At 35.5% G+C, this 52121-nt stretch carries 33 protein-coding genes; 11 read left to right on the top strand and 22 right to left on the bottom strand.

The window, feature by feature from the left end; all coding sequences use genetic code 11:
* A partial coding sequence (locus BUB25_RS12420) for an MBG domain-containing protein (protein ID WP_139256910.1) occupies nucleotides 1-1578 on the top strand: 1578 nt, incomplete at its 5' end.
* A 259-nt stretch (nucleotides 1579-1837) separates the two neighbouring features.
* Here BUB25_RS12420 and BUB25_RS12415 read toward each other — a convergent pair.
* The 5 genes from BUB25_RS12415 to BUB25_RS12395 all read right to left on the bottom strand — a co-directional run bounded on the left by BUB25_RS12415 (nucleotide 1838) and on the right by BUB25_RS12395 (nucleotide 11123).
* A complete protein-coding gene (locus BUB25_RS12415) occupies nucleotides 1838-3151 on the bottom strand; it encodes an ammonium transporter (RefSeq protein WP_072944817.1) in 1314 nt (437 codons plus the stop codon).
* Between the two features lie 324 nt (nucleotides 3152-3475).
* Nucleotides 3476-4729, bottom strand: coding sequence for an amidohydrolase family protein (locus BUB25_RS12410; RefSeq protein ID WP_244533822.1), 1254 nt, complete (start codon nucleotides 4727-4729; stop codon nucleotides 3476-3478).
* Nucleotides 4730-4811: 82 nt separating this feature from the next.
* The gene (locus BUB25_RS12405; RefSeq protein ID WP_072944813.1) at nucleotides 4812-7817 is read right to left on the bottom strand and encodes an amidohydrolase family protein; all 3006 of its coding nucleotides are present in this window, start codon (nucleotides 7815-7817) and stop codon (nucleotides 4812-4814) included.
* Nucleotides 7818-8064: 247 nt separating this feature from the next.
* The gene (locus tag BUB25_RS12400) at nucleotides 8065-10266 is read right to left on the bottom strand and encodes a penicillin acylase family protein (RefSeq protein WP_072944841.1); all 2202 of its coding nucleotides are present in this window, start codon (nucleotides 10264-10266) and stop codon (nucleotides 8065-8067) included.
* Between the two features lie 5 nt (nucleotides 10267-10271).
* Nucleotides 10272-11123 (bottom strand): cyanophycinase, encoded by an 852-nt coding sequence (locus BUB25_RS12395; RefSeq protein WP_072944811.1) that lies wholly within the window; start codon nucleotides 11121-11123, stop codon nucleotides 10272-10274.
* Between the two features lie 309 nt (nucleotides 11124-11432).
* Between BUB25_RS12395 and BUB25_RS12390 the strand changes: the two genes are divergently transcribed.
* The 4 genes from BUB25_RS12390 to BUB25_RS12375 all read left to right on the top strand — a co-directional run bounded on the left by BUB25_RS12390 (nucleotide 11433) and on the right by BUB25_RS12375 (nucleotide 20439).
* Nucleotides 11433-13940 (top strand): M14 family zinc carboxypeptidase, encoded by a 2508-nt coding sequence (locus BUB25_RS12390; RefSeq protein WP_072944808.1) that lies wholly within the window; start codon nucleotides 11433-11435, stop codon nucleotides 13938-13940.
* 388 nt (nucleotides 13941-14328) lie between these two features.
* Nucleotides 14329-17349: a SusC/RagA family TonB-linked outer membrane protein gene (locus tag BUB25_RS12385; RefSeq protein WP_072944805.1), complete on the top strand. Its 3021-nt coding sequence runs from the start codon at nucleotides 14329-14331 to the stop codon at nucleotides 17347-17349.
* Nucleotides 17350-17360: 11 nt separating this feature from the next.
* The gene (locus tag BUB25_RS12380; RefSeq protein WP_072944803.1) at nucleotides 17361-18719 is read left to right on the top strand and encodes a RagB/SusD family nutrient uptake outer membrane protein; all 1359 of its coding nucleotides are present in this window, start codon (nucleotides 17361-17363) and stop codon (nucleotides 18717-18719) included.
* A gap of 184 nt (nucleotides 18720-18903) precedes the next feature.
* Entirely contained in the window at nucleotides 18904-20439 is a 1536-nt protein-coding gene (locus BUB25_RS12375; protein ID WP_072944801.1) for a YifB family Mg chelatase-like AAA ATPase, read from the top strand.
* Nucleotides 20440-20523: 84 nt separating this feature from the next.
* Here BUB25_RS12375 and BUB25_RS12370 read toward each other — a convergent pair whose 3' ends face one another.
* The 14 genes from BUB25_RS12370 to BUB25_RS12305 all read right to left on the bottom strand — a co-directional run bounded on the left by BUB25_RS12370 (nucleotide 20524) and on the right by BUB25_RS12305 (nucleotide 37723).
* Nucleotides 20524-21813, bottom strand: a complete 1290-nt coding sequence (locus tag BUB25_RS12370; RefSeq protein WP_072944799.1) for a DEAD/DEAH box helicase — start codon at nucleotides 21811-21813, stop codon at nucleotides 20524-20526.
* A gap of 183 nt (nucleotides 21814-21996) precedes the next feature.
* Entirely contained in the window at nucleotides 21997-22857 is an 861-nt protein-coding gene (gene ypfJ, locus BUB25_RS12365; RefSeq protein ID WP_072944796.1) for a KPN_02809 family neutral zinc metallopeptidase, read from the bottom strand.
* Nucleotides 22858-22930: 73 nt separating this feature from the next.
* Nucleotides 22931-27001, bottom strand: a complete 4071-nt coding sequence (locus BUB25_RS12360; protein WP_072944794.1) for a PAS domain S-box protein — start codon at nucleotides 26999-27001, stop codon at nucleotides 22931-22933.
* Between the two features lie 176 nt (nucleotides 27002-27177).
* Nucleotides 27178-27948 carry a hypothetical protein gene (locus tag BUB25_RS12355; protein ID WP_072944792.1) on the bottom strand — a complete coding sequence of 257 codons (771 nt, stop codon included), beginning with the start codon at nucleotides 27946-27948 and terminating at the stop codon, nucleotides 27178-27180.
* A gap of 95 nt (nucleotides 27949-28043) precedes the next feature.
* The gene (locus BUB25_RS12350; protein ID WP_072944789.1) at nucleotides 28044-29372 is read right to left on the bottom strand and encodes an aldehyde dehydrogenase; all 1329 of its coding nucleotides are present in this window, start codon (nucleotides 29370-29372) and stop codon (nucleotides 28044-28046) included.
* Between the two features lie 20 nt (nucleotides 29373-29392).
* A complete protein-coding gene (locus BUB25_RS12345) occupies nucleotides 29393-30742 on the bottom strand; it encodes a DUF5723 family protein (RefSeq protein ID WP_072944787.1) in 1350 nt (449 codons plus the stop codon).
* Between the two features lie 51 nt (nucleotides 30743-30793).
* Nucleotides 30794-31483: an RluA family pseudouridine synthase gene (locus BUB25_RS12340; RefSeq protein ID WP_072944785.1), complete on the bottom strand. Its 690-nt coding sequence runs from the start codon at nucleotides 31481-31483 to the stop codon at nucleotides 30794-30796.
* Between the two features lie 39 nt (nucleotides 31484-31522).
* Complete coding sequence (gene panB / locus BUB25_RS12335) at nucleotides 31523-32341, bottom strand: 3-methyl-2-oxobutanoate hydroxymethyltransferase (protein WP_072944783.1); 819 nt, start codon at nucleotides 32339-32341, stop codon at nucleotides 31523-31525.
* A gap of 150 nt (nucleotides 32342-32491) precedes the next feature.
* Nucleotides 32492-33919 (bottom strand): L-serine ammonia-lyase, encoded by a 1428-nt coding sequence (locus tag BUB25_RS12330; RefSeq protein WP_072944781.1) that lies wholly within the window; start codon nucleotides 33917-33919, stop codon nucleotides 32492-32494.
* Between the two features lie 204 nt (nucleotides 33920-34123).
* Nucleotides 34124-35806: a Na/Pi cotransporter family protein gene (locus BUB25_RS12325; RefSeq protein ID WP_072944779.1), complete on the bottom strand. Its 1683-nt coding sequence runs from the start codon at nucleotides 35804-35806 to the stop codon at nucleotides 34124-34126.
* Nucleotides 35807-35950: 144 nt separating this feature from the next.
* Entirely contained in the window at nucleotides 35951-36454 is a 504-nt protein-coding gene (locus BUB25_RS12320) for a MepB family protein (RefSeq protein WP_072944777.1), read from the bottom strand.
* 8 nt (nucleotides 36455-36462) lie between these two features.
* Nucleotides 36463-36852: a DUF1398 domain-containing protein gene (locus BUB25_RS12315; protein WP_072944775.1), complete on the bottom strand. Its 390-nt coding sequence runs from the start codon at nucleotides 36850-36852 to the stop codon at nucleotides 36463-36465.
* 23 nt (nucleotides 36853-36875) lie between these two features.
* Nucleotides 36876-37313, bottom strand: a complete 438-nt coding sequence (locus tag BUB25_RS12310; RefSeq protein ID WP_072944773.1) for an acyl-CoA thioesterase — start codon at nucleotides 37311-37313, stop codon at nucleotides 36876-36878.
* A gap of 77 nt (nucleotides 37314-37390) precedes the next feature.
* Nucleotides 37391-37723: a hypothetical protein gene (locus BUB25_RS12305; protein ID WP_072944771.1), complete on the bottom strand. Its 333-nt coding sequence runs from the start codon at nucleotides 37721-37723 to the stop codon at nucleotides 37391-37393.
* Nucleotides 37724-38108: 385 nt separating this feature from the next.
* Between BUB25_RS12305 and dnaK the strand changes: the two genes are divergently transcribed.
* Complete coding sequence (gene dnaK, locus BUB25_RS12300) at nucleotides 38109-39992, top strand: molecular chaperone DnaK (RefSeq protein ID WP_072944768.1); 1884 nt, start codon at nucleotides 38109-38111, stop codon at nucleotides 39990-39992.
* Between the two features lie 134 nt (nucleotides 39993-40126).
* Here dnaK and BUB25_RS12295 read toward each other — a convergent pair whose 3' ends face one another.
* Nucleotides 40127-42688, bottom strand: coding sequence for a zinc-dependent metalloprotease (locus tag BUB25_RS12295; RefSeq protein ID WP_072944766.1), 2562 nt, complete (start codon nucleotides 42686-42688; stop codon nucleotides 40127-40129).
* Between the two features lie 315 nt (nucleotides 42689-43003).
* On the opposite strand from BUB25_RS12295, the gene corA reads away from it, so the two are divergent.
* The 5 genes from corA to BUB25_RS12270 all read left to right on the top strand — a co-directional run bounded on the left by corA (nucleotide 43004) and on the right by BUB25_RS12270 (nucleotide 49702).
* Entirely contained in the window at nucleotides 43004-44074 is a 1071-nt protein-coding gene (gene corA, locus BUB25_RS12290) for a magnesium/cobalt transporter CorA (RefSeq protein WP_072944764.1), read from the top strand.
* A gap of 29 nt (nucleotides 44075-44103) precedes the next feature.
* On the top strand, nucleotides 44104-44658 hold the full coding sequence (locus BUB25_RS12285) for a hypothetical protein (protein ID WP_072944762.1): 555 nt from the start codon (nucleotides 44104-44106) through the stop codon (nucleotides 44656-44658).
* A gap of 73 nt (nucleotides 44659-44731) precedes the next feature.
* Nucleotides 44732-46825 carry a phosphate acetyltransferase gene (pta, locus tag BUB25_RS12280; RefSeq protein ID WP_072944760.1) on the top strand — a complete coding sequence of 698 codons (2094 nt, stop codon included), beginning with the start codon at nucleotides 44732-44734 and terminating at the stop codon, nucleotides 46823-46825.
* A 96-nt stretch (nucleotides 46826-46921) separates the two neighbouring features.
* Nucleotides 46922-48121, top strand: a complete 1200-nt coding sequence (locus BUB25_RS12275; RefSeq protein WP_072944758.1) for an acetate/propionate family kinase — start codon at nucleotides 46922-46924, stop codon at nucleotides 48119-48121.
* A gap of 204 nt (nucleotides 48122-48325) precedes the next feature.
* On the top strand, nucleotides 48326-49702 hold the full coding sequence (locus BUB25_RS12270; protein ID WP_072944756.1) for a M28 family peptidase: 1377 nt from the start codon (nucleotides 48326-48328) through the stop codon (nucleotides 49700-49702).
* A 44-nt stretch (nucleotides 49703-49746) separates the two neighbouring features.
* Here the strand turns inward: BUB25_RS12270 and BUB25_RS12265 are convergent, their stop codons facing one another.
* Nucleotides 49747-50817 (bottom strand): AI-2E family transporter, encoded by a 1071-nt coding sequence (locus BUB25_RS12265; protein WP_072944754.1) that lies wholly within the window; start codon nucleotides 50815-50817, stop codon nucleotides 49747-49749.
* A gap of 89 nt (nucleotides 50818-50906) precedes the next feature.
* The gene (locus BUB25_RS12260; protein ID WP_072944752.1) at nucleotides 50907-52007 is read right to left on the bottom strand and encodes a PAS domain-containing sensor histidine kinase; all 1101 of its coding nucleotides are present in this window, start codon (nucleotides 52005-52007) and stop codon (nucleotides 50907-50909) included.
* Nucleotides 52008-52121: the final 114 nt, after the last annotated feature.

The following is a 52121-nucleotide window of genomic DNA, read 5'->3' as shown; positions in this document are numbered from 1 at the left end:
AATATCAATGTGGGTACAGCCAATGCGAGCTATACTTACCCAGGTGATGCGAACCATTTTGGCAGTGATGACAACAAGGATTTTGCCATCGGCAAAGCCAATGCTTTAATCTCAGTTACGCCATATAGCGTCACCTATGATGGTCTTGCCCACACGGCAACAGGAACTGCAACGGGTGTGCTAGGTGAGACATTGCTAGGACTTAACTTGAGCGGTACGATGCATACCAATGCAGCTGTGTACAGCGATGCTTGGACATTTACGGATGCTACAGGAAATTATAATAATGCTAGCGGAACAGTAAATGATGTTATTACTAAGGCAATGCTAACCATAAAAGCAGATAATAAAATGAAATATTGCGGACAGACGAATCCAACCTTTACGATGCAAATTACTGGATTTATGAATGGCGAAACAGCAGCAGTTTTAGATGCTCATCCATTAGCAACTATATTAGGAGATAATCAGACTATAACCGTATCTGGTGGTGCAGATAATAATTATAGCTTTAATTATGTAAATGGTCTTTTAACAACCATTGGTATAAACATTGATGCCTCTGCAAGTAGTACACCTATTCCTGTAAATTCATTGGCTAAATTGAAAGCGACTGTAACAGCTTCGCCGGTGATTCCAGGCTTATCATTAGCGGGTATTCCGGTATTGTTTACGTTGGATAATGGCAATGGAGGTATAACTACCTATAACGCCACTACAGACGCTACAGGCTTAGCTATTACATCAGATATTAGTCTGCCGGTAGAAATGTATCAGCTAAATGTTACAGCTGGTTCTTGCGCTTCATCAATGGCTTATTTGCCAGTATACGATCCAGATGGTGGATTTGTTACTGGTGGAGGATGGATTAATTCTCCTGTAGGTGCTTATGTTGCAAATCCTTCATTAATTGGTAAAGCAAATTTTGGTTTTGTGGCGAAATATAAAAAAGGAAGTACCCAGGTTGATGGAAATACAGAATTTCAATTTAATACGGCTAATTTAAACTTCAAAAGTTCAAGCCATGAAGCCATGACATTGGTGATTTCTGGCGCAAAAGCAACATATAAAGGGGTGGGAACTGTTAATGGCGTAGGAAACTTTGGATTTATGGTAACCGCAACTGATGGTCAAATTAATGGTGGCGGAGGAATTGATAAATTCAGAATTAAAATTTGGAATAAGAATAACGGAAACACTGTTGTTTACGATAATCAGAATGGGGCTGCTGATAATGCAGATGCAACAACAGAGCTAGGCGGCGGTTCCATTGTGATACATGAAGTGAAGAAAAAGAATGCTAAGATGGAAGTGTTGGAGGCTAAACCGGAAATAGTTGCTTTTAGCATCACTGCTTATCCTAATCCTTCAAGTCAATATTTTAACTTGGAACTGGCGGGAATCAGTAATGAAAAGGTTGAAATTTCAGTATTTGATGTATTGGGCCGAATGGTGAAACATATTGAGAATAGCAACAACAAGCTAATTAAGTTTGGTGAAGACTTCCCATCGGGTGCTTATTTGGTAGTAGTGCGTCAGGGAACTGATCAAAAGACAATCAGATTAATAAAACAATAGGATTCACTTTGTTGATAGAATTTAAAAAACTCCATTTCAATTTTAATTGAGATGGAGTTTTTTTGTTTATTGACAATGGATTCCCCTAAAAAAAAACGTATCCTCTAAGCTTGTCAAAGAGCCAAAACCGAAAATGGATACTCCCAACATACTTGCAACATACTTGCGACATGCTTGCAAGCTTACCGCAACAAACTGCAATAAAAAATATGCTGAAAATGAATTTTCAGACTGTCTTTAAATGGGGTGCTAAAATGATTTATAAATATTCTCCGTGCTGCGAAAGATCCAAACCTAATTCTTCTCTATCTTCACTGACTCTCAAAGGAGTGATTTTGTTCACTATAAAGAAAAGGAAATAAGAGGCTGTAAAAGCAAAAACAGAAACGATAACTAAAGCAATTAATTGGTTGAAGAACAATGTTGTTTCTCCAAAGAGAAGGCCTTGATCTACTACTGCTGGGTTTACCGCTTTTGAAGCAAAAACACCAGTCAAGAGCATTCCCGTCATACCGCCTACGCCGTGGCAAGCAAATACGTCTAAAGCATCGTCAATCTTGCCTTTATGAAATTTACTCACCATGAGGTTACTTACAATACTGCTGAATACCCCTATGAAAATGGCGTGAGGAATACTGACAAATCCTGCAGCAGGCGTTATTGCGACTAAACCCACTACGGTTCCAATACAGGCTCCCATAGCCGACAGTTTGTGTCCAAGGATTTTATCAAAGAAGACCCAAGCCATTCCGGCAGCAGCAGCAGCCACAGTGGTGGTTCCGAGTGCTTGAACGGCCAATCCATTTGCCCCTAAAGCTGAACCAGCATTAAAACCAAACCATCCAAACCATAATAAACCGGTTCCTAATAATACATAGGTAATTCGTGCTGGATTTACTTTTTGGTTTTTTCTTTTTCCTAAAAATATGGCTCCAGCCAATGCTGCCCAACCTGCGCTCATATGGACAACGGTTCCTCCTGCAAAGTCCAATACACCCATTTTGAAGAAAAGGCCTTCAGGATGCCAAGTCATATGGCACAGAGGGGTGTAAATAAACAAAATGAATAAGACCATGAATAAGAGATAGGCCCAAAAACGGATTCTTTCGGCAAAAGCCCCTGTGATTAATGCAGGTGTAATAATGGCAAATTTAGCTTGGAATAAAGCAAACAACAGGAATGGAATAGTAGGGGCTAAACTCCAGGATGATGTTGTGTTCACATTTTGAAAAAACAAATAAGGAGAAGGATTTCCAATTATTCCTCCTATCGATGGGCCAAATGATAGACCAAAAGCGATGATAACCCAAAGAAGTGTTACTATTATCATGGCCATAAAGCTTTGAAGCATAGTGCTAATAACGTTTTTTTTACCAACCATTCCTCCATAAAAAAAACCTAAGCCAGGAGTCATTAATAGGACAAGCGCAGTAGCAACAATCATCCAAGCCATATCTCCGGTGTCAAATGCAACCGCTTGAGTAGGTATTGGGTTATCAGATAATAAAAAACTCGAAAATAGGGTTAAAATCAGAATGGTGATTAGGATCACACTTAGAATAATTTTTCGCATTGTTTTTAGTTTTAGTTTTTGTAAAAATATAAAATCAATCAATACCCCTGTTTTAAATGGGGTTAGTATTGGTTATTTTTATCAAAATTTAAATTTACCCTCTTTTAAATTACGGCTATATCTTTATTTTTATTTGTTTTTAGTGAATTGTTAATCTTTTTTTTAAAATATGGGATTTTGAATTGAGGCTAAGAAGTGTTTTTTGACTTTAATTGGGGGATAAAATAAAAAAAGTGCCAATCACAAGAGTTGCGATTGGCACTTTTCTAGGAGTAATAAAAAGTAGTTCTTCTGATTGTTCAGCCTACTGTTATTTTTTTAAACTTATTGTTGACCGAATTTCTCTTTGTAGATCTTGTTAAGTTGACTCTGATGATTTTCTAAGTTTATCGTTCTTCCTTGGATAAATGCTTTAGAAATTTTATTGGTTCTCATATCTAAGGCATCTCCATCCGAAATGAATAAAGTAGCATCTTTTCCTTCTTCGAGTGTACCGCATAGATTGTCAATTCCTAATAATTTAGCGGTATTAGAAGTAATCAACTGCAAGGCTTGTTCTTTGTCTAAGCCGTAAGCCGCACAAGTTCCGGCAAGAAAAGGTAAATTTCTTGTATTCATACGCTCCATGTTTCCGCTGTTTTCTAACCCTACTACAATTCCTTTATCGGTTAGGATTTTTGCCATTTTATAAGGCAAATTCACATCTTGATCGTCATTTTCAGGCATATCGTGTACTCTTTTCAATAATACGCCTATATTGTTCTTTTTAAGAAGATCAGCTGCTTTATAAGCTTCAAAACCACCTACAATCACTATTTTTTTGATTCCGTTTTCTAAGGCTAGGTTTACAGCATCAATGATTTGCAGCTCTTTATCGGCATGGATGAATAAAGTTTGTGTTCCGTCAAACAATCCTTTTACCGATTCAAAGATTAAATTTCTCTCCTTTGCGGTATCCGCCAGATACGATTTAGCATTAGTCAAAAAACGGGTTATTTCTCCCACTTGTTTAGAGTAATCCTTGTTAAGGGATGATGCCGCTGGCTCAGCCCACCAGCCATTTTGTCTAAATGAGGATGGAAAATTTAAATGTATTCCATCATCTTCTTTCATCAAGCCATCTTGCCAGTTCCAGGAATCCAATTGTACGATAGAAGAAGTTCCTGAAATTCTCCCGCCGCGAGGGGTGATTTGAGCTATTAATATTCCATTTGGCCGTACTGTTTCGATTACTTTCGATTCGGCATTATAGGCAATGATGCTTCGAACATTAGGATTGAAAACCCCAATTTCGCTTTCGTCATCAGATGATTTTATGGCATCAATTTCAACTAATCCCAAAGTCGAATTTGGAGCAATAAATCCCGGATAAACTTCTTTTCCCGTAGCGTCTATAGTTTCGTCATAGGCATCTTTGGCTAATCGAATTTGTGTAGCATCGGCCACGAGCGTTATTTTTCCGTCTTTGAATCCAATGGCGCTGTTTTGAATTATTTTTCCGTTTCCTAAATGTGCAATTGCATTTAGGATTAATATGGACTTTGTTTGTTTTTTTGCAGGAGCATGTTGAGCTGCCATGGATATACTAAGTATAAACAGTACTAAATATCTTTTTTTAAGTATCATTTTATATTTTTTTTCAATTAATGAATCGCTCTTTTTAGTCTTCCAAAGTATCACAATGGTATTCGACTTTAATTCGTTTTTTAGGTTCTTGAGTATTCATTCCTTTGTTTTTTTCCTCTAGCATCTGACCTATAATTTCGTTTCTCTCTTTATCAATAGCCACTCTTTTTGCTTCATCTTTTTTGGCATCATAGTAAACAGTTCCTTCAATAACTGTTTTTTCGGCTTGGGCATAAACCGATAGAGGATTAGTGCTCCACAATACGATATCGGCATCTTTACCTACTTTGATACTTCCTACTTTATTGTCGATGTGTAATAATTTTGCAGGATTTAAAGTCACAAATTTCCAAGCTTCTTCTTCTGAAATGTTTCCGTATTTTACGGCTTTTGCGGCTTCTTGATTTAGTCTTCGAGACATTTCGGCATCATCAGAGTTGTATGCTACTACTACGCCTGCATTGTGCATTATTGGTCCATTATAAGGGATTGCATCATTTACTTCAAATTTATAAGCCCACCAATCAGAAAAAGTAGAGGCACCCACACCGTGTTCCTTCATTTTATCGGCTACTTTGTATCCTTCAAGAATGTGTGTAAAAGTGTTGACTCTAAAATTAAATTTTTCGGCTACCTGCATTAACATCAAAATTTCGGATTGCACATAAGAGTGACAGCTTATAAATCGCTCCTGATTTAAAATTTCGGTTATAGTTTGTAATTCGATGTCTGTTCTTGGCATTTTGCCTTTGTTTTTCTTTGAAGCTGCATTGTATTTTTTCCAAGTGGCTTCATATTCTTTGGCGCGTTGAAAATAATCAGTAAAAACTTGTTCGACACCCATTCTTGTTTGTGGGAAACGGGTTGGGTTGTTAATTCCCCAGTTGGCTTGTTTTACATTTTCTCCCAAAGCAAATTTGATAAATTTAGGTTGGTCTTTATAAAGCATTTCATCAGGAGCTGCTCCCCATTTCCATTTTACGATTGCTGATCTCCCGCCAATAGGGTTTGCTGATCCGTGCAATAACTGGGAAGTGGTCACGCCGCCGGCTAATTCTCTATAGATATTAATATCATCAGAGTTAACAACGTCTTCAATCGTAACCTCTGCGCTGGAATTATGTCCACCTTCATTGACGCCATTTGAAATGGCGATATGAGAGTGCTCGTCAATGATACCACTTGTTAGGTGTTTTCCTTTGGCATCGATTACAGTTGCTGCTGCCTCATTAAGATTATTACCAATAGCGGCAATTTTACCATTTTTTACCAGAACATCAGTTTCTGTTAAGATGCCTTCTTTTTCATTGGTCCAAACTGTGGCATTCTTGAATAATAGGGTTTCTTGTTTTGGTTTTTCGGCATTTCCAAAAGCAATATTAGGATAGCTAACCGGGATTATGGTATTATTTTTTGCTTCATCTTTGCCTTTGTCCTTCGGTTTTTCGTTTTCGAAAGCGGCTGTTTTTACCGCAGACCAATTTGATTCTTTACCATCAAAGAATATTACTTTCCCGTTCAGATTTGGTGAGTTTTCAATATACCCGGTAAGTCTGTTGAAATTAGTTTTTACAGAGTCTTTGCTTTTTACAATTAAAGAAATCCAATTGTTTGCAAGGCTAATTTTAGAGTTTACCTTAGTTGAGTCTAATGTTTTGATTTCAGATTCTGGAGCTGTAATTTCACCTTTGATGACTAATTTATAAGGAGTATTGTCAACGGTTAAATCATAGCTTCCACGAATGTCTTTTGCCGTGATGTCTTTGATAACGTACTTGCTGCCTCCAACCCAGTTTTCATAGATGGTTGTTTTTTTATCAAAAATCTCACCAGATGTAATTAAGAAATTAGCCAAGCTTCCGTTTTTCAAAGAGCCTATTTCATTGCTTTTCCCCAATAAAGAGGCAGGAATAGTTGTTAGGGCTTCTAAGGCTTTGGTTTTGTCAAAACCATATTGGATTGCTTTTAAAAGATTAGTTCTGAAATCATCCATCTTTTTGAGCTTATCAGTAGTTAAAGCAAATATGATTCCGTTATCTGATAACACTTTTAAGTTAGTTGGAGATTGATTCCATAAACGCAAATCGGCAAAATCCAATTGACTTGCCAGATAGGGATTGCTTACGTCAAAGGCTTCCGGAAAATTGATTGGGATAATATAAGAAGCATTTGTTTTTTTTATTTCCTCAATTCTTTCAAATTCATTTCCAGCTCCCTTAAAGATGTAATTCAATCCAAATTCTTTCGCAATTTTAGCGGCTCTAAGGCTGTTCAATTTGTCTTCGGCAGCAAAAATCTGAACCAATTTCTGATTGTTTATCATGGCTTCCAATGATAAGTCGGTGGTGGTTGAATTCCCGTTTTTGTACCAATCTAAATCAAAATACATTTGGCGCAATAAAGCAATCATTCCCATTAATGAACTGGGATAGGCTTGGTTTGTGGTGGAGCTTTTGGTAAAACTGAAATGATTGGTTATTTTATTAGCCAAAAGTCTTTTGCTGTTGTCTTCATTGTTTAAGGCAATCAAAATTCCGCTTCCTTGTGCAATTCCATCGGCAACATGGCTTCCTACCACACCAAAACCAGCTTTCAAAAGCTCTTCGGCTTTGGTATTATCGTATTGAAAGTTTTGGAAAGCATCCGTTTCGGGTTTGATATGTTCGTTCCAATAGTATCCTTCTTTCTTAGTATCGTATAAAGGGTTCTGACGACCGCCTTCGCCTCTTTTGGGTTTTTCGATCCCAAAAGTGGTGTACATATCGATAAAAGAAGGGTAAATTGATTTTCCCTCAAGATTTACTACAATCGTATTTTTGGGAATTACTACGGTTTTGCCTGCATTGATTACTTTTCCGTTTTGAATAAGCAAAGTTCCTTTGTCGATTACTTGAGTTGGAGTGACAAAAATTTTGGCATTTGTAAATGCAGTGTAATTGTTGTTCTTGTTTTGGACACTTTCATTATTGGGAAAGTATTCCTGAGCATCAATTTTTGGGATAAAAATTAATAATAAAAGGAGGGAAAAAAATCTTTTCATAGGGTTAAGGTTAATTTTTTCTAAAAGTAAAAAATCAATTCTTAATTATATGAAGAAATATAGAAAAAACCTGACTATTATCTTTTTTGATGGTATTTAATAGTAGGTAAGTACAAAAAAGGAAGATAACTCAATGATATCTTCCTTTCTTTTTGACAAGGCTAAGTGTTTCGCTAACCAATGGTTTTTTCGATATAATCAGAGCTTAAAAGATAGAGTATAGGTATCTTATTCGAAGGCTGTGAAATCATTCACCAGGATGATAGCTACGTTCGGCATTTTTTTCTACCTCTTCTTTATAAAATAAAACATCTTTGAATTTCCCTTGTTGATACATTTCTGCCTGATCATCAAAGTGTTTTGACCCAGGGTTACCACTGTTACCTCCAGCCAGCAATGACTTAGCTTTTATTTTGGGACCAAATTCGACAGCACAAACAAAGCTATTCCCGTTATAGCCGTATCTTTTTTGGGTACCTTCTTGATAATTACTTTTAAAAGCTGGTAGGGAACCCCAAAGTGCAGGTCCAAAACCAATAGGCAAGCTTTTTGATTTGTCGTCATATTTAAGATCAATAGCACCAGATAATCTTTGGAAGCGATTGATTTCTCCCCAAGGGATTTGCCATTTTCCAAATTTGGTTGTTAATTCATTTACAACCAAAAGTAATTGGGGTAGTAACTGATCTGCTGTAGCATTTTGTACAAATTTTTTTGTATTTTCAATTTGATCACTTTCTCCTTGATCGATGTAAAGTTTTTGTAATATCGGGTCTAGTTTTGTAGCCCATTCTATAGCTAAGGTAGAGGCAATAGATGTTTCGGAAGAATGATAATCCCAGTTTTTAAGGATATTTATGGGTTCAATTAGATCCTTGTATTGTGTATTTTTGAGGCTTGTTTGTTTTTCAAAAGTTGAAATTAATGCAGGGATAAGTAATTCAAAAGCAGATAGTTTCGTATTGTAACCATCGGCTATAACTTTGTCCAAAGTATAATTTTCTCCCTTGCTTAAAAGACGAACCGCATTCAAGCCCCTAAAATTTTCTCCGTCCGGAGCCATGTAGGAAAGATAATTTTCTTTTTTTGGACTTTGATTACCCGCTGCCGAAAAAGGGGTGGAATTGCAGTTTTGCAGCCAGCCATTTACAGGATTGTAAATATGAACCGTTTCAGAAACTTGATGTAAGCCCTTCCATTGGGTAGCAGAAGTTGTTCCGTCAACCACCTTGGACCAGTTGATGTTTTTGTCTCTGATAGGGATGAAATTCCCATGCCAATAAGCAATATTTCCTTTTGAATCAGCATAAACCGTATTGTTTGAGGTGTTGGCTTTTAAATCCATTGCCGTTTTGTAATCCTCAAAATTTTTGGATTTGGTTCTTAGCCAGCTTTGTTCTAAACTTTTCATGGAACGATTATTGGATTTTAAACTAATCCATTTTCCTTCTCTTTGAGCCATGATTGGACCATGATTGGTTGAATAGGTATTGAATTCTTTACTTTCCAGTTTGCCGTTTTCTAAATATTTTATAGTGATGGATTTTTCTTTGATTGGCACTAATTGATTGTCATATTCGTAAAATCTCTTGTTGTTTTTAAGCACAACTTTTTCGGCATACAAATCAGCAACGTCTACATTGGAGGAGGTATGCATCCAACCGCAGTTTTCGTTAAATCCTTGATAAATAAAAAACTGACCCCAGGTGACCGCACCATAGGTATTTAGTCCTTCTTCACTGCTGATTTGCACTTCGGGTCTGAAATAAAAACTAGTGTGTGGATTGATATATAAAATGGCATTTCCGGAGGCCGTTTTTGAAGGAGCCAAAGCAAATCCGTTTGAACCCGAATGAACATCCCTTTTTCGTTCTATATAAGATACTTTATCGAAATTACCAGAATAAAAAGCCTTCAATTCTCCGGTAGTGAGATCTCCCGTGCTAATTGCGCCGATGCTGCCGTCTGTCCAAAGCAGCGGATACCAAGGTTCAAAATGTTTTAATAAAGCAGGTTTTACATCTGGATTTTTATACAAATAGTAGTTGATTCCGTCAGCATAGGCATTCAATAATTTTTTTAACCAAGGCTTTGCTTTTTCATAATCACTTTTGGCTTCTTTTTCATCTATTAGCAGTCTTATTTCTAAATCATTGTATAAAACCGATTGTCCTTTGATTTCTGATAATCGACCTAGTTTTTCTATGTAATTCATTTCTACGCGAGTAAAATCATCTTCGCATTGGGCATACAATAAGCCAAAAACAGCATCGGCATCTGTTTTTCCGTATATGTGAGGAATCCCCCAATTGTCTCTAATGATAGTTACTTGTTTCGCTGCTTTTTCAAGTCTTTTACTTTCTTTAGTGCTGAGACTTTGAGAAAACACTGCGGAATTTATAAACAGAATGAGAAAGCCTGTTTTAAGAAGTTTTTTATAATTGAACATTAGCATTAAATTTTAAATTTTTGACCACTTTTGTAAATGCTCATTTCAAGACTTTCTATGGAAATGAGGTTATTCTTGTCAAATTTTTGAATTCCTTTCGGTTTTTTGACTACTATGACTTCGCTTTCTCCTGTTATTTCAATATTTTTATTGCGAACAATAATAGCTGTACTTTCATCTATGCCAATCCCGACATGAGTAGGAAATTCAACTAAAGCTGATAGCAATCGATTGTAGCGGCTTCTTTTTAGAAAATGCTGATCAATAATTACATCCTTTATTAAACCCAATCCCTCAGTAATTTCGAGATTATTATGTCTAATATTGTCAAAAGTAGCTGAATATATGCTGTCTAATTTTTGATTTCCCGTAATCATATTTTCGCACATCACCGCTGCACCGGCACTTGTCCCTGAAATTGTACTTCCGTTTTGATAAGCCTGATGAATTGCCGTTTTTATGGGAGTGTTTTTTACGACATTCATGAATCGGGTTTGATCGCCACCACTTATAAAAATGAGTTTTGCGTTTCGGAGAGAATCAGTCCACTTTTGATTGTTGGCGGTCTTTTTATCGAAATTGAGCATGACTATCGGATTTGAAGTTAATCTTTTCATTTGATCCTTGAAATAGATAAAAGCACTGTCAGGTTCTTCGCTAGACATGGGTAACACCACAATATAATCTTTTGCTTGTAATTTAGAAATAGACAGCAAATGTGTCATTAGGGTATCGGACCTGTTTCCGCCACCAATAATAAATAATTTTCCTTTTGGAGATTGAGCCTGAATAGAGGCAAAGGATAAAACGAGACCAATAATAAAATAGGTTTTAGAAAGGAAAAATGATTTACTCATGTTTTTTAGATTTTATTAAATTAGTTTGACAGTTTATAATTTATTGGATAAAAATCCTTATTTTATGTAGGATTAACTTTAGTATTTAGCCAAAATACAATTTATTTTTGGAACAATGCTTTCAATTAAAACCTAGGTCGGTTTTTGATTTTATTGAATGAAACTCAAACAATTTATATTAGGGTTGTTTTGCAAAGTATGCAGGATCTTTTTTGATTAAAAAAATAATAAAAAAGCTAATTTAAAAATTTTTGTAAGAAAATCTATTTTTAAGTTTATTTTTGAAAAATAACTAACCTTTAGATCGATATGAAAAAAACATTGTTTTATTTACTGTTTCTTTTGTTAACTGTAGTATCAGTAAGTGCTCAGTTAAAAAGTCCCTCAGAATTTTTACCTAATTATGGAAAACAAGTTAGCTACTATCATCAAGTTGAAGCTTATTTTAACCAGTTAACGGAGCAATCAACCTCAATTAAAAAACAAAAATACGGTCAAACCTCAGAAGAACGAGATTTGAATGTCTATTATATTTCAACTCCCGAGAATCTTGCCAATTTAGATCAAATTAGAAATAATAATTTGGCAGCTATAGGATTATCAGATAAAAAAACAAAAGTGATAGAGGATAAACTGATTGTTTGGTTGAGTTTTAGTGTTCATGGGAATGAAATTGCAGGAACTGAAAGCGCAATGACAGTTGCTTATGAACTATTAAATCCAGCAAATCCGGAATCTAAAAGTTGGTTAGAAAACACGATAGTTATTTTAGATCCATGTTTAAATCCTGATGGTTATTCAAGGTATGGAAATTGGTTAAGGGAGATTTCAGGTAAAAAAACTCATCCAGAATTAATGGATAGAGAGCATATGGAAGTGTGGCCTGGAGGCAGATACAATCATTATTTGTTTGATATGAACAGAGACTGGGCATGGCAAACTCAAATTGAGACGCAGCAAAGGTTAGCATTATACAATGATTGGTTGCCACAGGTACATGTAGATGTGCATGAAATGGGCTATAATTCGCCTTATTTTTTCCCACCCTCGGCTGAACCTTGGCATGAATATATTGAAAAATTTCAAAAAAAATTTCATAACATTTTAGGAGAAAAAATTTCTAAGAAATTTGACCAAGAAAAGTGGTTATACAATACAAGGGAACGTTTTGATATGTTTTATCCAAGTTACGGAGATACTTATCCTACTTACAATGGAGCTGTAGGAATGACTTTTGAACAAGGAGGAATAGGAGCCGGAAGAGAAGTTTTGTTAGAAAACGGCTCTCTTCTAACTATTCAGGAACGGTTGACTCATCACGCTAAAGCCGTTTTAACTACTGTTGGTGCTGCCGCATCTGAAGCAGATAATTTAATTCAGGGTTTCAGAGGGTTTATGACTAATTCCCGAAAAACAATTAAGGGAAATTATAAAACCTACGTTTTAAAAAATAATCCAAAACTAGAACAGATGGCGGATTTATTGAAAAAAAACCGTATCGAATTTGCTTATGCAGATGGCAATCAAAAAGCTTCTGGATTTAATTACCAAACCCAAAAAGATAAAAGCTTTTCTATTGAGCCCAATGATTTAATCATAAAAGTAGATCAACCGAAGGCTATTTTGACACAAGTTCTATTTGAACCGTATCATAAGTTAAACGATAGCTTGTCTTATGATATTACCGCTTGGGCATTGCCATTGGCTTTTGGTGTTGAAGGATATGCTTTAAAAACCAATCTGAATCTAAAAACAAAAACCACTATTGAAGCTAATATTCAAAATATTCCTGAAAACGTATATGCTTTTCATATTCCTTGGAACAATCGAATTTCGGCACAAGTTCTGGCTTTATTGCATCAAAAAGATATTAGAGTAAGATCTGCAATAAAAAAAGGAGTTTTTGGACAAATAACTGTTGAAGCAGGAGGTTTAATTGTTTCTAAAGCCGATAATCCGAAAGTGATTGATTTTGAAAAAACAGTTTCGGAGATCATAAAAATAAAAAAAGATTATAATTTCTTAACAACAGGCTATTCTGTAAATGGAAATGATTTAGGAAGCGAAAATTTTAGTTTGTTGAAAGCTCCAAAAATAGCATTGTTATCTGGAAAAGGAGTGGGCTCTACCGAATTTGGTTCTGTTTGGTTTTATTTAGACGAAGTTGCAGGATATCCGGTGAGTATCGTTGAAGTTAGTGATTTTAATAGATTTAAATTAGAAACTTATAACACGCTAATTTTAGCCGATGGTCAATATGATTTTTCTAATGATCAACAAAAACAAATTGGAGATTGGATTAAAAATGGAGGCAAATTGATTGCAATGAATAATGCTTTAAGTGTTTTTACTGATAAGGAGGGGTATGCGTTAAGTCTTTTTGAATCTGAAGAGGATAAAAAAGCGTCCGAAAAGGAAATTACTGAGAAGGAATTAAAAACGCGTTTTCTGGATTATCTAAGTACCGAACGAAGAGCTATATCAGCATCTATTCCAGGTGCAGTAATTGAAAATGTGTTAGATGTAACGCATCCAATGTCTTTTGGTTTAGGTGACAAATATTTCAGCATAAAAACAGATGAAAGACGTTATCCATTGCTTAAAAAAGCTTTGAATGTGGCTTATGTTCCTAATGACTATAAAAGTTACGGCTTTGTAGGGCATGATATTAGAAATAAATTGAGCAAAACGGTAAGTTTCGCAATTGAAGCCAAAGGAAAAGGAAAAGTGATTTATATGATTGACAATCCTTTATTCAGAGGTTTTTGGGAAAACGGGAACTTATTGTTTAGCAATGCTTTATTTTTAGTTAACTAATTTCTAAATCACATTTCTTTACTGTTTTAATAGAAAAAAATCGGTCTAAAAAATACTTTTTAGACCGATTTTTTTTGCGTTAATAACGATTTAAAAATTAAAAGGCGGCTGTAAAATTGCATTTAATGATGCAACAAATTGACTTTTATCTCTTGTTGATTTGATAAATAGATGTATAAATTGTAGATTTTTTTTAAGTATTTAAGTTTAATTTTTTAAATGCATTCTTTATTAAAAACACCAAAAGTAAAAGTTTACTTTTCATAGATTTTAAATTGAGTTAGTTAATAATTAATTGTAACGAGTTAATATTTTCTTAACTATTTTCATTATGTTTGTTAAAATTGTAACAAATTTCAATGAGTATTAACTAACTTAATTATTATTTATGAAAAATAGTCTACTTAAAGGCTTGACGCTATTTCTAATGATACTTTGTACTAGTTTGACCTATTCGCAAGAGGTTTCTGGTGTAGTATCGGATTCTAATGGTCCGCTTCCAGGAGCCACTGTTTTAGTAAAAGGAACGACCAATGGAGCACAAACTGATATGGATGGTAAGTTTAGGGTCAAAAATGTTGGCTCAAATGCCGTTTTGATTTTTAGTTACATCGGGCTTAAAACTCAGGAATTAAATGTTGCTGGTAAAAGTATCGTTAATGTAATTTTAAAGGAAGATTCTGCAGAGCTAAAAGAAGTTCTTGTAATTGGTTTTGGTAAACAATCCAAGCGCAAAGTAACGGATAATATTGCGTCTATTTCTGCGGATCAAATTGGTGAAATTCCAGTGCCAAGTTTGCAAAGCGCTCTTACAGCTAAAGCTGCAGGTGTTCAAATAACTCAAATAAATGGAAAAGTAGAAGGCGGTGTAAAAGTAAGAATTAGAGGAGTTTCCAGTATTTCTTCTTCTCAGGAGCCTTTATATGTAATAGATGGATTGCCATTGATAAATGATAACGAGAGCGTATCGGCGGCCCCAATTAATCCATTAATTTCATTAAATCCTAATGATATTGAATCCATACAAATATTAAAAGACGCTTCTTCGGCCGCTATTTATGGTGCCCGCGGAACAAATGGAGTTGTTTTAATTACCACTAAGCAAGGAAAATCAGGAAAAACAAAAATTTCCTTAAATACTTCTACAGGATGGAGCCAAGCCACCCATAAAATGAGCTGGTTAAATGCAGCACAATATGCAGAACTTTACACCGAAGCATCTGCTTATAGATATGGAGCAGATGACTTATGGCTGACTGAGCCAGGAGGAGTATTTGATGGTTATGCTAATGGAAAAGATTGGAGAACTGGACAAGTAGATACTGACTGGCAGGATTTGGCCTTGATAAAAGGTTCTGTTCAAGATCATAACTTTTCTGTATCAGGAGGGGATAGCAAAACCGTATTTTTTCTTTCTGGAGGTTACAATAATACAGAGGGAATTGTTAGAGGGAACAATATGGATCGCTATTCTTATAGAGGAAACTTAGATCATAAAGTTTCTGATAAATTAAGAGTGGGGCTAAATACCAGTTTGAGTAAAACAAGAATAACAAGAATAGGTTCAGATAATTCTTTCGCAACCCCTTTACAGGCAGTTGCACAAACTCCATTAGCTCCCGCTTATCTTGATGATGGAGTTACACCAAATAATGAAACTACTTTATATTATAATTTTTTAATGCAACAATTTAATGGAAATTGGGATGCAAATATTTTTAGAACTTTAATGAATTCTTATGTGGAATTAAAAATTTTACCAGAATTGAGTTTTAGATCAGAACTAGGATACGATAACAATAATCAAACAGAAGAATATTTCGCAGGTAGTTTAACAGAATCCGCTTCTACTAATGGTTATGCAGATGCGAATGCAATTCAGTCAGATAAATATAGTATTAATAATTATTTCACTTTTAGTAAAAATTTTAAGGAGGATTATAATTTAGAATTTGTTGGAGGAATGAGTTTTGAAGAAAGTGCTCGAAAAAGGCAATTTGTAGCTGGAATAGGTTTTCCATCAGATGAGCTGCAAACTGTAGAAAGTGCCTCCGAAATTACTGAAGGATCTTCGAGCAGAACTAAATATAATTTCCTTTCCTATTTTGGAAGAGCTACTTTTTCCATTATGGACAAATACCTCTTAAAAGGAAGTTTGCGTTATGATGGTTCTTCCCGATTTGGAGCCTCAAACCGATATGGTGTATTCCCGGCAGCTTCTGTGGGCTGGATCATTTCGCAAGAAGATTTTTTAAAGGATAACGAAGTTGTTAGCTTATTAAAATTGAGAGGAAGTTTTGGAGTTACAGGAAATGCAGGTATAGGAAACTTTGCAAGTTTAGGTCTTTTTGGCGGATCATCTTATAACAAACAATCTGCTATAAATCCTTCTCAATTGGTTAATCAAGATTTAAAATGGGAAAAAACAAATCAATTTGATGCCGGTATCGATTTTGGATTTTTAGACAACAGAATAACTGGTGAAATTGATTATTATATTAAAAAAACAAACGATCTTTTATTGAATGAGCCTTTGCCAGGTACTTCCGGCTGGAGTTCTTTAACCCGTAACGTAGGATCTTTGACCAATAAAGGTTTTGAATTTGTATTAAATACAACCAATATTAAAACAGCTAACCTAAGTTGGAAAACATCATTAAATCTGTCTACTTTAGACAATAAAGTGACATCCTTGCCTGGAGGTGATATAGTCGCCGGACAAAATATTGTTAGAGTAGGAGAAACTATTTCATCTTTTTACTTAGTAGAGTATGCAGGTGTTAATCCGGCAAATGGAGATGCTTTATTTTATAAAAATACTTTACAAGCAGATGGTTCTTTAGATAAAACAACTACAAAAAACTACAGCGAAGCGCAAAGAATCATTACGGGAAGTCCTTATCCTACGCTTATGACAGGAATGACGAATACGCTAATGTTTAAGAATTTTGATTTTTCTTTTACTTTTCAAGGAGAATGGGGAGCTTCTATCTACAATGAAGCGGGTAAATTTCAATCGAGCAATGCCCGATACAAAGATAACCAAACTACAGATCAGATGGACAGATGGCAAAAACCAGGTGATATCACTAATGTTCCTCAAGCCAGATGGGGACGTAGCAATGGCGAGCAAGCATCGACACGTTATTTAGATAAAACTGATTTTGTTCGTTTAAGAAATTTATCTTTAGGATATACACTTCCTAAAACAGTAACTCAAAAATTATCTGTAGATAGAGCTCGTTTATATTTAACAGGAGTTAACCTTCTTACATTTACGAATTATAAGGGCTACGATCCAGAATCATCATACGACAATAATGGAGATTCAAATATTCGAAAAGGGATCGCATTTTATTCTGCACCTCCTGCCAAAACGATAATTATTGGATTAAACATTGACCTTTAATAAAATCAGACATGAAAAAATTTAACTATAAAATTATTTTAATTTCCTTGCTTACTTTTTCTTTTGTAAGCTGTGATGATAATTTAGATATTAAACCTGAACAAGCCATTACAACCGATATAGCTATCAAAACGCCATCAAATCTTAAGAAGATTTTGAATAATGCCTATGGAGATGCCAGATCCAGTGCACTCTATGGCGGAGGAATTGCTTTAGCTTCTGAATTAATTGCTAACGATGGAGATCTTTACTGGGATGGAACTTATATTCAGCCAGACCAATACGACGAAAAAGCTATATTGACCGATAATAGTTTTGTTGAAAGTATGTGGTTAAGAGCCTATAAAATTAGCAATCAAGCTAATATCATACTTGATAATTTAGCTGTATTTACTGATGCTGCTGATAAGGATATAACCCAAGGAGAAGCAAAATTTCTTAGAGGTTTAGTCTATTTTGATTTAGCAAGACTATTCGCTAAGCCCTATGTTTCGGGTTCAGTAAACAACCAACTTGGAGTTCCTATTATGTTGCAACCTATTTTAGACCCTCACAAAATTACACTGCCTTCAAGGAACACTTTAGAGGAAGTTTACAAGCAGGTAATTCTTGATTTAACGGATGCCTATACTTTGCTGCCGGAAACAAATGGTATCTATGCAACAAAATATAGTGCGGCGGCACTACTTGCCAGAGTTTATTTGCAAAAAGGGGATTACAGCAATGCTCGAAATATGGCCAATATCGTAATTAATAATAGTGACGCAACTTTAACATCAACTTTTGCAAAAGCATTTAATAATCCAGAAAATTCAACCGAAGATTTATTTGCTTGGCAAGTAAACAGTCAGGATGCGAGCGCAAATGATTTTAATGTATTTTGGGCCGGTGAAGATTTTGGAGGACGCTCAGGAAATCCGGATATTAGTATTGAATCCCAGCATTGGGATATTTATGATGATCCTGATGACCAGAGAGCTGGTTTTTTCTATGAAGCCGATTATTGGTGTACAACAAAGTGGAAAAATCAATTTGCTAATATTCCTTTTCTGCGCTTAGCCGAAATGTATTTGATACGCGCAGAATCTAATTTTAGACTAGGAACTCTTATAGGGCTTTCGCCTGTAGATGACATTAATATGTTGCGCGCGCGTTCTGGTGCAACTTTACTTGCTAGCGTTGATTTGGCCACTATATTAATGGAAAGAAAAAGAGAATTATCTTTTGAAGGATTTGCTTTATTTGATGCAAAACGATTAAAACAAAATATTGGAACGATTCCTTATGATGCTAATAATTTAGTTTTGCCTATTCCGTTAAGAGAAATGGATGTAAATAAAAACTTAGTTCAAAATGATGGCTATAAATAGATTCATTCCGTTTAATTTTTAATAAAAAGGAGTTATATGTAAAAATATAGCTCCTTTTTATTTTAAAAATCAAAATTAACAAAGTAATAATAAATAGATTTCGGGTATTCGACTGATATTAAATAAGTTGCGATACCTGTTGTTCGAGTGCGAATTTTCATTATTTTTAAGAAAAATATCTGCCATGCTAGTAAAAGTTTTCGGAAGTGCCGTTTTTGGTGTAGAGGCTACAACAATTACGGTTGAAGTAAATATTGATAAAGGAATTGGCTACCATTTGGTTGGGCTGCCCGATAATGCTATCAAAGAAAGCAGTTATAGAATTGCGGCTGCCCTAAAGAATAATGGTTATGCAATGCCGGGCAAAAAGATAACAATTAACATGGCTCCTGCCGATTTGCGCAAAGAGGGATCAGCTTATGATTTGACTCTGGCAATTGGTATTTTGGTGGCTTCAGGACAGATTAATGCCATTGAAATTGATAAATATATAATTATGGGAGAGCTTTCGCTTGACGGTAGTTTGCAACCCATTCGCGGTGCTTTGCCCATTGCGATCAAGGCAAAAGAGGAGGGATTCAAAGGATTTTTTCTCCCTAAACAGAACGTGAAAGAAGCCGCAATAGTTGCCGGTTTAGAGGTTTATGGTGTAGAAAATGTACAAGAAGTGATTGATTTTATGGAAGGAAAAGGGACTCTTGAGCCCACTGTGATTGATACCAGAGCCGAGTTTTATAAAGATTTAGATTTCGCTGAATTTGATTTTTCGGACGTAAAAGGGCAGGAGAGCATCAAGCGTTGTATGGAAATTGCCGCCGCCGGAGGACATAATATTATCCTTATTGGTCCGCCGGGAGCTGGAAAAACGATGCTTGCCAAACGGTTACCCAGTATATTGCCACCCATGACTTTGCGGGAAGCCTTAGAAACTACTAAAATTCATAGCGTAGCTGGAAAGCTCAAAGAAGTAGGTTTAATGAACCAACGTCCATTTCGTAGTCCACACCATACGATTTCTAACGTGGCGCTTGTTGGAGGCGGAAGCTACCCACAGCCTGGTGAAATTTCTATGGCGCATAACGGCGTTTTGTTTTTGGATGAATTGCCTGAATTCAAACGGGATGTTCTCGAAGTGATGCGACAGCCCTTGGAAGATCGTGAAGTGACGATTTCCAGATCCAAGTTTACGGTGACTTATCCCTCGTCTTTCATGCTCGTGGCGAGTATGAATCCAAGTCCGATTGGTTTTTTTAATGATCCCGATTCGCCTCAAACTTCTTCTCCGCATGAAATGCAACGCTATTTGAGTAAAATTTCAGGACCTTTATTGGACCGGATTGACATTCACATTGAAGTTACGCCGGTTCCTTTCGAAAAGTTGTCAGAAGACAGAAAAGCGGAGAGCAGCATTGATATTAGAAAAAGGGTTACTAGCGCGCGTGAAATCCAGTCGGAACGATTTGAGCAAATGGAAAACATACATTATAATGCCCAAATGAATACCAAACATATCCGTGAATATTGTGCTCTTGATGATGGTTCCAAAGAATTATTAAAAACGGCTATGGAAAGGCTTAATCTTTCGGCTAGGGCTTACGATCGTATTTTGAAGGTAGCACGCACAATCGCCGACCTTGATGCAGCACCTAAAGTAATTTCGTCTCATATTGCCGAAGCGATTCAATACAGAAGTTTGGATCGTGATGGGTGGTTGGGATAATTTTTTAGTATTCCGTTTTCAGATAACAGCAAGCAGAAAATTAGAATATCTATTTTCTGCTCGCTGCTTTTCTAATTTTAGCTTTTATCTATTAGTACGCCTATCATTATTTTGACTCGGACGTCTTGGACCAAAACTGTTGCTGCTGCTACGGTTTGCAGTGTCTGTTTTTGGTTTTTTAGGAGTCGAATTGCGCTGTGGTCTTCCTTGACCTTGTTTGATAGGTTCTTTTGAAGCGTTAGGATCTGGCTCGAAACCTTTTATGTTTTCTTTAGGCAATTTCAAGCCAACTAATTTTTCAATGTCTCGTAAAAAAACCGTTTCGTCTGGACTAAATAAAGAAATAGCTTCTCCACTTGCTCCGGCTCTTCCCGTTCTACCTATGCGGTGCACGTAATCTTCAGGGATATTAGGCAATTCGAAATTAATAACATGGGGTAATAACGGGATGTCTAAACCTCGGGCAGCAATATCTGTCGCGACAAGGGCGGTCAGGCTTCCGTCTTTAAAACCGGCTAGGGCTTTGGTTCTGGCACCTTGACCTTTATTACCGTGAATGGCAGCTGCCTTAATTCCGGCGCTAATCATGCTTTCAGTCAGTTTGTTGGCGCCTTGTTTAGTACGTGTAAAAACCAAAATTTGTTTCCAGTTGCCTTCCGTAATCAGTTTAATGATTAGTTCTGTTTTTTTCTCTTTGGCGACAGGATATATTTTTTGAATAATAGCATCGACTGTTGTGTTCTCTGGCGTTGCTTCTACCTGAACGGGTTTGTGCAAAATGCCCATGGCCAATTTTTTGATATCTTTGGAAAAAGTTGCCGAGAACAATAAGTTTTGCCTTTTAGAAGGTAATACTTTCAGGATACGTTCGATATCACGTAAAAAACCCATGTCGAGCATGCGGTCTGCTTCGTCTAAAACCAAAATTTCCACTTTTGAAAGTGATATTAAACCTTGATTTTGCAAATCGATTAATCGACCAGGAGTGGCGACTAAAATATCGACACCTTGACGCAATTGACTTACTTGTGGATTTTGGTTTACGCCTCCAAAAATAACGGCGCTGCGTAAATCTAAAAACTCACTGTATTCTTTGATATTGGCCAATATCTGAGCGGCCAATTCTCGTGTTGGAGTTAAAATCAAGGCACGAATGGGTCTTTGTCTTAGGTGTTGTCCTTGCGATAATAATTGTAATATGGGTAGCGTAAAACCAGCTGTTTTTCCTGTTCCTGTTTGTGCGGATGCTAATACATCTTTGCCTTCTAAAATGGGTGGAATTGCTTTTTGTTGTATTGGAGAAGGAGTAGAATACCCTTTTTTGCTGATGGCTTTTAATAAAGCATCAGATAAACCTAATGAGTTAAATGACATAAATGGTGTTTATGAAGTAAACCCAATTATTTAGTTTACTTCTTTAAGTGGACGCAAAGGTACAGCTAATTTTCCCGATCTGGTTTTGATTGCTTGATATTGTTTCAATATAGTTGTGTACTTCGTTTTGGTTGTTACAAAATAGCAGCATTTAAGTTTTACGATTGAAATTGGATTTAGCTATTATTTAATTTCGGCAAAAGTGTTTCCTTGAGTGATATCTCCGGTTTTATATCCTTTCATGAACCAATATTTTCGCTGTGCGGAAGTTCCGTGAGTAAACGATTCCGGTACAATATGACCTTGTATCTTAGCTTGAATGGCATCATCACCTACTGCCTGCGCCGCGCTTAAAGCTTCGTCTATGTCGCCTTCTTCAAGTATATTATTCATTTTTTGGTTGTAATGGGTCCAAATTCCGGCATAGAAATCTGCCTGTAACTCTAATGCTACAGATAATTTATTGGCCTCAGCCTTCGTTTTTCCTTGTTGCAGTTGTCTCATTTTATCAGAAGTTCCCAGTAAGGTTTGAACGTGATGGCCTATCTCGTGCGCAATAACATAGGCAGTGGCAAAATCACCGCCTTGGGCACCAAATCGTGTTTTTAGCTCTTCAAAGAATGCTAAGTCCATGTACACTTTTTGATCGCCGGGACAATAAAAAGGGCCAGAATCAGAAGTGGCATTTCCACAAGCCGTTTCTACCGCACCTTCAAATAAAACAAGTTTAGGCTTTTTATACGTTAAATTGTTTTCCTGAAATATCTTAGTCCAAACATCTTCATTGTCAACTAATAGTGCATTTACAAAATCTTGTTCCTCAAGTTCTTTGGCTGTAAGATCTCTTTGTTCAGTAGGAGCACCTTGACCTTGATTGATCTGTTCTAAAACTGGGGTGAGCATTTGAGCATTTTCTCCGCCAAATACATTTAACAGCAAAATAATGATTCCTATAATTCCTCCACCAACAATGGTTTTTCCTCCTGAGGACATTCCTCTTCTATCGTCTAAATTTTCACTTTTTCTTCTGCCTTGCCATTTCATAATATTCCATTTTTTTATTCTGTTGTACTAAAGTAAAAAATAATTTGAAGTAAAGCATCTATTTTTTAATAGATTAGCGAATCCATTTATTTAGGGTAGTTTCAATGATTCCTTTTATGATTGGTTTTGAAATATAATCATTCATTCCGGCTTCGAGACATTTGTTTTTTTCTTCTTTTTCGACACCGGCGGTTATGGCTATAATAGGGGTTTTTTGACCGGATTCTAAATTTCGTATTTCTCTAGTGGCTTCATAACCATTCATTATAGGCATTTGAATGTCCATAAAAATGATGTCGGGCTTTATGGTTTCAAATTGGTCAACTGCATCCTTTCCATTTTGAATTTCTGAAATTGTAGCTTCTGAAAACAGGTTTTTGATGATTGTTTTTAGCAATAGCATATTGATTTTGTTATCCTCAACAAGCATTATTTTAAGTTGTTTTGAGATTAGTTCTTCTTTGATTTGAACTGTATCATAAATCATTGGAGTATTCGTAGGGGCAGTATCTTCAACAACTTGATTGCTGATTTTTAAGTCTAGATCAAAATAAAAAGTACTCCCTTTATTGATGGTGCTTTTTAGTTGTAAATGGCTGTCCATTAAAGCTAATAATTGGTTTGAAATGGTTAATCCTAGTCCGGTTCCGCCATATTTTCGGGTTGTGGAGTTGTCTTCTTGAGAAAAAGCTTTGAATATTTTTGTCTGGTTTTCTTCAAGAATACCAATACCGGAATCAATTACGGCAAAGCGAATGGTTGCTTGGGAATTATCAATTCTCTTTAAAATTGATACTTTTAGTTCGATAGAGCCTTTATCGGTAAATTTGATGGCATTAGTCAAAAGGTTGATTAGAATTTGCTTTAGGCGAACAATATCAGCCCAAACATAAATAGGGACTTCAGGGCTTATATTTATTTCTAAACGCAGATTTTTTTGGATTGAAGCAAATAACACCAGATCCATGGATTGGTTTACGATTTCCTTGATTTCCTGTTTTTCGATATTTAAATCTAGTTTTCCGGCTTCAATTTTGGAGAAATCCAGAATATCATTTAGTATTTCTAAAAGAGATTGGGCCGATTGATTGACCGTCAGCATATGCTTTTTCTGAATTTCTTCTAGCTTGGTTTTCATCAATAAGTCCGTAAACCCGATGATTCCGTTTAGTGGAGTTCTAATTTCGTGACTCATATTGGCCAAGAATTCTGATTTGGCTTTATTGGCCGCTTCGGCATATTCTTTTTCTTTTATGGCGTTTTCTGTCTTTTTTCTAGTTGTAATATCGATGTAAATTCCTTCAAGATATGCAATTTCCCCGTTTTTATAGATCACTTCGCCAAATTCTTCTACCCAGGCAATTTCCTGATCCTTACGCCTAATTCGATATATGGAATGTATTGTTCTGCCATTTTCTATGGCATTAATTTGATCTCGAATAATTTCGTCGCGCTCTTCCGGAAGAATTAAGTCCATAAATCTCAATTCTTTGGAAAGGAAAGCTGATTTTGGGTAGCCGGTGAGTTTTTCAATTTCATCATTAATATAAATTTTAGTGGCATCCGCATCATATTTTGCTAAATAAACGGTTCCTGGAATGTTGTTGGCCAACAATCTAAATTTCTCTTCACTTTCATAAATAGCTGTTTCATTTTCAATTCGTTCTATTGAAGAAGCTATGTTTCGAGCCAAAGTTTGTAAAATATTGATTTCATCTTCGGACCAATTTCTTTGTTCAGTTGAATCATCAAAACCTAAAAAGCCATGAAATTCTTTTTTGACAAAAACCGGGAAAAGAATTAGTGATTTGACATTTAAGTCTACAAGTTTTTTTCTTAAGGATTTATTTTTTATTTCGGATACGCTGGCTTTGTAGATTTCATTATTTAGTAAGGGATGTAGGAGTTCTTCAAAATAGGCATAGGGTATATTTTGAAGCGTTGGATTTTTCTCTGTTAATGTATCTTCACCACAAAACCATCTGTATTTTTGACTGATGAGTTTTTCATCGATTTCTTTTTGATAATAATAAACCCGTTTGGATTTAGTAGCCTTTCCCATGATGATTAGCACATCTGAGAGAATCGCACTTATGTCTTTATTGTTCAAGAATTTTTCAGTACAAACTGTCATAGCTGACAATAGTTCACTTTTGTATTTTAGCTTTTTCTCGGTTTTATATCTCATATTGGTTATTATGGTCATCGATATGATATCAGAAACGGATCTGGAAAAATTGATGTCCTCATTGTCCCAGTGTTTTATTTTATCAATAACTTCAAAACAAATGATTCCTTTTAATTCTCCATTAATAAGTATTGGGTTTTCTAAAATTGAGCATATTTTATTCTTGACGATAAAGTCATTGTAAAATTTTTGGGAGTATAATTTTTGTGAAATCCGATTTGTATTAATATCTGTAGTTACAAGTTGAGTTTTATTTTCAAGGGTAATAAAGTAGTCAGGATATTCTTTTTGGGTTATTTCATAGCCTTTTTCAAATTGTTTCTTTTTTAAATTATATAATTGCTTACAATAAATTTTTTCAGGAGAATATTCCCAATAACTTACCTGATCAACACCAATTGTTTTTGTGGAAATTTCTATAATAGTTTTCAATTTGGTCTCCAAAGTTTCATCATGAGAATAGCTTTTTTCTGTGAAACCTTTTAAAGCCTTAGTGTATTTTATGTTTTTTAGCTCCCGTTCTGTTTTTTCTTTTTCGGAGTTTTTTATGTAAGTAATGTCTCTGGCAATCCCTGAATAACCAATTATTTTCCCCAAATCGTTTCTGCGAATCATTACTTTTTGAGAAATCCATATCGTTTCACGATTTTTTTTCAAGATAGGAACTTCAACCATAGGATATTCAAAATCAATTTCCTGCGAATTGTTGTATAATGGTAACACTTTATTTAAATAGTTCTTTTTTATGAAAAAGGAAAAATGTTTAGTTAAAATCTCATTTTTTTTATACCCCAAGGTTTTTATGATGAAGTCATTGACAAATGTGATATTGCCTTGACAATCGGTTTCATAGATAAAATCAGTTGCGGTTTGAATTAAATTTTTATATTGATTGTGAATGTGAATTTCATTGGTTACATCTTGTCCAATTCCTAAAATTAAGTCATCAGAAAATTTTTTATAATTCCATTGGATGAACTTATATTCTCCGTTTTTACACTTAAGCTTCTTAGTAGTTACATTAGCCTCATGGAGATTTTGAGCACGTTCACTGTCTTGCTCTTTAGAATCTTCGGTTAATTTCCAAAAGCTTGATCCTAATACTTCTTCTACAGAATATCCCAAAATGGGTTTTATAGTTTCACTGCAAAAAACAATGTCCCGATTTTTATTTGTAGCCATCACCAGTGAATTCCCTTCATGAATGATTTGATTGTTAAAAAGAAATTTATTCTTAATACCCATTCGGGTCATGTGCCTGATGTAATTAATGCCTAAAATAATTAAGGAATAATTGAATATGATTGTGATCGTATTAATAGAAACCGATTGTAATAACGAAATGATAATCAAATAAGTATAAACTCCTGTAATAAAAGTCCAATACAGTTTGATGGGTTTGAAAATATTATAAGAAAAGAAAATTAACAACAGAAAAGCGATAATAGGTATTCCGTCTGTTGGGTGGATGACTAGATTTCGAGATACATAAGCAAAAAAAATCAGGAAAATAAAGCGAAATATTTTTTGGATATTATCAAAAACAAAGGAAGATTTTCTACTGATAAAATAGATAGAGATTAAAACAATGGCAATAGTGGAATTGCTTAGAAATAAACTTTTTGGTCTTACGTTAAAAATTTCAAAAGTAGCTTCTAAGACTAGGATTATTAACCCTATTAATAAAAAGTAAAGTTGATATTCTTTGTTTTTTGATTTCTCATCTAAATGATTTTCTACAAACTGATTGTTTATAGTATACTTGATTTTATAAAATTTTAAAACCAAAATAAAAATAAAAAAATAGACAAAAGGGATTATTGAGCTAAAGAGATTCCGACTAATTGAAAATTCATCAATTAATTGATAGGATTTAGTGATTAAAATAGGACCATCGAGACTAAAACCATTAAAACTTGTATCCAAAGTCAATAAAAAGTCATCGCTTAATTGCATAAAAAAATGCTTAGGTTAAAAAGGGTTGATTTGGAGATCATAACTTTGTTAAAAACATCAGAAAATTAACGTTTTTTTTTATATAAAAAAAGTCTTAATGTGATATATTAAGACTTTAGTTGTTTTTTTATGGAAAAAAGAATAGCTACTTTTGAAATTAATTTCAATAAAGGTTTTTAAAGGACTAATTCTGAGTCTGATTCATATCCAATAATTTCGTTGTATACCGTATAATACATAGAATAAAGAAAAGGAATCGTGAAAAAGATACCAATACAGCATCCGATAAAACCGACTAAGGCACCAATGATTGCAATAATTACTAATGCAAGAAGTGTCAAAGGTTTTTTGTATATAATTATAAAACTGGACTTAATTGCTGCAATAGCTCCTAATTTTCCAAAAACAATAAGTGGTACCGTCAAAAAGCTGAAAAAGGAAATCAAAGCCCCGATAATAGCTCCTATAATCGCATATCCGTTTGTTTCAAACAACATTGATAAGCCGGAATTAAATAATAAAAGGACAAATGTTGCTAGACATATTTCCATGAGGTAGGGAGATTTGTAGTATTCAAACATAGTCGAAACATGAAATTCGATATCTTTTTTAGCGCAATCGGCCATTTTATAAAAACCGGAAAGAAAAGGCGCTATTAGAACAGAAACGAATATATTGATGGCCATATAAATCAATAAAGGAATTCCGGTTAAATTCTCAGGACTGTACTGCTTAATGTTTTCCGGATTTAAATTATCAATTCCTACAAATGAAATTAGCGCTGTAGAGGCAATTAAGCCAAAGAATACCATAAATACAAATAGCATTAAGCCGGCATAGAGCGCAATTTTTTTATAGTTTTCAAATGCACTATTTATTACGGCATCAAAATTTAGTTGATATCCATTACTTTTTATTTCTTCAATTCGGTTTGCTACTGATTTCATTTTTAGTTTGATAAAATGTTATTGGTTGAGTTTTTATTTCATACTGGTTTCCTTGAAAAGCAGTCAGGTGTTTTTTTGTCAGACTTAAGGCTAGTTTACAGCCATTTCAATATTCTTTGGATAGGCTTTAGTTTGTCCTTATATGGTGCATATCGCATCGGTAAATCGAGCCAGTTTGCTTTTTTGACAATTCCTTTTTGATGAGAAAAAATATCAAAACTTAAACGACCGTGATAAGCGCCTATTCCGCTATGGCCTACGCCTCCAAAAGGCAGTCTCTTATTCGAAAAATGAATCACAGTATCATTAATGCAACCTCCGCCAAAGGAATGATTTAGTATCATTTTATCGGCAAATGCTTTGTTTTCGGTAAAAACATACAAAGAAAGTGGCTTTTCATATTTGGAAATAATAGGATTGATGTCGGCCTCAGTTTCATAACTTATTATAGGTAATAACGGACCAAAAATTTCGTCTTTCATGATCAGGCTGTCAAGTTGAGGTTCATCAATCAGAGTAGGAGCAATATAAAGGTCTTCAGCATCTGTTTTTCCGCCAAAGAGGACTTTTTCAGGTTCAATTTGTCGAACTAATCGTTCCCAGTTTTTAAGATTGATAATTCGGGCAAAGTCTGGAGATTCTTGAGGATTTTTGCCATAAGCCAATGTTATTTCTTCTTTCAAATAGTCGATGAATTTTGTTTTCATGTCTTTTTGAATCAAGAGATAATCAGGGGCGATACAGGTTTGACCTGCATTGATAAATTTGCCCCAAACAATTCGTTTGGCGGCCAGTTTTAAATTGGCAGTTTCATCAATGATACAGGGATTTTTGCCTCCAAGTTCTAAGGTAACAGGTGTCAGGTTTTCGGCAGCGGATTTGGCAACTATTTTACCCACGGGCACACTTCCGGTAAAGAAAATATAATCCCAACGTTGCGAAAGCAATTTCTGGGATATTTCTGCGTCGCCTTGAATCACTTCAACATGGTTTACATGGAAAGTTTCTTCTATAATTTGGGCAATTATTGTAGCAGTTTTAGGAGTGAGTTCGGAGGGTTTTAGCACCACTTGGTTTCCAGCAGCCACAGCTGATATTAAAGGACAAAGCGCCAGTTGAAACGGATAATTCCAAGGGGCGATAATCAGTACTTTTCCATAAGGTTCTTTGTAAATAAAATCTTTTGAAGGAAAATTGAGAATAGAGGGCAAAACTTTTTTTGGTTTTGCCCATTTATTCAAGTTCTTGATAGTATCTTTTAGTTCGCTGATTACGTAATTAGTCTCAGTCAAAACGGCTTCAAAAGCCGGTTTTTTGAAGTCTTCATACAAAGCTTTTACAATATCATTTTCATGAATTATGATCTGGTTCAGAAGCTTTATTAAAGTTTCTTTTCGGTATTTTAAATCGGTCCTATAATTCATGTTTTTTTGTTTTTAGAGGTTTATCTCAATCTCAATCGGTAGCCTAAATAAACATCCGCTTGTTTTGTATCGCTGGTCAAGGCGGTTACAATAGAGCTTGATCCAAGGTAGAAACCATAAATTCTAAATCCAAATCCACCTGTTGTTCCGGAAATTTCATTTTTGGCCCAAGAGGAATAAATTTCATAGTTTTTCAGCGAAAATCGTGGAGTCAGCGATACAATATTTTGAGTTGTAATTTGATCGTTTGCTGCATCACTATTCAATTTTTGTTGGGTATAGACCGATACGAAAAACTTTGGAACTATTTTTAAATCAATATAAGCTGAAAAAAGAGTAGGTAGCTTCACTTTAATTTCTGATTTTGATTCGTTTTTGGTCAAATAGCCGCTGTTTAACAAAAGAGTTTCTGCATCTTGAAGACTTTCTACATTTTGAAAATCATTCAGGTTAAGTCCAGGATTGATAACTGTTCCCGTAGGAATATTTAAAGCATAGTTTGTCGAGGAATTACCGGAGTCTTTAAACGTCATTCCACCGATATTTTTAACTGCTAAGCCTGCATTAAGTCTGTAATTGTCTTTGTCTTTCAATTGATAGTTTACACCAAAATCTGCTGCAAGTCCGTTTAGATTTCCAAAAAGAGATTTGGAATAATCTCCAAAATCAGTAAAACCACCCGTTAAATTTCCGGAGTAAGCAATGTTTAAGGAAGCATTAGTATCATTCAAATAGGCTTCATTGAGAACATTGTCAATTTTTCCCTGGAATTTATCTGCACCAAAATTGGTATAAGAACCAGGAAATAATAATTTTAATGTCGCACCGGCATTAAACTTATGCGTTTCATTTTCGAATAAATTTCGTGAAACAGAAAGACCAAGTTCTCCCCAGGAAGTGCCGTTCAACCGCTGATTGTAATTATTGCTTATTAAAGAGGTTCCAATAACGGAGCCCAATGTTCCGTCATTTATGGATTTACCTAATGTTGGGTCAATGTCAACCAAGTTTAATTTAGCATAGGCTTTTGTACTGATTCCAAAGGCCCATTTGTTCAATTTCATTGCAAAACCGGGTCCGTATATCTCGGCGTCGATACGCATGTTTACTGGTTTATCCCCTTGAAAAATCAAGTCTTCTATATTATCGGAGTTGATGATGTCATTAAATCCCACTTTATTATTGGAAGCGTTAATGCTCAACGAAAAAACATTAACATCATATTTTGAACTTAAATTAGAAAGTTCGGCAGGATTTACTGTAGAACTTAGGATTCCAACACCGTTTGAATTTTTTATTCCCGAGAAATGGTCCTGTGCAGCCATTGAAAGAGAAAATAAAGTAAGAAAAAGAGGTAATGTTTTTTTCATAAAATTAAATTTGAATCTGTTAGGGTTAAAATTAAAAAAAAAGTACTATTTCTAAACAGCATTCCATATCACATCATCAGGAACTGGCGCTATGATTTCGATGCTTTCTTTTGAAACGGGATGAATAAAAACCAATTTTCGGGCGTGCAGATGAATACCACCGTCGGGATTGCTTCGGTCAAAACCATATTTAAGATCACCTTTTATTGGGGAACCAATTGCCGAAAGTTGCGCCCTAATTTGATGATGACGACCGGTATGCAGATTGATTTCTAAAGCGAAATAATTATTGAGTTCCTTGATTATTTTATAATCCAGACTGGCTGATTTACTGTCAGGGACTTCTTTAAGATGCGCTTTAGAGGTATTATTTTTCTCATTTCTTTTCAAAAAATGGATCAACTTGTCCTCAGTTTTGGGCGGTTTGTTCTTTACCACTGCCCAATATGTTTTTTGGGTTTCCCTATTTTTAAACAATTCGTTTAATCGGGTTAAGGCTTTTGAGGTTCTTGCAAAAACTACGATTCCGGTTGTGGGTCTGTCTAATCTGTGGACAACGCCAAGAAAAACTTCCCCCGGTTTATTGTATTTCTCTTTAAGGTATTCTTTGACAACTTCGCTCAGCGGTTTGTCACCTGTTTTATCGCCTTGTACAAGATCACCAACACGCTTATTAACCACAATGATGTGATTGTCTTCATGGAGGATTTGCAGGTTTGTTTTATTAGATATAATCTTCATTTTCAAATTTTCGAATAGTTACATTTTCAAATTAGAAAATTAATATTGCTCTTTTTCATTTGGGAAATCACTGGATTTCACATCGGCAACATATTGACCAATGGCTGAAGTCATGTCTTCGTAAAGGTTCATATAGCGGCGTAAAAAGCGTGGGCTAAATTCATTATTCATTCCCAGCATATCGTGAATGACAAGTACTTGACCGTCAACTCCGCCACCGGCTCCAATTCCAATTACCGGAATCGAAATGCTTTTGGCTACTTTTTCGGCTAAATCAGCAGGGATTTTTTCTAAAACCAGTGCAAAACAGCCCAGTCTTTCCAGTAGTTTGGCATCTTCAATCAATTTATCGGCTTCTTCTTCTTCTTTGGCACGAACGGTATAAGTTCCGAATTTATAGATGGATTGAGGTGTTAAACCTAAATGTCCCATCACAGGAATTCCGGCGTTTAATATCTTTTTGATCGATTCCTTAATTTCTTTTCCGCCTTCCAGTTTTACGGCATGTCCACCACTTTCTTTCATAATTCTGATCGAAGAACGCAAAGCTTCTTTAGGGTCTGATTGATAACTGCCAAAAGGCAAATCAACCACCACTAAAGCTCTCTCTATTGCCCGAACCACCGAGGAAGCGTGGTAGATCATTTGGTCTAATGTAATGGGCAAAGTCGTTTCGTGACCTGCCATAACATTCGAGGCCGAATCCCCAACAAGGATAACATCGATACCGGCGGTATCCACAATTTTGGCCATTGTATAATCATAAGCCGTCAACATAGAGATTTTCTCGCCATGGGCTTTCATCTCGATTAGCGACTTTGTGGTAATTCTTTTGTAATCTTTTTTTGCTACAGACATTCTGTTCTTTTTTTAGGAGTTGTAAAAGTAATAAAACAAATTTGGATGCAACAAAAAAAGGATTCGACTTTTGTGGAATCCCTTTCTTTAAATTGAAGTTGTTTTTCAGAGCTTAACACTGCTGTTAGCGATGACAAACGCTGCTTTGTTTTAACAATCGGCGAGGTTGACAGCAATTGCCAGTCCTCCCTCGGAAGTTTCTTTGTATTTATTGTTCATATCCTTAGCTGTTTGCCACATGGTATCGACTACTTTGTCTAAGGGAACTTTGGCATTTTTAGGGTCGGTTTCTAAGGCTAATTCGGCTGCATTGATGGCTTTTATGGCGCCCATAGTGTTGCGCTCGATACAAGGAATTTGAACCAAACCGCCAATAGGATCACAGGTTAATCCCAGATGATGCTCCATTGCGATTTCGGCAGCCATCAGTACTTGCTCAGGGGTTCCGCCCATCAATTCGCATAAAGCGGCCGCTGCCATAGAAGAGGAAACGCCAATTTCGGCTTGACAACCACCCATTGCGGCTGATATAGTAGAACCTTTTTTGAAAATACTGCCTATTTCTCCGGCAACCAAAAGGAATTGTTTGATTTCTTTTTCTCCCGCTTGATGGTTTTCGATTACCAGATAGTACATCAATACAGCAGGAATTACTCCCGCGCTTCCGTTTGTAGGAGCGGTAACAATTCGTCCTAAGGCCGCATTGACTTCATTTACTGCCAATGCAAAACAGCTTACCCATTTCAGGATTTGACGGAATTTTACTTCTGTAAGTCGGATTTGTTCCAGCCAGCTTTGAGGAGAATCATAGTTGGATAAACCAATGAGGTTTTGGTGCATATCGAATGCTCGTCGGCGCACGTTCAATCCTCCGGGAAGAATTCCTTCAGAATGACAGCCAATATACATGCATTCGAGCATGGTGCTCCAGATGCGCATGAGTTCGTGATGAATCACTTCTTCTGATCGCATGGATTTCTCGTTTTGATAAACGATTTCCGATATTTTTTTGTTTTCGGTTTTGCAATAAGTTAAAAGCTCGGCCGCTTTATCAATTGGAAAAGGAAAAGAACATTCTATTTCGAGATTCTTTTTGGCATTTTCTCGTTCTTCTTTGACTACAAATCCGCCACCTATAGAATAAAAGGTAGAAGAGTATTCCTTTTCATCCGCTAAATAAGCGGTAAATGTCAAGCCATTGGCATGGAAAGGCAGGAATTCTTTATTGAAGGCAATATCCTGTAGAAAATAGAAAGGAATCGTAAACTCGTTTGCGAGTCGGATTTCGTTTTTATCTTCAATAATTTTTATTATTCCAGCAATATTTTCCACCGGAATGTATTCAGGATCCTGACCGCTTAAGCCCAACATAACGGCTAAGTCAGTGGCATGTCCTTTTCCGGTTAGCGAAAGTGAACCGTATAAATCTACTTTGACTCTGTTAATTTTATGTAATAAATTTTCATCCCGAAGTTCAGCCAAAAAACGTTCGGCGGCACGCCAAGGACCAAGGGTATGTGAACTTGAAGGACCAACACCAATTTTTAACATATCGAAAACAGAAATACATTCTTTCATGACTAAACAAGGTTTTAAAAGACAAATATATATCAAAGAAATATAGAAATCTTAAGAAAAACGCTTTCAAATGTTGTTTTTAATAATTAATATCCCTGTTTTTAATTAATCAGATAGTAAACGCCTTAAAAGGGATTATTTTGCTTTTAAAGAGCATGGATTTTACCAAATTTGAAGAAGTTGAGAGAATTATGATTCTAATAATCAAGTTTTGTAAGTTGGAATTTCATTAAATTCTTGAGCTTGTTTTTCTTTCAACAGAAAATCTTTTAGAGCAATCAACATCGCTTTATTGGAAGTAAATAATTCTCTGTTGAAGTTGATTACCGTTGTAATATCAATATTTTGGATAGGAGCATTTTGTGCTTCAGCATAGAAATTGTTAAGAGCCTCGGTGTAGTTTTGCTGTATCGAATCAAAAAGGGATTGAAGATTCTTGAAACTGGCTTCTTTTTCCAAAGTAAGAAGGGCGTCCAATTGTAGATAGAGTGTTTCAGTTTCTTTTTTATGGTGAATAAAGAAATTATATTTTATTTCCTTCGAAGAATTTCTTAGATCACTAATGTTGGTTCCGATGTCTTTTATGCTTTTTACGGAATGCATGGAGCTGCGAACGGCCGAAATTAATTGATTTAATTCAGAATATTGTTTTGATTCTAATTTGGGCCTTAGATTCAAATAAAACGCTTGTAATTCGCCTTGGAGTTGTTTTAGAAAATCGTATTTTTCTACTGTGCTTTTTGTAAAGTATTTTCGTTTTTCATTGATGGTTTTGAAGTCTAAATTTCCTTGGATTTTTTGGCTGTCAATTTTAAATAGTTCCAAATTAAAAAGCATGGAGTTATGGATAAAATAGTTGGTTTCTCGTCTAAATAAATCCAACGCAGTCAATGGCTCGGCAGCGGTTGCATTACCTATGAAGGCTGTAATGGTTCCATCTGTATCTTTGAAAAAGCGTTCCAGAAATTGAGTAAAATAATCCAATATGGGTAAGAAAATAATAATCGAAAATAGATTGATTAGACTCGAAAAAGTAACAAGTCCTATTAAGGAATCTTTGATGTTAAAAATATCGGTTATTAGATAAAGAATAGGTTTTAACAATATAAAAGCAAATAAGGTTATAAATACATTGAAGAGAAAATTACCAAGAGCTACTCTTTTTTTGGAAGCGTTTCCGCCAATAGCTCCCAAAACAATTTTGATGGTAGTGCCAGTTTCAGAACCCAATACAGTAGCAGCTGCTATGGGGAAACTAATGGCTCCTACATGAAGAGCGCTCAGCGTAAGTGCCATGGTTACTGAACTCGATTGTACGAGCATGGTGATTATGAAACCAATAAGGAGAAAAACAATCAGAGGCATTTCGGCATATTTCGAAAAATCAAAAATCTTTACCTGTGCTTCCATAGCTGTCCTCATAAAGGCAAGGCCAATAAAAAGCAAGCCAAAGCCAAAAAGAAAAAATGAAAGATATTTAAAGGTTTTTCGGCTTCCAAAAAGAATGAGAAGCAAACCACCCATACATAAAGCTGGATAGGCTACTATTTCAATATCCATTTTAAAGCCAAGAGTAGCTACGAGCCAGCTGTTAAGCGTGGTTCCAAGATTGGCTCCTAAAATAATGCCCATGGCGTTTTTCATCGTAAATACGCCAGCACCCACAAAAGCCAAAACCATAAAGGAAACCATAGAGCTACTTTGAAGAACTGCCGTGACAATGGCGCCGCCACTTATTGCTCCAATTTTATTTTTGGTAATGCGTTGCAAAAAAAGCTTAAAACTTCTGCCGGAAAGATTTTTTATCGATTCTTCCAGTAAGTACATGGCAAAAAGAAACAGGCCGATGCCAGCCAGAAGCCTAAAAATATGATCCAATGTTTCCATGATAAAAAATATACTTAAAGATAGAGATAAAATAATTTATCCGCTCTGATTAAGGAAAACTTCTTTATAGATCAAAAAAAGGAATTGGTTTCTTAAAAAGGAAAGATCTTAATGTGTTCTTTTTAATTCAATTAAAATAGAACATCATTCGACAACAAAACACTTTTGAGTCAATTCGATATTAATAGGTTTGTCTTCTGAGATTTCGATGAAATAGTCTTGTTGCCATTGCTGTGTTTTTTGAGCTTGCTTGTTTAAATCCAGATCCCAAGGAGGATAAACACGTATGGCTCGTTTTCCTTCTTTGAAATTATCTGAAAGTATAGCTTTGTGCTGCAATACAGTTTTTGGAAAAACAAATTGGCCAAAATTATTTTCTTTTCGACAACTGATGATAAAAAAATCAATCTTGTCTTCAATATGAAAAGGGGCAATAGGACCATCGGGGCTTCTTTTCCATAAAGTCACAAATTGCCCTGTTTTAGTAGGTGTTATTTTGGCTAAGCGATAACAGATTATATGTTTGTTGAGGCTAAAAGTGTGTGCTTGGTATTCTTTGCTTTCTTTTTCTGCAAGCGGTTCGCTACAGACAAACCCACAAGGATTATAAATTAGTTCCTTGGCTAGGAGCAGTTCTTTTGGAATCATTTAAAAATTTAAAGCTGAATTTTTTCGATCAGAATAGGAGCATCTGTAGCATCCATATAAGTACAAGTCATCTCGATGATGTCTATGCGCCACTTGGCAATACCACATTGAGCTGCCTGTTTGCAAAAAGTAAGGTAATCTGTTTGACCGTCCTGATGCATCACTAGAAATTCAATAAAACGTTCCTTGTTAGCAATAGGTGCGATTTTTATTTCGTCATATTTTTCATCGGAGTTTACTTTGTAATTGTTGTCGCCATAATAGGAGGTGTCACCGTTATGGACAAAAGTGTCGTAGCCTTTTACGCCTAAATTGATGAGGTCTTGAATATAATTAGGAAAATCAGCGCCGGATTTAACTTTGGAATGCGCTTCTTTTATTTGAGCAATTGTAAACATGATTGGAATGTTGTTTGGGTTAATTAGAGTGCAATGAAATCCTCACTTTTAGGGAAAATAGCCAAGGCTTTTAGGGCGATTTCTGGAACTGGATCGATTAATTTGCGCAACTTGGTGTCCATCCAAGCGCCGTCGACAGTGATTGTAGCGCATAGCAAATCTTCTTCATTTCGGAACTCATGAACTATGGACCAGCGTGAGGCATCAGCTTTCATTTTAGATACTTTTGTATGCATGAAAATGCTATCGGAAAGTTTTATTTCTTTTCTGAAAACACATTCTTCCCTAAAAAGAATAGGGCCAAAATGCTGTTTTTGAAAGGTTTTCATGGTCAAGCCAAGGCTTTCCAGAATCTCGATACGATGTTGAGCGCCAAAATCATAATAAGCACTGTGGCGTACGTGAAAATTAGGGTCGAGATCTGACCAGCGAAAGGAAAGTTGTTTGCTAAATGTAGCCATTTTTAAAAGTTTTTTTGTGGATCAAAATTACAAATATAAGCCCGATCATAAGTAATTATTTTAAAAAAAAGCAGGTTTCAGGAATAATGAAAAGCTACTTGAGTTAATGTTATAATAACAATAAGGAGAATAAAAAGAAACATTATTACTAAATACGAACTTTTTGGGGATTCAATTATTGGCATGTTATCTCTATATAAATCCATCACAACGCCATTTGCGCCATAGCCTAAAATTAGTTTGCAATCTACTTTGCGGTCGTTTTCAATTATTTTAAAATTATGTTTAGCTCCTGTTATAGAATTTTTTTCAGATACAATTTCTCCGTTTAATTTTATAGTTTCTTTGCCCAGAAACGAATTAAATATTTCTATTTTATTATTGCCTAAGTGAATTGTTGAATATTTCATATCGTTTTTTTTATCAAATATAAGTAAATGATTACAAAGTATTTCACGCTTCGCTCAAAAGCTTTCAATTGAAAACAATTGTGCTGATGATTGCATTGCCCTAGCCCCGATAGCAGCGGCATCCTTTATGTTCTTTCTTGAAGAACATAAAGATAGAGCGGATAGCGGGAATGGCTCCTAAATTGTATTTTACTCCTGATGACAGTGGGAATTGATTCTTTTCTGGGTCTGTCAGTTTGCCTGAAATGTCAGTTTGTCATATTAAATTACGACAATTTTAACAATTCCTGACAATTTCAAGAAGCCTCTGGCATTGGCACAATGATTGACTTATGCACCTTGAGTTATTAAAATAAGTGTATATTAAAATTTAAATATAATAAAAATGGGTAAAATAATCGGAATTGATTTAGGTACGACCAACTCTTGTGTTTCTGTAATGGAAGGTAATGAAGCAGTTGTTATTCCTAATGCAGAAGGAAAAAGAACAACGCCATCTATCATCGCTTTTGTAGAAGGTGGAGAAATTAAAGTGGGAGATCCTGCAAAAAGACAAGCAGTAACCAATCCTACCAAAACAATTGCTTCTATTAAACGTTTTATGGGGCATTCTTTTAGCGAAGTTTCGGCTGAGATGAAAAGAGTTTCTTACAAAGTAGTAAAAGGAGACAACAATACTCCACGTGTGGATATTGACGGTCGTTTATACACTGCTCAAGAATTGTCAGCTATGACACTTCAAAAAATGAAAAAAACAGCTGAAGACTATTTAGGTCAAACAGTTACTGAAGCAGTTATCACTGTTCCAGCTTACTTTAATGATGCACAACGTCAGGCTACAAAAGAAGCTGGTGAAATTGCAGGTCTTAAAGTAATGCGTATTATCAACGAGCCTACTGCTGCTGCTTTGGCTTACGGTTTGGATAAAAAAGGTAAAGATCAAAAAATTGCTGTTTACGATTTAGGTGGAGGTACATTTGATATTTCTGTTCTTGAATTAGGAGACGGAGTTTTTGAAGTATTGTCTACAAATGGAGATACTCACTTAGGTGGAGATGATTTTGACCACGAAATTATTGACTGGTTAGCTGACGAATTTAAAGCTGAGGAAGGTATTGACTTGCGTTTAGATCCAATGTCTTTGCAACGTTTGAAAGAAGCTGCTGAGAAAGCAAAAATTGAATTGTCTTCTTCTGCTGAAACTGAAATCAACTTACCTTACGTTACAGCTACGGCTTCAGGACCAAAACACTTAGTTAAAAAATTAACTAGAGCTCAGTTTGAAAAATTAACTGATTCATTAGTTAAACGTTCTATGACACCAGTTGCTAAATCATTGAAAGATGCAGGTTTAACTGTTGCTGATATTGACGAAGTAATCTTAGTTGGAGGTTCTACTCGTATCCCTAAAATTGTGGAAGAAGTAGAGAAATTCTTTGGTAAAAAAGCGTCTAAAGGAGTTAACCCTGATGAGGTTGTTGCAATTGGAGCAGCTATTCAAGGTGGAGTTCTTTCTGGAGATGTAAAAGATGTATTGTTACTTGACGTTACACCTTTATCTTTAGGTATCGAAACTATGGGTGGTGTTATGACAACTCTTATCGAGTCTAATACAACTATCCCAACTAAAAAATCGCAAGTATTCTCTACTGCTGCAGATTCTCAACCAACAGTTGAAATCCACGTATTGCAAGGAGCTAGAGCAATGGCTGCGGATAACAAAACTATTGGTCGTTTCCATTTAGATGGTATTCCACCAGCACCAAGAGGTGTTCCACAAATTGAAGTAACTTTTGACATTGATGCCAATGGTATCATCAAAGTTTCGGCAACTGACAAAGGAACTGGAAAATCTCATGACATTCGTATCGAAGCTTCTTCTGGATTAACAGCTGAAGAAATCGAGAAAATGAAAAAAGATGCTGAAGCTAACGCTGAATCAGATAAAATTGCAAGAGAAAGAGCTGAGAAATTGAACGAAGCAGACGGAATGATCTTCCAAACTGAATCTCAATTGAAAGAGTTAGGTGATAAATTATCTGACGAAAACAAAGTAGCTGTAGAATATGCATTAACTGAATTGAGAATGGCTCACCAATCTCAAGACATTCCTGCAATTCAAACTGCATTAGATAATATCAATGCTGCTTGGAAAACTGCTACTGAAGCAATGTACGCTCAAGGAGAGCAAGGTCAAGCTGCTGCACAGCCACAAACTGAAGCAGAAGGTGACAATGTTCAAGACGTAGATTACGAAGAAGTAAAATAATTATTTCTGTAGAGACGCACTGCTGTGCGTCTTTACGTCATAAAGAAAAACCCGAGCTGGAAACAGCTCGGGTTTTTTGTACAATAATATTAAAAATCCGCCTTGATAATTTTTATCTTGGCGGATTTGTAGTTTTATTTTGGATCTAAAGCTTTTTCTATGCGAACGGCTAAATCCTGTAAATGCAATTTGGTCATTCTGTCGGTTGTTTTTAAAGCAGCCGCTTTTAATGCCGCTTTCAAACTGATTAGCTGTCCTCTGGCAATAGATGGCAGATCCGTTTCGTTTAGATTAACTGTTTTCGAGTTAAAACCATAAGTCACTCCCACAGGTATGTTTCTTACTGTTGTAGTTCCTGGTGCCAACAAAGCACAAACTTTACTTACGTATAATTTTTGCATGTTTCTTCTATAGATGTCTATAGCAGCATTGGTTTTTAGTTCTGAAAATATACCGTTTTTAAGATCTGCCAACAATTCATCTACTGAATAGTAGTTTTTACCAGCAGAAGAGGCCTCAAGTAAACGCACCATTCTGTCTCCAGACAATAAGCTAGTCAAGGTTGAATTTTGCATTGCTTTTATCGCTTCAACGCCATTTTCAGGGCTGATTTTCGAAAGAATATTTGGATCCATCAACCATTTTGGAGTTGAGAATAATTGAGCATTTAAAAAACTTACAGCCTCTTTTTGAATTTCTTTTGGAACGATTTCAAATTGATTTCCTCCCATATCATAGGTTGTAGGAGTATCGTAAACACCGCCAACGTTTTTAGTGACATGGCCCATATATCTTCTAAATTGTCCGGTAAGGGCGTCATACAATTGATCAAGTTCGGCATAACTTTCCCCTTTTTCTTTACTCCATTCCAATAGATTAGGAAGGATTCTTTTCAGGTTTTTAATACCATAAGCCGAAGCTTTCATTGCATTGTCTCCGATGTCTTCTGTTTGGTATCTTGGATCATAAGGGCTTGTTTCTGTTCCAAACCACAGACGACGGTCTTTATAAGCCTCTTTGGTCATTTCATTAAGAATGGCTTTTTCTTCTTTTTCATCTTTGGCTTCCGGAAAATAAGAATAACCCCATTTTATGGCCCATTTGTCATAATCTCCAATTCTTGGGAAAAGGCTCGTAACTCCGTCTTCCGGTTGTGCTACGTAGTTGAAACGCGCATAATCCATAATGGAAGAAGTATGTCCAAATTTTTCCTGATAGGCTGCATCTCTCAGTTTTTCAACAGGAGTGGCTGAACTGGCTCCCATATTATGACGAAGTCCTAAAGTGTGTCCCACTTCATGAGAAGAAACGAAACGAATTAATTGTCCCATTAATTCATCATCAAATTGTTTTTTTCTGGCCGCAGGATCTACTGCTGCAGTTTGAATTAGGTACCAGTTTCTTAATAAACTCATTATATTATGGTACCATCCGATGTGACTTTCTAAAATTTCACCGGTTCTTGGGTCATGAACATTTGGACCGTAAGCATTTTGGATTTCGGCGGCAAAATAACGCAATACTGAAAAACGGGCATCTTCTAGACTCATTGTAGGATCATTTTCCGGCCAATATTCACCGCGAATGGCATTTTTCCAGCCCGCATGCTCAAAAGCAACTTGCCAGTCGTCAATTCCCTGTTTGATGTGTTTTTTCCATTTTTCGGGTGTAGCCGGATCAATATAATAAACAATTGGTTTCTCAGGTTCTATCAATTCGCCTCTTTTTTGTTTTTCAGCGTCTTCCTTTGATTTTGGTTCTAGGCGCCATCTAACGGCAAAAATTTCCTTATCAGATTTCTGGGAATCTTCTTCAAACAAACCATATTGATTGGCAAAATATCCCACACGTGCATCAAAGGTTCTTTTGCGCATTGGTTTTTTGGGTAAAGCAATCATCGAAGTGTTTAGTTCTACCGTAAGTACTCCAGAATCTAGGGCTGCAGGTAAATTAGCACCTATTCTTGGCGCTGGACTCAACGAAATCAAATTTGGAACAGTCGAAAAGGTTTTAACTGTTCTGATTTCGGTATTAATAGGATAACTGCTTATTTTTTGGATAAAAGAGCGATCCTTTTGGAAAGCTTGAATGCTAAGAGTTTGTTTTTTTACAGGATCCAAAGAAAAAGTCTGTATATCAGCTTCAAAAGTAGGAGTCATGTCAATAACATAGGAAGCTTCTGTTTTTTCTTTGTCATTTTTCTTGATGGCCAAAATATCATAGCTCGCAATTATAGGATTTGCCGAGGAATTATTAACGGCTTGCGCTAGCGGTTTATCTTCAGCTGATGACATGATAACATAAGTAATGGAACGCAATAAGATAGTATTATTGATTCCTTTTTCAAATTGAATTACCTGTTTGTTTACTTCTTCTCCGCCAAAAATACCTCCTCCGGCAGGAGTTTTAGAAAAGCGGGTGATGGTCATGATTTCAGTACCTAAAAGATCAGCAGGAATTTCAAAAAGATATTTATTATCCATTTTATGGATGTCAATAAGTCCTTTTTGAGTTACAGCAGTAGAGTCAATAACCTTATTGTACGGTTTTGGACCTTTTTTCTCTTCCGGTTTTTTGGCGGCTGGTGCTGAAACAGAATTGGTTTGTTTGTCCTTTTTTTTCTTGCTTTGAGCTAATGTTCCCTGATGGAGACCTAAGAGTAGGCAGGTACTGATTAAAATTACTTTTTTTTGCATTTAGTTAAAAGATTAAAATTATTTAAAGAATAGTCATCAATTGATGAAATTTGTTACATATAATAGATTATTTTTTTTGCTTTTTTCAAAGATAACATTATTTGTAAGGATTCTTCCGTATAAAAGAAATTTGGCAGTACCATTAAATTTTTAGAACATGATTTTTCTCATAGAAAGAACCAGTACTTCAAATTACTTTTGACTTTTAAATAGCGAAGACAATGAGAGTAAGGATTATTTATACAATTTCAAAAATGTTAAGGAGCTGTTCATTGACAAAAGTTTTTCGTAATATTACTCTATAAATAATTTTGCATGAGAAAAATTAAATACAAGAAAGGAAGAAAACTGCAGCCCTATGTCCTTGAATATACCGGCATTCATAAGAGTAAGGAATCAGAAATGCAGCTGTTTGTGTATGATAATTTTGATCTTGCAGAATATGAGGATTTTAAGGATCAGGATTTAGATAAATACATCGATTTAAAAAAAACAAACTGGCTTAATATTCATGGTTTAAATAATGTTGAACTGGTAAAAACAATTGGGAGCTATTTTGAAATTGATAATTTCATGCTCGCCGATATTTTGAATACGACTAAAAGAACCAAGTTAGAAGAGCTTCCGGAAATGCTTTTTTTTAATATCAAATCGCTTTTACCGGTAGAAGATTCAGATAATATAAAGGTAGAGCAGATTAGTTTTTTGATGAAGGAGGGCGTCTTGATTTCGTTTCAGGAAAAACGTTCTGATTTTTTTGCGCACATTCGGGAACGGATCCGTTTGCATTCGGGACTTGTAAGAATCAAAAAAGCCGATTATTTGTTGTATATTTTGCTCGATGCTATTATGGAAAATTTCTATATCACCATCGAAAATGAAGAGGATAAGATAGAAGAACTGATTAATCTTTCAAAGAACAGTGCCGACCCGATTATTTTGGAAAAAATAGAAAAACACCGGGATAATTTTAATTTTCTAAAGCGTTCTATTATTCCGTTGCGGGATTCTTTATATGATATTAAAAGTATTAAAGAGGATAATTTATTTAATGTGATGGAAGCCGACAGTTTTATTTTTTTTACGCGACTGCATCAAAAGAGTTTAGAGCTTCTCGAGCAGATAGAATCTGATATGGGTTCGCTGGAAAGCGCTTCGAATTTCTTTTTCTCAGCCCAGACGCACAAGATGAATGAGATCATGAAAACACTTACGATAGTATCGGCAATATTTATTCCGCTGACATTTATTGTGGGGGTTTATGGGATGAATTTTGAATACATGCCTGAACTGAAATATGAAAATGGCTATTATACCATTATTGGTATCATGGTTTTTATAGGGATAATGATGGTGTTTTATTTTAAAAAAAGAAAGTGGTTTTGATAGGAATGAAAAGTTAGAAGTTAAAAGTTATGAGTGTCAAAATAGACAAAAAAAAGAGTGTAGAAAAAGAAAGATTAATATTTAAACCAAATTGGGAATATATTCTGGAAAAGGCTTATGAAACCTTTATTTATTTAGGCTGGACAATTGCGACTATAGCGGTAATACTAAATCCGAAAAACGCAATAAATCATACCGCGACACTAATAGTAATTTTGATAAATATTTTACTTTTAATTTCCTGGTATTATATTTATAAACTTCTTAAAATAAACATTTCTAAGCCGGAAAGAGATAGAAAATTATTTGTTGAAATTCTTAAAAACAGATTCCCGGAATTGATAATTAATGATAATGGTTTACACATGTTGAGAAGTAAAAAGAATACTGGTTCATTAAGTTGGGGAAAATTATTGACGGTCATCTTTGATGAAAATTACCTGTTCATAAACTTGGCAACTTTGGGTAGATATGGAAATAAATCTCCATTTCATGCCATATCAAATTACCTAAAACTGAAAAGTATTGAAAAAGAATTTAATAACAGGATAGTCATCAGTGATAAATCCGTTGCCACTGATTAAATCTGGCGGAGAGTTGGATTTGAATAATAATTGAATATTTTGTTTTGGCGTATAAAAAATAAAAAGAAATACCATGAATAAGGCGATATATATTGCAACAAGCGAACATAATAGCGGAAAATCGATAGTTACTCTTGGTTTAATGAGTATCCTTATTGGGAAAACTGCCAAAGTGGGCTATTTTAGACCTATAATAGAAGATTTTGAAGATGGTAAGCTGGATAATCACATCGAAACCGTGATTTCTCATTTTGGATTGGATATTGAGTTTGAAGACGCCTTTGCCATAACCAAAAGCAAGTTGATCAAAAAGAAGAATCAAGGGAAAATAGGTGAGGTTCTGGATCTTATTATCGATAAATACAAAAGGCTGGAAGAGCAGTTTGATTTTGTTTTGGTGGAAGGCACCAGTTTTAGCGGTGAAGGTACAGTAATCGAATTGGACATGAATGTGCTGATAGCCAAAAATCTGGGGATTCCTACTATAATTGTGGGTTCCGGAGTTGGGAAAACACTGGAAGAATTGATAGACAGCCTTTATCTGGCTTATGATTCGTTCAAAGTTAAAGAGGTAGAGGTATTGGCTGTAATCGCCAACAAAGTCCAACCGGAGAATATCAAGCTGGTCACAGATGGTTTGAAAGCGAGCTTGCCAGAGGAGGTTTTGGTCAACGCAATCCCAATTGTTTCCAGTTTAAACAATCCTACGATTAAAGAAATTGTAGATGTTTTGGGAGCCAAAGTCTTGTTTGGAGAAGAATTTTTAAACAATCAGGTTGGTAATTTTAGTGTGGGTGCCATGCAGTTGCGCAACTATTTATTGCATCTGAAAAAAAATGCCCTTGTGATCACGCCCGGCGACAGAGCCGATATTATCCTTGGGGCATTGCAAGCCAATGAATCAGCTAATTACCCAACTATTTCAGGGATTGTTTTAACGGGAAACATTTTGCCAGAGGATAGCATCATAAAATTAATTGAGGGATTAACGACTATTGTGCCCATAATTGCTGTGGCGGGAGGAACCTATGAAATTACCAATAAGCTTGGTAGTATAAAGTCTAAAATTTACGCCGATAATAAACAGAAGATAGAAACCTCTATAAGCGCTTTCGAAAAATACGTCGATTTAGATAGTTTATCCAAAAAACTGAGTTCTTTTGAAGCCGAAGGAATGACGCCCAAAATGTTTCAGTATAATTTGGTAAAAAGAGCCAAACAGCACAGAAAACACATCGTTTTGCCTGAAGGCAATGACGAAAGAATTATAATAGCTGCCTCAAGATTATTGGCTATGGATGTCGTAGATATATCCCTTATTGGAAATAAAAAACAGATTGAAAGTAAAGTGGCTGAATTAGGTATTGCTTTTGATTTTTCGAAAGTGAAAATCATAAACCCAATAGAGTCCGAAAAATATGAGGATTACGTAAAAACCTATTATGAGCTAAGAAAAAACAAGAATGTTTCTATGGCTATGGCCAAAGATTTAATGGAAGACGTTTCTTATTTTGGAACCATGATGGTCTATAAAGGCGATGCTGACGGAATGGTTTCCGGAGCGGCTCATACGACGCAACACACCATTTTACCGGCATTGCAATTCATAAAAACCAAGCCGGATACCTGCATCGTTTCTTCGATATTTTTCATGTGCTTGGAAGATCGGGTTTCTGTTTTTGGCGACTGCGCCATTAATCCAAATCCAACGGCGGAACAATTGGCCGAAATTGCCATTTCCTCAGCCGATTCGAGTTTGGCATTTGGCATAGAGCCCAAAATTGCGATGCTTTCCTATTCTTCCGGCGCATCAGGAAAAGGAGATGAAGTGGATAAAGTGAGAACTGCAACGGAAATAGTAAGAAAAAAACGCCCCGATTTGAAAATTGAAGGACCTATTCAATACGATGCCGCTGTAGATATGGAAGTGGGGAAAAGTAAAATGCCAAATTCGGAAGTTGCAGGACAAGCGAGTGTGCTTATTTTTCCAGATTTGAATACGGGAAATAATACGTATAAAGCGGTGCAAAGAGAAACAGGAGCATTGGCTATTGGACCAATGTTGCAAGGATTGAACAAACCTGTCAATGATTTGAGTCGTGGTTGTACGGTAGATGATATTATAAATACAGTGGTGATTACGGCAATACAAGCACAAGGACTTTAAAAAGTTTAAGGTTTTAAAAAATAATAATAAAGACAAAGTATATCCGTCCGGTCTTCCGAAGCTTTGGGAAGAGAGAGGATCAATAAATCGTTTTACATGAAAATAGTAATAATAAATTCGGGAAGTTCTTCCATAAAATATCAATTAATCAAGATGCCGGCCAATGAGGTCATTTGCAGTGGGCTGATTGACAGAATAGGTTTAGAAACATCTAACCTTAGTTATGAAACCAAAGAGAATCGTATTGAAGAAATAATGTCTATCCCAAATCATAAAGAGGGACTAAAGAAGGTTGCTCAATTATTACTCGATGAGAAAGTGGGGGTAATTAAAAGCACTTCGGAGATTGAAGCTGTGGGACATCGTGTGGTGCATGGCGGGAGCACTTTTACCCATACTGTTATCATTAATAAAGAGGTCAAAGAAAAGATAGAAAAACTTTTTGATTTGGCTCCTTTGCATAATCCGGCCAATTTAGAAGGAATAAATGTTGCCGAGGAAATTTTTGAAAATGCCAAGCAGATTGCTGTTTTTGATACTGCTTTCCATCAAACCATACCCGTTGTAGCGCATAAATATGCTATTCCTAATAAATTGTTGACAGAGAACAAGATTCGAGTTTATGGTTTTCACGGGACCAGTCATAAGTACGTTTCGGAACAGGCAATCCTATATTTGAGAGATAATCTAAAAATAAAAGCATCTAAAATCATAAGCATTCATTTAGGAAATGGCTGCAGTATGACGGCGGTGAAAGACGGAAAAAGCATTGATCATACGCTGGGATTTGCTCCTATGAATGGTTTAATTATGGGAACCCGATGTGGCGATATTGACCAATCCATAATCTTTTATATGGTCAATTCATTAGGCTATACGCTCGATGAGGTCAATACCTTACTCCAAAAACAAAGTGGTATGCTAGGCCTTACCGGATTTAGTGATTTGAGAGATATAGAAGCCAATGCAGAGAAAGGAAATAAAGACTGCCAACTGGCTTTAGCAATGAATGCCTATCGAATCAAGAAATATATAGGTTCTTACGCAGCGGCTTTAAATGGTCTGGATGCGATTGTTTTTACGGCCGGAATCGGAGAGAATTCCTCTTATATCAGAAAATTAGTTTGTACCGATATGGATTATTTTGGAATCGAATTAGACGATGCAAAAAATAATATTCGATCCAAAACGATCAGAGAAATCAATACAAAGAATTCGAAAACAAAAATCCTGATAATCCCTACTAATGAGGAAGAGGAAATAGCTAAACAAGTTCATGAATTGCTATTGAGTTAAAAGAAAAACATTAAAAAGCTTCTCTGTTGAGAGGCTTTTTTGTTCTTTTACAAAAAATAATCTGCTTCGAGTTAGATTCAGATTTCGGGCATAATTTGTTTTTCCGGTTTGGGCTAAATGACTTTTATTTCTTTACCGATTGTAAAGATTAGTAAATTTGGCTGTGAATCAGTTTTGTAATTTAAAAATTAACCTATTAAACCTATGAAAAAAAACACTTTTTTAGCTTTGCTTCTTTTTAACGGATCGCTGATTTTTGCACAAACAAATGAGGAACAAACAATCAAGAAAATTTACAATTCCGCTTTGACCAATTCCAAATGTTATTCCTGGTTGGATCATTTGTCTAATCAAATAGGAGGGCGTTTATCCGGTTCGGCTAATGCTGAAAAAGCCGTTCAATATACAAAGGCACAGTTGGAAACCCTTGGTTTAGATAGAGTGTATTTGCAGGAAGTGATGGTGCCTAAATGGGTTCGTGGTGAGAAAGAAACGGCATACATTCAAGACGGAAAAAATAAAACTTCAGTAGCTATCTGTGCTTTGGGAGGATCTGTAGCCACGCCAAAAAATGGTTTGACAGCCGAAGTGGTTGAAGTGCACAGTATTGAAGAATTAGCCATTTTAGGCGACAAATTAAAAGGAAAAATCGTTTTCTATAATAGACCTATGGAGCCGGAAAATATTGAGACATTCATCTCTTATGGAGGCTGTGTAGATCAAAGATATGCTGGAGCGGCTGCGGCTTCAAAGTTTGGTGCGGTTGGGACTATTGTACGCTCGGTGAATTTGCGATTGGATGATTTTCCGCATACGGGAGCACAAAGCTATGACGGAATTCCTAAATCACAATACATACCTACGGCGGCCATCAGTACCAATGGTGCAGAATTGTTGAGTAAAGCCTTAACGAGCAATCCAAAATTGAAATTTCATTTTAAAATGTCATGCCAGCAAATGGACGATGTTTTGTCCTATAATGTCATTGGCGAAATAAAAGGAAGCGAGCATCCGGAGAATATAATGGTTGTGGGCGGACACCTTGATTCTTGGGACTTAGCCGACGGTTCGCATGATGATGGTGCCGGAGTAGTACAAAGTATGGAAGTGATAAACATTTTCAAAAATCTAGGTTATAAGCCTAAAAACACCCTTCGGGTGGTGTTATTCATGAATGAGGAAAATGGAGGCAGAGGAGGACAGAAATACGAAGAATTGGCGCAAGCCAACAATGAGAAGCACATTTTTGCTTTAGAGAGTGATTCTGGCGGTTTCAGCCCAAGAGGATTTTCTTTAGAAACAGATCAGGCCAATTTTAATCAAATATTGAGTTGGAAAGATTTATTCGAACCTTATTTAGTGCATAGCTTTACAAAAGGACACAGTGGTTCCGATATTGCTCCACTGACTTCTAAACCCTTAGTGAAAGCAGGCTTAAAGCCAGATTCACAACGTTATTTTGATTACCATCATGCGGCCAATGATACTTTTGATGCCATCAACAAAAGAGAATTGGAACTGGGAGCGGCAACTATGGCTTCTTTGATGTACTTAATTGATCAAAAAGGAATTGTGAAGTAAAGAAAATACATTTCTTTCGAATATAAAATAACAAACCACAAGTATTATTCTTGTGGTTTTTTTATTTCTCCATCGCCAAGTAGTACGGATAAAGTTTTTAGACGTTCGGAACGATCTGCAATTAATTTAAGGATACTGACAAACGGAATAAATAAAATCATTCCCGCCGCACCCCATAAAATACCTCCGGCAGTAATCATAATAATGATAACGAGAGTGTTGATTTTTAAACGGCTGCCTACAGCAAAGGGGAAAATAATATAAGCTTCTAAAATTTGAACAACGGCAAAAACAAGAATGACAGCCAAAGGATACCAGATTGAATTGAAAGTGATCCAGGAAACTGCTATGGGTAAAAGAGCAGAAATCATAATTCCGATATAGGGAATAAAGGTAAGAATTGACGCAATAAAGCCAAATACAAATGGATGGGGCACACCAATAATGGCAAGTCCAATACTATTTAATACACCCACAATAAGATACACGACAAGCATTCCTTTGATAAAATTATAATAAGCATGTATGGTTTCGATGAGGATTTCGTAAATTATTTTTCTTTTCTCTGATGGGAAAATTTGATACAAAACATTCACCAGAATGTGGCGATGGAAAAGGATCAGGGCCGAAAAAACCGGAATGATTAAAAGGAAAAAAAAGATTTCTGAAAAGGAATAGGCCATGCTTTGCAACATCGAGAAAAGCTGTGTGCCAGAGTTATCAACTGAGTTTTTAAAAAAAAGTTGCTGTTCAGCAGCGCTTATTTCAAATCGCTGACTGATAAAAAGACTTATTTTATTTAAGGCTTCCAACAGTTTTAGTCTGAATAGCTCCCATTCGTTCGCAAATTCTTGGATTTGTAAAAAAAGAAGGTATAATAGCGCTCCAGCCAGTAAAACGATAATGGATAAACATAGAAAAATAGCTAGGGTCTTACTGATTCCATTTTTTTCCATCCATTTACAAACCGGATAGAGGATAAAGCTAATCAATAATGAAAAACTGAGCGGTATAAATAATGTTTTTCCAAAGTAAAGCAACAGAGAAATTAGTACAATATATTGAAGGATTTCAAGAGCGGAGTATTTTTTAGGCATTTTGGAAATTTGCATCATGAGAATTTAAATCTTTAAAAAAAATGTTTTTTTATTTTGATCTTGTTCCACTTTCTGATGCGATTTAAAAAACAGCTAGCAAAGACTTATCAATCCTTAAATGTAATGATAAATTTTGTTCCTTCGTTTACTTTACTTTCCACACTGATATGACCACCTAAATTAACAACATGATTGTACACTAAATACAGCCCAATTCCGCTACTGTCAATATGATTATGGAATTTTTGATGTAATTTAAAAATTTTGTCTTTCACTTTTTCCATATCAAAACCAATACCGTTGTCAGAAATGATTAATTGCTTCTTACCGGATTTATTATCACTATGAATAGAAATTGTAGGCAAACAATTTGGCTTGACATATTTAATCGAATTGGTTATTAAATTTAAAAAGATGCTTTTTAAATAGGCTTTATTAAAATTAACCGTATCAAGTTGTGAAAAGTCAACGTCAATTGTGGTATGTGAATTTTGGATCAAGGAGTTTATCGAAAGCAGGACTTCATCTAAGGATTCTCTCAAATTGAGCTTTTCAATAGGAGCCGCGTTTTCGTTCTTTTTGTTCAAAATCGTCACATATTCATTTAAAGTTTGTTTCAAACTTTCACTGGTAGATTTAAGAATGGATAGGTATTCCTGTGTTTCTGAATCTTCTATTTTAGAAGTGTCCAAGAGTTCAAATACGGAAAGCAAATTATTCACCGGAGATCGTAAATCATGTAGAGTGGTATAGGTCAGTTCCTTTAGATCGTTACTCATTTTAGTGAGCTCAGCCAAGTGCAAATTGCGTTCCTCTTCCAGCTCTTTTTTATAGGTTATGTTTTTGGCAATTGCATATACGTGTTCGTCATTTTCTACAGGAAAGGACGTCCATAATAACCATACTATATCTCCGCTTTTTGTTAAATAACGGTTTTCAAAATCAAATAAGGGGACTCTTTTTCTAAGTTCGTTTCTGGCAGAGGCAGTATTGTTTTTATCAGCATAAAATACAAACTCATTAATGGGCTTAGACATTAATTCCTCGGCAGAATAACCTAATAATTTACACACTGCTGGGTTTATTCTTTTAAAGTAACCATCAAATCCGGCTACACATAGCAAGTCAGGAGATAGATCGAAAAATTTTTCGAATTTATTGAAGCTATCTAAATGACTTTGAATAGCGTTCGATTCAGCTCGTATCATCTTTGTCATTTTAAACTACTTGTAATTAGTATCTTTTTGTAGGTTTTAAATTAAACAATGTTTTAACAAGCATGAATTTGGGACTAATGCTAGTACTAAAATAGCGATAAAATA

The organism is Flavobacterium granuli, from assembly GCF_900129705.1.
Taxonomy (GTDB): domain Bacteria; phylum Bacteroidota; class Bacteroidia; order Flavobacteriales; family Flavobacteriaceae; genus Flavobacterium; species Flavobacterium granuli.
This window is presented reverse-complemented; position numbering and strand designations above follow the sequence as displayed.

Bases quoted from the DNA above. Each gene is read 5' to 3' on its own strand.
- BUB25_RS12415 (WP_072944817.1), bottom strand. From the start codon at position 3,151: ATGCGAAAAATTATTCTAAGTGTGATCCTAATCACCATTCTGATTTTA.
- BUB25_RS12410 (WP_244533822.1), bottom strand. From the start codon at position 4,729: ATGGCAGCTCAACATGCTCCTGCAAAAAAACAAACAAAGTCCATATTA.
- BUB25_RS12405 (WP_072944813.1), bottom strand. From the start codon at position 7,817: ATGAAAAGATTTTTTTCCCTCCTTTTATTATTAATTTTTATCCCAAAA.
- BUB25_RS12400 (WP_072944841.1), bottom strand. From the start codon at position 10,266: ATGTTCAATTATAAAAAACTTCTTAAAACAGGCTTTCTCATTCTGTTT.
- BUB25_RS12395 (WP_072944811.1), bottom strand. From the start codon at position 11,123: ATGAGTAAATCATTTTTCCTTTCTAAAACCTATTTTATTATTGGTCTC.
- BUB25_RS12390 (WP_072944808.1), top strand. From the start codon at position 11,433: ATGAAAAAAACATTGTTTTATTTACTGTTTCTTTTGTTAACTGTAGTA.
- BUB25_RS12385 (WP_072944805.1), top strand. From the start codon at position 14,329: ATGAAAAATAGTCTACTTAAAGGCTTGACGCTATTTCTAATGATACTT.
- BUB25_RS12380 (WP_072944803.1), top strand. From the start codon at position 17,361: ATGAAAAAATTTAACTATAAAATTATTTTAATTTCCTTGCTTACTTTT.
- BUB25_RS12375 (WP_072944801.1), top strand. From the start codon at position 18,904: ATGCTAGTAAAAGTTTTCGGAAGTGCCGTTTTTGGTGTAGAGGCTACA.
- BUB25_RS12370 (WP_072944799.1), bottom strand. From the start codon at position 21,813: ATGTCATTTAACTCATTAGGTTTATCTGATGCTTTATTAAAAGCCATC.
- ypfJ (WP_072944796.1), bottom strand. From the start codon at position 22,857: ATGAAATGGCAAGGCAGAAGAAAAAGTGAAAATTTAGACGATAGAAGA.
- BUB25_RS12360 (WP_072944794.1), bottom strand. From the start codon at position 27,001: ATGCAATTAAGCGATGACTTTTTATTGACTTTGGATACAAGTTTTAAT.
- BUB25_RS12355 (WP_072944792.1), bottom strand. From the start codon at position 27,948: ATGAAATCAGTAGCAAACCGAATTGAAGAAATAAAAAGTAATGGATAT.
- BUB25_RS12350 (WP_072944789.1), bottom strand. From the start codon at position 29,372: ATGAATTATAGGACCGATTTAAAATACCGAAAAGAAACTTTAATAAAG.
- BUB25_RS12345 (WP_072944787.1), bottom strand. From the start codon at position 30,742: ATGAAAAAAACATTACCTCTTTTTCTTACTTTATTTTCTCTTTCAATG.
- BUB25_RS12340 (WP_072944785.1), bottom strand. From the start codon at position 31,483: ATGAAGATTATATCTAATAAAACAAACCTGCAAATCCTCCATGAAGAC.
- panB (WP_072944783.1), bottom strand. From the start codon at position 32,341: ATGTCTGTAGCAAAAAAAGATTACAAAAGAATTACCACAAAGTCGCTA.
- BUB25_RS12330 (WP_072944781.1), bottom strand. From the start codon at position 33,919: ATGAAAGAATGTATTTCTGTTTTCGATATGTTAAAAATTGGTGTTGGT.
- BUB25_RS12325 (WP_072944779.1), bottom strand. From the start codon at position 35,806: ATGGAAACATTGGATCATATTTTTAGGCTTCTGGCTGGCATCGGCCTG.
- BUB25_RS12320 (WP_072944777.1), bottom strand. From the start codon at position 36,454: ATGATTCCAAAAGAACTGCTCCTAGCCAAGGAACTAATTTATAATCCT.
- BUB25_RS12315 (WP_072944775.1), bottom strand. From the start codon at position 36,852: ATGTTTACAATTGCTCAAATAAAAGAAGCGCATTCCAAAGTTAAATCC.
- BUB25_RS12310 (WP_072944773.1), bottom strand. From the start codon at position 37,313: ATGGCTACATTTAGCAAACAACTTTCCTTTCGCTGGTCAGATCTCGAC.
- BUB25_RS12305 (WP_072944771.1), bottom strand. From the start codon at position 37,723: ATGAAATATTCAACAATTCACTTAGGCAATAATAAAATAGAAATATTT.
- dnaK (WP_072944768.1), top strand. From the start codon at position 38,109: ATGGGTAAAATAATCGGAATTGATTTAGGTACGACCAACTCTTGTGTT.
- BUB25_RS12295 (WP_072944766.1), bottom strand. From the start codon at position 42,688: ATGCAAAAAAAAGTAATTTTAATCAGTACCTGCCTACTCTTAGGTCTC.
- corA (WP_072944764.1), top strand. From the start codon at position 43,004: ATGAGAAAAATTAAATACAAGAAAGGAAGAAAACTGCAGCCCTATGTC.
- BUB25_RS12285 (WP_072944762.1), top strand. From the start codon at position 44,104: ATGAGTGTCAAAATAGACAAAAAAAAGAGTGTAGAAAAAGAAAGATTA.
- pta (WP_072944760.1), top strand. From the start codon at position 44,732: ATGAATAAGGCGATATATATTGCAACAAGCGAACATAATAGCGGAAAA.
- BUB25_RS12275 (WP_072944758.1), top strand. From the start codon at position 46,922: ATGAAAATAGTAATAATAAATTCGGGAAGTTCTTCCATAAAATATCAA.
- BUB25_RS12270 (WP_072944756.1), top strand. From the start codon at position 48,326: ATGAAAAAAAACACTTTTTTAGCTTTGCTTCTTTTTAACGGATCGCTG.
- BUB25_RS12265 (WP_072944754.1), bottom strand. From the start codon at position 50,817: ATGATGCAAATTTCCAAAATGCCTAAAAAATACTCCGCTCTTGAAATC.
- BUB25_RS12260 (WP_072944752.1), bottom strand. From the start codon at position 52,007: ATGATACGAGCTGAATCGAACGCTATTCAAAGTCATTTAGATAGCTTC.